We start from the raw sequence: 56590 nt of genomic DNA on the forward strand, positions 1-56590 counted from the left end.
GCCGCACGAGCCGCCGACCAGCAGCCCCTCCTCGCGGGCCAGGCGGCGGGTCATGTTGAAGGAGTCCTTGTCGGACACCGCGATGATCTCGTCGCAGATCCCGGTGTCGTACGTGGCCGGCCAGATGTCCTCGCCCACGCCCTCCACCAGGTAGGGACGGCCCGAGCCGCCGGAGTACACCGAGCCCTCGGGGTCGGCCCCGATGATCTTCACCCGGCCGTCGGAGACCTCCCTGAGGTAGCGGCCGGTGCCGCTGATCGTGCCGCCGGTGCCGATGCCCGCCACGAAGTGCGTGATGCGGCCGTCGGTCTGCTCCCACAGCTCGGGACCGGTCGAGTGGTAATGGGAGTCGGGGTTGTTGACGTTGGAGTACTGGTCGGGCTTCCAGGCGTTGGGGATCTCGCGGGCCAGCCGGTCGGAGACCGAGTAGTAGGACTCCGGGTGGTCGGGCGAGACGGCGGTGGGGCAGACCACGACCTCGGCCCCGTACGCGCGCAGCACCGCGATCTTGTCCTGGGCCACCTTGTCGGGCACCACGAACAGGCACCGGTAGCCCTTCTGCTGGGCCACGATGGCCAGGCCCACTCCGGTGTTGCCGGACGTCGGCTCGACGATGACGCCGCCCGGCCGCAGCGCGCCGGAGGCCTCGGCGGCCTCGATCATGCGCAGCGCGATGCGGTCCTTGACCGAGCCGCCCGGATTGAAATATTCGACCTTGGCCAGCACCTGGGCGGAGATCCCCGCCGTGACCTTGTGCAGGCGGACGAGCGGAGTGTTCCCCATGAGATCGACCAGGGAATCGTAAACGCGCACCGAGGTGTTCACCTTCTTTGCCGAAGCTTGATCAGCTTGCCCGAGGCCGAGATCCAGTGGGGGTGGCAGGCCCTCGGCTAGTTTTCAAGCAAACGCTACCGCCGAGTTCGACCGGGAGGACACTACGTGGTCTGGGCAGCAGGCATGGCACGCGCGGCCAGGCGGATCGCGATGGCGGCGGCGCTCGGAGGTGGCGGGCTCACGGCTCTGGGAGCCACGGCGTACGGCCTGCTGATCGCCGAGGGACTGCTCGCGCGCAAGGCCATCGGCCGCCCCCACGGTCTGGATGGACCGCCCTCCGACGGCGTCTACGGCGATTTCCGCGGCAAACCCCTCAAGATGGCCATGCTCGGCGATTCCACCTCGGTGGGCCTGGGCATGACCGACCCCAGCCACACCCCGGCCGTCCTGCTGGCCAACGGCGTGGCGGCGGTGGCCGAGCGGCCGGTGCACCTGCTCGTGGCGGGCAAGTCGGGCGCCCCCTCCGCCGAGCTGCCCGAGCAGGTGGACGCCGCCCTCGCCATGCGCCCGGACGTGGCGGTCATCTTCGTGGGGGCCAACGACATCATCACCCAGACGCCGCCCGCCGTGGCGGTGCGCCATCTGGCCAAAGCGGTGCGGCGGCTGCGCGAGGCGGGCGTCGAGGTGGTCGTCGGCACCTGCCCCGACCTCGGCACGGTGCGGCCCATCGCCCAGCCGCTGCGCTGGGTGACCCGGCGGTGGAGCCGTCAGCTCGCGGCGGCCCAGACCGTCGCCGTGGTCGACGCGGGCGGCCGTACGGTGGCGTTCGCCGACGTCCTGGGGCCGGAATTCGATACAAATCCGACAGAAATGTTCGGACCGGATCGTTTCCATCCATCTGACCGAGGTTACGCGCAGGCCGCTTACGCGGTGCTACCGTCGGTGTGCGCTGCGTTGGGGCTGTGGCCTGAGCCGCGGCCCGCGCGGGGCGAAGGACTGCAACCGATCTACCTTGCGGCGGCAACGGCCGCGGAGGAGCCCGGCACCGAGGTCACCGCGACCCGGGTCGACGGGCGGGCCACGGGGCTCCACGGCAAGTGGGCCACGCTGTTCCGCCGGCGGCTCGGCGAGACGCCTACCGACGCGTGAGCGCGCCCGGCGGGCGGCTCGACGATCCCACCGACGCGTGATCGTGCGCGCCGGGGGTTCGGTGACGCCTGATCCGGTCACCCTCCGAGCCTGAGCCGTCACTCCTCGTCCTCTTTTGGAGTGAATTGCCTGTGCTCCGGCCCCTCATGAAACCTTCCCTGGCCCTCGCGGGGACCCTCGCCCTGACCGCCTGCTCCGGCAGCGACGCCGCCACGGCGAACTTCCCCTCCTGGCAGAACACCCAGGTCAACGCGGTCAGCCGGATCGTGTCCGCGGCCGGTGTGGTCACCACCACCTCCATGAAGCCCGACGGCACACTGGAGACCGTGGCGCTCGGCCTCGAAGACGGCCGGCGCCTGTGGGCGTACCCGGCCACCATGGCGGGCCGCCTGCCCGGCATGGGCGTCTCCGCCCCCGCGATCGTGGAGACGGCCAAGGGCCAGGGGGTGGTCGTGGCCCTCGATCCGGCGAAGAAGGGCCGTTGGAACGCCACCCTCATCGCCCGCGACGCCCGTTCAGGGGCGCAGAAGTGGGCCAGGCCCATGCACTCCACGTTCGGGCCGCAGCGCTGCGGCCCCTACCTGTGCGTGTCGGAGCACACCGCGCTGACCCACGCCCGGATGGTCGTGCTCGACCCGGCGACCGGCCGGGTGATGTGGCGACTGCCCGGCATCTCCGAGGTCGAGTGGTCCGACCCGGCCCGGGTCCTGCTGCTGCGGATGGCCGCCAACCCCATGATCGAGTCCTACGACGTCAAGACCGGCAAGCTGCAGTGGCAGCAGCCGATCGAGCAGGCGCTCGGGCCCGGCATCGACCTGTCGGGCGGGTGGGCGTTCGGCTCGACCGGCGACAACCTGGTCGGCTACGTCGCCCCCTACACCAACCCCCAGACGAAGAAGGTCTCCACCTTCGGGCTGTTCTCCATCAGGATCAGCGACGGCACGGTGAACTGGATGCGTCCCTCGGTCGTGCGCGTCTATCCCAGCGGCAGCCCCGGCTACGCGCCCGTCGTCCGCCCGGTCGACCGCCAGGGCGCCTACGGCGGTTTCGCCAGGCTCGACTCCGAGACCGGCCGGGTGGTCGGCCAGATCACCGCCTCCGACGTCCCCGGCTCGGGCTGGTGGCTGGCCTTCCCCGACCGCATGGACAAACTGGGCTTCCTCAAGCACGACGCCAAGGGCAGCGCCTTCGACCTGGCCTCGGGCAAGCCCGCGCAGGTGGGCGAGGAGCGGGGCTGGTCCTTCTGCGTCACCGACCCCAAGCCGCTGCCGCTGCGCGGCCAGGCCCCCGGCTTCTACTCCACGGCCGCCGTCTGCGAGTACGACCTGGGCACCGGCACCCGCGTCTCCCCCATGAACGCCCCGCCGCCCTGGTTCACCGGCAGCCAGGACGGCTGGCGCCTGTGGCGCGACGAGAAGGGCGCCGTGCACGCCGTCAACGACCACACCGCCACCGCCCCCGGCATGTACGGCTGACGCGGGGCCCCGGGGCGCTTGCGAGGAGGACTGGAATATAGTTCTAATATCAGCGCCGGACACAAGGAGGGGCCATGCCCGAGGCAGTCATCGTCGCAACCGCGCGTTCCCCGATCGGACGAGCCTTCAAGGGGTCGCTCAAGGACATCCGTCCCGACGATCTGACCGTACAGATGATCCAGGCGGCGCTGGCCAAGGTGCCCCAGCTCGACCCGAACACGATCGACGACATCATGCTCGGCTGTGGCCTGCCGGGCGGTGAACAGGGCTTCAACATGGCCCGGGTGGTGGCGGTGCTGCTCGGGCTCGACACCGTGCCGGGCACGACCGTCACGCGCTACTGCTCCTCCTCGCTGCAGACCACGCGGATGGCCTTCCACGCGATCAAGGCGGGCGAGGGCGACGTGTTCGTCTCGGCCGGCGTCGAGACCGTCTCGCGCTTCGCCAAGGGCAACTCCGACTCGCTGCCCGACACCCACAACCCGCTGTTCCTCGACGCGACGGCCCGCACCAAGCAGGCGGCCGAGGGCGGCCGCACCTGGCACGACCCCCGCCAGGACGGCGCCGTCCCCGACATCTACATCGCCATGGGTCAGACCGCCGAGAACCTGGCCCAGCTCAAGGGCATCAGCCGCCGCGAGCAGGACGAGTTCGGCGTGCGCTCCCAGAACCTGGCCGAGAAGGCCCTGGCCGACGGGTTCTGGCAGAAGGACATCACCCCCGTCACGCTCCCCGACGGCACCGTGGTCAGCAAGGACGACGGCCCCCGGGCCGGCACCACGTACGAGGGGGTGGCCGGGCTCAAGCCGGTCTTCCGCCCCGACGGCACGGTCACCGCGGGCAACTGCTGCCCGCTCAACGACGGCGCGGCGGCCCTGGTCATCATGAGCGACGTCAAGGCGGCCGAGCTGGGCATCACGCCGCTGGCCCGGATCGTCAGCACCGGCGTCAGCGGGCTGTCGCCCGAGATCATGGGCCTCGGGCCGGTGGAGGCGTCCAAGCAGGCGCTGTCCCGGGCCGGGATGGCGATCGAGGACATCGACCTCGTGGAGATCAACGAGGCGTTCGCGGCGCAGGTGATCCCGTCGTACCAGGACCTCGGGATCGAGCTCGACCGGCTCAATGTCAACGGTGGCGCCATCGCCGTCGGGCATCCGTTCGGCATGACCGGGGCGCGCATCACCTCGACGCTGATCAACAGCCTGCGCCACCACGACAAGAGCCTCGGCCTTGAGACGATGTGCGTGGGCGGCGGCCAGGGCATGGCGATGGTGCTGGAGCGCCTGTCCTAGATCGTGCTCGGCGGCCCCGTGTCCGGCCTTCCCGGCCGCACGGGGCCGTTCGCGTCCCGGAGGTCAGCCCTGGCGGTCGGGGCCGGCCTGGAGCGGGGTGACGCGGACGATGACGCGCCGGTCTCTGACCATGGCCTCGCGGTAGGCGTCCCAGTCGGGGTGTTCGCCGGAGATGTCCCGGTAGTAGGCGACGAGCTGGTCCATCGCCTCCGGCAGGGAGACGATCTCGGCCGTGCCGTCGACCTGGAGCCACTCGCCGAAGAAGCCGTCGGCGAGCACGCAGAGCGAGACGCGGGGATCCCGGCGGATGTTGTGCACCTTCATCGCCGTCTCGCGGGTGCTGATGACGATGTGCCCGCCGGCCACGCCCGCCAGCACCGGCGACATCTGCGGGTGCCCTCCGCGACGGCTGGTGAGCAGGACTGCGTGGTGGTGGGTCTCGATGAAGCCGAGCGCCTTGTCCAGATCCATGTGTTCATGATGCCGCGCCCGTACTCGGAGCACGGGCGCGGGGATGGGGAAGGGCTCTACATCAAGCCCATTCGGGTACGGCGGTGCCGCTCGTGCTCCAGCACGATCGCGGCGGCGTAGCCGTGGGTCAGCCCGTGCTCGTCGGCGAGCCAGTTGGCCCGCTCGTCGCACCTCAGGAAGGATGGGCCGTTGTCGATGGCTTGGAACCACTCGGGGAGTTCGCGTCCCGTTATCGTGGGGACCCTTGCGATGAGCTTCGTCTGCGTCTCCGGTGAGTGGTTCAAGGACATGGGCACCTCCGCGGATTAAGGTCCTTTGCTCGACACTGCAACACCGCGCTGCGAATGGCAACCCCCCGGCCAGGCATCATTCTGTGACGGCAGGTAGATTTCCGGTCGCACAAAGAGAGGGCCCCGCCGGTTACGGCGAGGCCCCCAGGAGATGAACGATCAGTCGTCGCCGGTGAAATAGCTGATGAGGCGGAGCACCTCAAGGTAGATCCAGACCAGGCTCAGCATGAGGCCGAACGCGCACTGCCAGGCGAACTTGTCCGGAACGCCCTGGCGCACGCCCTGCTCGATCGAGTCGAAGTCGAGGAGCAGGAAGAAGCAGCCGATCAGGATCATGACGATGCTGAAGATGTAGCCGAGCGGGCTGTCGGTGCGCAGGCCGAGCCCGACGCCGTTGAAGATGCCGACCAGCAGGTTGACCAGCACCAGCCCGACCACCGCGATGGCGGCCGCCATGCCGTACTTGACCAGCTTGGGGGTGACGCGGACGACCCGCAGCGAGTAGACGGTCAGCACCGCGCCGAAGGCGAAGGCCGTGCCGAGCACCGCCTGGAAGACGATGCCGCTGATGGCGCCCTCGAACAGCTGGCTGATCTTGCCGAGGAAGACGCCCTCGAACACCGCGTAGCCCAGGATGAGCGCCGGGTTGGTGCTCTGGGTGAACGAGGCGATCAGGCCGAGGATGAGGGCCACGACGGCGGCGCCGACGGCCACCATCGGGGGGACGTTGAGCACCCACGTCGCGGCGGCGGCCACGACGAGCGCGCCGAGGGTGAGGAAACCCCGGACGACGACGTCGTCGAGGGTCATCGCCCGGTAGGCGGGCGGGGCCGGGGGTGCGTACGACGGGGCGTCGTACATGTTCCGCAGGGTGTCGGGTGACGGGGCCGGGCCGGCCCAACCCGCGCGCTGCTGGCGCGCCCTGCCGAATACGGGGTTCTTGCTCTCCATCGCTGCCTCCTGTGGCGCCGAGCCTACGGGGCCTGGCGGCACCTAGGTCAACTCACGCTCAGATCGAAGTTCGTCGGGGGGACTTCGGCAGCGAGGACAACGAACGTGACCTCGCACGAGTTCCCGAGGCCGGGACGGCCGTCCGGGGCCGGCGGCCGGGCGGCGAGTAACTGCGTCGCAACCAATGGAAACCGGGTTCTGTTGGGTTTCGTGATGAAAACGGAATCTTCCGGATGGCTCACCAGACCGGGTCTTCCCGGCAAACGACTGGAAGCATTGTGTGACGGGTTGACAGCAGTAGTGAACCACCGGATGCGACAAGACGCTTCACTCGGAGAAAACCCCAGGTCGGGGACACTTAAGAATGGTGCCCCCGGCGGGATTCGAACCCGCACTACAACCCTTTTAAGGGGTTTGCCTCTGCCATTGGGCTACGGGGGCGCCGCAATCATACGAAACGGACCATGCTTCCGAGGAGCACAACTTCGCATCAGGCGTCACAACTGTGAAGTCTGCGGTGAAGTGATAGCGCCCCTGGCACTCTGTCCAAGAAGAGTAGACCGTCCAGATGGTCCAGTTGGTGCTGAATGCAGCGGGCCTCGAAGGCGTCCGCCTCGATGACGACCGGCTCCCCTGTGCCCGGCAAATGCCCATGTACGGTGATGCGTGTCGCCCGGCGCACGTCGGCCATGAGCCCCGCGATGGACGCGCACCCCTCGCGCCCGCCGTCCCAGTGGGAGGCGCTCGTGAGGCGAGGGTTGACCAGGACGAGCTCCCCGGCCCATGACCGGGCCCGGGGGTGGGCCCAGGCGTTGAAGGCGATCAGCCGCCACCTCAGGCCGATCTGCGGGGCGGCCAGCCCCGTCATGGCCGTCTCGCCGCGCAGGGTGGCGAGCAGGTCGGCCGCGGCCCGCACGGTCTCGGGGGCCGCCGGGTCGACCGGCTCGGCCCTGGCCGACAGCGCCGGATGCGGCGCGCCGAGCACCTGGCGCGGGGTGCCTCTGGCGCCCGTCACAGCAGGTCCGGCTCGACGGGACGGAAGGTGATCTCCGAGTCGAGCCCGGCCCCGACCGCCGCCAGCCGGCGCATGAGGGCGGCGACGTCGACGTCCTCGGGCAGCTCGACGTCGGCGATGAGCACGTAGAGGCGGCCGGTGAGCCGGGTGCTCATGCCGGTGATGTTGCCGCCGTCGGCGGCCAGCACGGCGCTGACGGCCGAGATGATGCCCGGCCGGTCGGGGCCGTGCACGGTCAGGACGTAGCCGAGGCCGCCGCCGTCGTCGCAGAAGTGCCGCCGCGCCTCGATCGCCGAGGCGGAGACCACCAGCTCGGGCGCGCCGAGCCGCTTGGTCAGCTCGGCGGAGTCGAGGTCGCCGGAGACCAGCAGCATCATCGCCACGTACCCGCCGAGCAGCGTCATGGTCGAGTCCTGGATGTTCGCGCCGCAGTCGGCCAGCGAACCGGTGACGGCGGCGATCACGCCGGGCCGGTCCACGCCGAGCACGGTCACCGCTGAGAGCCCCACCCGTGGTACCCCTTCCGCATTGCGTCCAGGGGTGCCGAAAACGCCCCGGCGATGCTCGCCGGGGCGCTGCCGTACCTGGGCTAGCGGCGGGTCGTCGCCACCGCGGCCCTGAACCCGTCGCGCGGATGCTCCATCTCACCCAGCGAGATGGTCTCTCGCTTGAAGAACAGGGCCAGGGTCCAGTCGACGACGACACGGACCTTGCGGTTCAGCGTCGGCACCCGCGACAGATGGTAGGTGCGGTGCATGAACCACGCAGGGAAACCGCGCAGCTTGACGCCATAGACATTGGCGACGCCCTGATGCAGGCCCAGTCCGGCGACCGATCCGACATACTTGTGGCGGTAATCGACCAGTTGCTCGCCCCGCAGGTGCCGGATGATGTTGTCGGCCAGCACCTTGGCCTGGCGCACGGCGTGCTGGGCGTTGGGTGCGCAGTACTGGCCCGGGTTCGTCACGTCGGGCACCCCGGCCGCGTCGCCGGCGGCGAAGGCGTCGCGGGTGCCGGCGACGGTCAGGGCGGCGGTGGTCTTGATCCGGCCCCGCTCGTCCAGGGGCAGGTCGCTGTCGTTGACGACCGGGCTCGGCTTGACGCCCGCCGTCCACACCAGGGTCTCGGCGTCGAACTCGGTGCCGTCGCTGAGCACGACGTGGCCGCCCTCGCACGACTCCAGCCTGGTGTCCAGCTTGACCTCGATGCCGCGTTCGCGCAGCTGCTCCAGCGTCCACTTGCCCATCTCGGGGCCGACCTCGGGCAGCACCCGGTTCGTGGCCTCGACGAGGACCCAGCGCAGGTCGGCCGGGGTGATGTTGCGGTAGTAGCGGGTGGAGTCCTTGGCCATGTCCTCCAGCTCGGCCAGCGCCTCCACGCCCGCGAAGCCGGCTCCGACCACCACGAACGTGAGCGCCCTGCGCCGCACCTCGGGATCGACGGTCGACTCGGCCACGTCGAGCAGGTGCAGCACGCGGTTGCGCAGCGCGATGGCCTCGCCGACCGTCTTGAACCCGATGCCGATGTCGGTCAGCCCGGGGATCGGCAGCGTACGGGAGATCGACCCGGCGGCCATCACGATCACGTCGTAGGCCACCTGGCGCGGCTCGCCCTCGGCGGGCTGGAAGGTGACGACGCGCTCGGCGTGGTCGACCTTGGTGACCGTGCCGTTGAGGATGCGCACCTTGGGGAGGATCCGGCGCAGCGGGGCAACCATGTGCCTGGGCGAGAGGTTGCCCGCCGCCGCCTCCGGCAGGAACGGCTGGTAGGTCATGTAGGACTGGGGGTCGATGATCGTGATGCGCGCCTCGCCGCCGCGCAGCTCGCGGTGGAGCTTGCGCTGCAGCCTGAGCGCGGTGTACAGGCCGACGTACCCGCCGCCGACGATCAAGATGTGCTTGTTCATCCTGAGGCCCCATCCCTCGTGGAATGCTTGTGAAAGCATTCACAAGCTTACGTCGAGCCCTTCCGGAGAGTCCAACCCGGGGATGGTGGGACGCGTCACACCGCCAGCGACCTGGCCCGGAGGAAGACGTCGTCCAGCATCTGGGCGGTGACGCGGCCGGTGAAGGTGTTCTGCTGGCTGGGGTGGTAGCAGCCGATCAGGGTGACGGGGACGGCGTCGTGCCGGACCTCGACCTCGACGCCGTGGCCGAACCGGGGGCGGGTGCGCGGCAGCTCGTAGCCGGCGTCCTTGAGCGCGGGCCACATGGCCTGCCAGGCGAACCCGCCGAGCGCCACCACCGCCCGTACGCTCTCCGCCACCATCGCCACCTCGCGCGCCATCCACGGGAAGCAGGCGGCCTTCTCCTCCGGCGTGGGCTTGTTGGCCGGAGGCGCGCAGCGCACCGACGCCAGCACCCTGGTGTCGATGAGCTCCTGGCCGTCGCCGGCGTACGTGCTGGTCTCCTTGGCCGCCAGGCCGCAGCGGTGGAGCGAGGCGAACAGCCAGTCGCCGCTGCGGTCGCCGGTGAAGATGCGGCCCGTCCTGTTGCCCCCGTGGGCCGCCGGGGCCAGGCCGACCAGCAGCACCTTCGGCCGCTCGGCCCCCCACCCGGGGACGGGACGGCCCCAGTACGTCTCGTCCGCGAACGCGCGCCGCCGCACGCGCGCCACTTCCTCGCGCCACTCCACCAGACGCGGGCAGGCGCGGCAGACGGACTGCGCGGCCGTGAGCTCCGCGAGGGTGCCGGTGGTGGAGGCGAGGCGGCGCACGTCCGCGGGGTCATGGGCCACCGGGGTGTCAGGGGTGGCGGGATCGCCGGGCCAGCCGGTGCCGGGTGGTACGAAGCTCATGACACCGATGGTGCCCGATCACCTCGTCTTCTCGGGCACGGGCGTGGTGGCGGTGGCGGTGGCGGTCGGCGCGGGCGTCGCCGAGGGGGCGACGGGCGCCGTGGAGGCCGTCGGGCACGCGGCGGGCGCGGGGGGCGCGGCCGTGGGCATGCCGTTGTCGGCCATCATGTCCTGCTGCTGGACCAGCGGCAGCGGGTAGCGGTTGAGCACCGGCTCGCCGCAGGACCGGTCGACCATGTACCCGTGGTCCTCGGGGCTGACCGTGATCGGTTTGCCGTCCTGGTCGTAGAGGTAGACGTCGGTCAGCGGGCTGCCGTCCTTGGCGTACGGCTTGATGTTGTAGACGTCGAGGCCGCCGCCGACCAGCATCACGTCGGCCGGCGCCGCCATCGCGACCTGCTGGTCGTCCCGGTCGGAGGCCGTCACCATGCCGGCGAGCAGCGCCAGGCCCGCCAGCACGTTGACGCCCGTGGCCAGCAGCGCGGCGAAGCGCCCCCCGCGGGCCCGGCCGAACCACACCGAGACCCACACCGCCACCGCCACGAGCGCCCACTCCGCCAGGTTCCCCGGCACGACGCCGCCGCCCGCCGTGATCGCCAGCAGCAGCATGGCCAGCAGGTAGCCGCGCAGCACCCACCAGCCGGGCCGCAGCTCGGGCAGGAAGGCCACGAAGCTCCGGTACGGCTTGTGCCGCAGCAGCCCGGCATGCGCCCGCGCCGCCCACGCGCGCGGCCGCGGACGGCGACTCCGGCGGCTCTGGGGACGCCCTCCGTAGGCGGCCACCAGCTCCTCCGCGTACGCGGCGGGCGGCCCGAGCCGTTCCTCCAGCGGCAGGTCGGACTCGGCCGCGATCTCGGCCAGATGGTCGTCGAGGTCCTCGATCAGCTCCTCGCGGTCGGGGTGACCGGCCAGGGCGTCGCGGACGGCCTGCGCGTACTGTTCCGGCGTGGTCATGCGTGGCCCTCCTTGAGCAGGGAATCCATGGTGGCCGCGAACGACGCCCACCGCTTGGTCGAGGTGGCGTACAGGGTGCGGCCGACCTCGTTGAGCCCGTAGTACTTGCGGTGGGGGCCCTCGTCGGAGGCCACGACGTAGGAGTTGAGCGCGCCGGCCTTGAACAGGCGGCGCAGCGTGCCGTAGACGGAGGCGTCGCCCACCTCTTCCAGGCCCGCCTCCCTGAGCCGGCGCACGACGTCGTAGCCGTAGCCGTCGCGCTCGGCGAGCACGGCCAGCACGGCCAGGTCGAGCACGCCCTTGAGCAACTGGCTGCTATCCACGCGAAGCAGAGTACTGTGCAAAGCACAGTAGTGGCAACAAGAGAACCGGGCGGCTCCCGGAAGGGTGCCGCCCGGTCACATGATCAGCTTAGGCGTCGGCCTTGGGGCAGGTCGCCGAGTAGTTGGCGACGCCCGACGAGGCGGCGTTCGGGCTGACGACGACGAGCTCGATGGTGCCCTTCGTCTCCTTGCTGTTCTGCGTGCCACCGACGCCCCAGGTCACGGCGAGGTCGCCGTTGACCTGACGCTCAAGGACGTTGACGTCCTTGACGCCGTTGACCACCCAGTAGTACCTGACGGTGGTCGGGCCGGTGCTGTGCAGGGTGGCCGAGAAGTCCACGCCGGGACCACGGTTGTCCTTGCACATGTCGGTGCGGGTGTTGGTGACCGACACGGACGACACGGACGCGGTGGGCTTGGGAGCCTCGCACGCCGCGTACGACTGCGTGATCGAGTCGTTGTTGTTCGGGCCGGTGACCGTCAGGGTGATCTTGCCACCCTTGGCGGCCTCGCCGGTCAGCGCCTGCTCGGAGAGCTCGACGGTCTTGGAACCGCTGCCCGCGAAGAGGCTCTCGCCCTTGGCCACGGACTCGCCGTTGACCGCCCAGGTGTACTGGACGCGCGCGGCGCCGGTCGCGCTGACCGTGGCGTGCGCGCCGACCTTGCAGCCGTTGTGGTTGGTGGCCGTCACCAGGTTGGTGGCCGACACCTTGACAGCGGGAGCGGGGGTCGAGTCCTTGCACCACACCTTGTAGTAGGCGCGGTTGGACAGGGCGTCGTCGGGGCCGACGATCTCCAGCTGCGCCCAGCCACGCTGGCTGTGACGCGGGGAGATGCCGAAGCCGACCTTACGCTTGTTCCAGACCTTGACCTTGCCGTGGTCGGCGACCTCACCGTTCAGGATCCAGCGGTAGCGGACCCAGGTCGGGTGGTTGACGCTGATCAGACCGGTGAAGTCGATCTTGTCACCCGGGGTGCACGCGCCCTCGTAGGACGACGGGCTGGCCCAGGCGCGAGCCGAGACCGACACGTCCTTGTCCGTACGGACGCCCGAACGGTCGTCCCCGTCATTCCTGCCACCCTGGTCGGCACAGCTGACCGAGAAGTAGCCCTTCTTGGACGTGACCTTCTTCGGACCGAGGACCTGGACGGCCTCCCAGCCCTTGACCTCACCCTTGAAGGTCACCGACTCCTTGACGGTGACCGACTTGGTGCCGTGGCCCTTGAGCTTGACAACCTGGACCTTGCCCTTGGACCCGTCACCGTGGAGCCAACGGTAGGCGAGCTCGGTCTTGCCCTTGACCGGGACCGAGATCCTGGACGAGAAGCGCAGGTTGACCGGACAGGAACCCTGGTAGTCCTTCGACGAGACCTTCGGCGTGGTGACCGAGACCTTGCCGGACTTGGTGGACTTGGCCGCGGTGGCCGTGCCGGCCTTGCCGGCCGCGGCCGAGGTCGCCGCCTGAGCGGGGCTGGCTACCAGGCCCGCTGCCATGGCGGCCAGCACGGCGGCGGAGGCGCCGAACGCCGCCGCCTTACGTGCCAACCCAACAGACATCATGTGAGAGTGCTCCATTCCGTGAGGGAAAAGACGCGCTCGGGAACGGTCGCCACGCCGTCACCTTCCGTGCACAGCAATATGGCAAAGCCCCCGTTTTGCGCCTTTACCTAATCACAATAGTGATTGCACGCTCAACACGGGTCATAGATCGGAAATGTCCGGATTTGGCTATCTCAGCCGGCGAGAGACCAGGCGATTCCATCCAAGATGTCGTGTTCGCTGACGACGACCTGCGAAAACGCAAAACGCCGCACGATCCGGTCAAGAATTAGCGCACCGGCGCCAATCACGTCAACCCGCCCAGGATGCATCACCGGAACCCGCGCGCGATCACCATGGGTCATCGCCAGCAGCCGCCGTGTCACCTCGTGAACCTCTTCGGCGGTGATCCTGGAGTGGTGGATGCGCTCGGAGTCGTAGGCCGGCAGGTCGAGGGCGATGCCCGCGATCGTGGTCACCGAGCCCGCCAGGCCGACCAGCGTGTGCGCCCGCTCGACGGGCACCGCCTCCTCCACCCGGTCGAGGGCCGCCTCGATGTCGGCGACGACGGCCTCCAGCGCCGGGGCCGGCGGCGGGTCGCCGGCGTCCCTCAGGTGGCGTTCGGTCAGCCGGACGCAGCCGATGTCCACCGACAGCGCGGCCTCGGCGTGCTCGGAGCCGACCACGAACTCCGTGGAACCGCCGCCGATGTCCACCACCAGGTAGGGCGGCAGCGGGCCCTGCGGCATCTCGGTCTCCGGCGAGATGCGCAGCAGGCCCCTGGTCGCCCCCCTGAACGACAGCTCGGCCTCCTCCGCCCCCGTCACGACCTCGGGCGTCACGCCGAAGATCTCGCGGACGCCGTCGGCGAACTCCTGCCGGTTGCCCGCGTCGCGGGTCGCGCTCGTGGCCACCACCCTGGTCGCGACCGCGCCGTGCCGGTCGATCAGCTCCCGGTAGGAACGCATCGCCTTGAACGTGCGCTCCAGCGCGTCGGGCGCCAGCATGCCGGTGCGGTCGACCCCCTGCCCCAGCCGGACGATCTCCATCCGCCGCTCGACGTCGTGCAGCGTGTCGTCGCGGACGTCGGCGATGAGCAGGCGCACCGAGTTGGTGCCGCAGTCGATGGCGGCTACACGCATGGTCCGTCACTCCACCAGTCGGGGAGCGCGTCGAGCGCCTCCCTGCCGAACGGGTTGCTCCCCGGCACCGCCAGCTCGTGCGCCACCAGGGCGTGCAGGCACTTCACCCGCAGCGGCATGCCGCCGGTGCTCTGCATGTCGCGGGGCAGCGGCTCCATGCCCTCGTCGTGGGCCGCCTTGTCGCGCCTGGCGACGTAGTCGTCGTGCGCGGCCTGGTAGGCGGCCGCCAGGTCGGGGTCGCTCGCCAGCCTGGCCTGCATCTCACGCATCAGGCCGGAGCCTTCGAGCGTGCCGATGGCCGAGGCGGCCTTGGGGCAGGTCAGGTAGTACAGGGTCGGGAACGGCGACCCGTCGGGCAGCCGCGGCGCGGTCTCCACCACGTCGGGATTGCCGCACGGGCAGCGGTGGGCCACCCCGCGCAGCCCTCTGGGCGGCCGGCCGAGCTGCCGCTGGACCGCCTCGACGTCGTCACTTTCCACTGCTGCTCTCCACCGCTCTGCGGCCCGTGCCCTTGTCGGCGGCCTCCACCGACTCCCACAGCGTCTGGTACCACGGCGGCACCTCGACGGGCTGCTTCACGGCCGTCTGCTCCTTGCCCTGCTCGGGCTCCATCACCACATAGCACTTCTCGCCGGGGCCGCAGAAGTGCAGCCGCTCCTTGGCGGTGCGTTTGATCCAGTTGGGATCGTCGCTCTGCCGGTCGCGGGCCAGCAGCGTCTGCCGCTCGGCCTCGACTCTGGCCTTCTCCGCCTGCAGCTCGGCGATGCTGCGGCGCAGGCTGATGTACTCGCGCACAGGGTAGGCCAGGCTCATCGCGATCGCGCACACCACGACCGCGAGGATGGCGGCCCGCCCGGTCAGCTGCGGCCTCTTCGCCAATGCTGCACACCCCCTTCGACGTACGGCCCGCGGCCGTCAGACCTTCCCAGGCCGCGGACCGTCAGTCGAAACTAGCGCCGGAACCGCGGAAAAGCCGCGCGACCCGCGTAGCGGGCGGCGTCGTCGAGAAGCTCCTCGATGCGCAGCAACTGGTTGTACTTGGCCACGCGGTCGGACCGCGCCGGGGCGCCGGTCTTGATCTGGCCGCAGTTGACCGCCACCGCCAGGTCGGCGATCGTCGTGTCCTCGGTCTCGCCGGAACGGTGGCTCATCATGCACCGGTAGCCGTTGCGGTGGGCCAGGTCGACGGCGTCGAGGGTCTCCGACAGCGTGCCGATCTGGTTGACCTTGACCAGCAGGGCGTTGGCGGTGCCCTCGTCGATGCCGCGCGCCAGCCGCTCGGGGTTGGTGACGAACAGGTCGTCGCCGACCAGCTGCACCTTGTCGCCGAGGGCCTCCGTGATGGCCTTCCAGCCCTCCCAGTCCTCCTCGTCGAGGGGGTCCTCGATGGAGACGAGCGGGTAGTTGGCGACCAGGTCCGCGTAGAAGGCGATGAGCTCCTGCGCCGAGACGCCCTTGCCGTCGATCGTGTAGACGCCGTCCTTGTGGAACTCGGAGGCGGCCACGTCGAGGGCCAGCGCCACGTCTTCGCCCGGCACGTAGCCGGCCCGCTCGATCGCGACCAGGATCAGGTCGAGGGCGTCGCGGTTGGAGGGCAGGTTGGGGGCGAAGCCGCCCTCGTCGCCCAGGCCCGTCGCGTAGCCCTTCTCCTTCAGCACGCCCTTGAGCGCGTGGTAGACCTCGGTGCCCATGCGCACGGCCTCGCGGAACGTCTCCGCCCCGATCGGCGCGATCATGAACTCCTGGATGTCGACGTTGGTGTCGGCGTGCGCGCCGCCGTTGAGGATGTTCATCATCGGCACGGGCAGCACGTGGGCGTTGGGGCCGCCGACGTAGCGGAACAGGGGCAGGTCGGCGCTGTCGGCCGCGGCCTTGGCGACGGCGAGCGAGACGCCCAGGATGGCGTTGGCGCCCAGCTTGGCCTTGTTGGGCGTGCGGTCGAGGTCGATCATGATCTGGTCGATGATGCGCTGGTCCTCGGCCTCGACCCCGTTGATCTCCTCGAAGATCTCGTCGGTCACGGCGAGCACGGCCTTCTCCACGCCCTTGCCGCCATAGCGCTTGCCGCCGTCACGCAGCTCGACCGCCTCGAACTGGCCGGTGGACGCCCCGCTCGGCACGGCGGCGCGGCCGCTGCTGCCGTCGTCGAGCACGACCTCGACCTCGACCGTGGGGTTGCCCCGGGAGTCGAGGATCTCGCGAGCGTAAACGACCTCGATGGTAGCCACGGGTTGCGCTCCTAAATCGAAAGGCAATATGCCATCAGAGCCTATCGGTACCCCGGGCCACCGGTACGGCACGGTCCGGCCACCGGACGTCGGCCCCCTCGCGGGTCAGCCGGTCGAAGGAGGCGTCGGGCCCGTCGTGGCCCAGGCCGTCGAGGACAGGCGTCGGGCCCGTCGCGGCCCAGGCCGTCGAGGACAGGCGTCGGGCTCGTCGTGGGTCAGCTGGTCGGGGACAGGCTCCAGGCTTGGAGGCGGCCGCCGCTCGCGGCAACCAGCAGCCCGTCGCCCACCGCCAGGGCGGTGACCTTCCTGCCCGGCGCGAGGCCGCCCAGCCGCTCGCCGCGGTCGGCGTTCCAGACGGTGACCCCGTCGCCGCCGCCGGCGATCATCCGGCGGCCGCCCGCGGCCGTGACGCCGGCGCCCGCCGCGCCCGTGCTGAAGCCGCGCACGAAGGCGCCGCTGGCCAGGTCGTACACGGCGGTCGAGCGGCCCGTGGTGACGGCGGCGTGGCCGTCGCCGAACGCGGCGACCGAGCGCACCTCGCCCTTGTCCTCGCCGAGCAGCCCGCCGGCCGCGCCCACCAGGCCCCGGCCGGTGCCGACGAGGGCCTTGCCGCTGGCCTCGTCCCAGGCCAGGGCGGTGACCGGGCCGGCGGCGGCCCTGGTGCTGGCGACGACGCGGTTGGAGGCCAGGTCGAGCGTCACGACCCGGCCGTCGCGGCAGCCGATCACGACCGCGGGCTGCGTGCGCCACTGGCCGGGCGCCAGGCGGGCCTCCGACGGGCACACCGCGTGCCACGTGCCGGGGCGGGCGTCGCCGATGCGCCAGCGCCGCACGGCCCCGTCCGTGCCCGTCCAGACCGCCGTCTGCCGGCCGCCCACCGGGACCAGCAGCAGCGAGCGCACCGGCGTGGGGCCGGCGTTCGCGAGCCGGTCGAGCGGCTCGCCGGCCCGCGGGTCCCACACCTCGATCGAGTTGCCCGCCCGCTCGGCGTAGACGACGACGGGCGCGCCCTTGTGATGACCGATGGCCATCGCCGCCACCTGGGCCCCCGGCTCGGGCCCGAACTCGGGGCCGAGCTCGACGCCGAACGCCCCCGCCTGCCCGCCGTCCCCGCCGCCGGAGGGCAGACCGGCGTTCCGCCACAACGCCCCGGCCACCACCCCCACGACGACGAGCACGCCGACCCCGGCGGCGGCCCACCTCCGCCGCGTCACCGGACGCCCGCCGGACGGCGCCTCCCGCACCTCACCCGCCCCGGGCCGCGCCCGCCCACGGACGTGCCCGCCGACGTGCCCGCGGACATGCCCGCCGACGTGCCCACGGACGTGCTCACGGACATGCTCGCGGACGTGCTCGCGGACGTGCCCGCGCGGCGCCGTACGGCCCAGCAGCCGCGCCAGCACGTCGTCGGCCGACGGCCGCGCCTGCGGCTCCTTGGCCAGGCACGCCGCCAGCACCGCGCGCAGCGGCTCGGGCACCTCGCGCAGGTCCGGCTCGGCGTGCAGGATCCGGTTCATCACGGCCGGGATCGAGTCCCGGCCGAACAGCGGCTCCCCCGTGGCGGCGAACCCGATGGTGGCCGCCCAGCTGAAGACGTCGGAGGCGGCCGTCGCGCTCTCCCCCGCGATCTGCTCCGGCGACATGTACCCCGGCGTGCCGACGACGCTGCTCGCCGTGGTGGAGACGTCCAGGTCCTTGGCGATGCCGAAGTCGATCACGCGGGGACCGTCCTGGCCCATCAGCACGTTGCTCGGCTTGAAGTCGCGGTGCACGATGCCCGCGCCGTGGATGGCGGTCAGGGCCGTGATCGTGCCGGCCGCCAGCCGGTCCAGCTCGCCGCCGGTCAGCGGGCCGCCGTCGAGGACCAGGTCGTGCAGGGACGGCCCGTCGATGAACTCGCTGACGATGTACGGCCGCCCCTCGGCCAGCCCGCTGCCGTAGATCCGCGCCGTGCGCGCGCCCGCCACCTTGGCGGCGGTCGTGCTCTCCCGCAGGAACCGGCGGGTGGCCCGCTCGTCGCCCAGCAGGCGCGGATGCAGCACCTTGACGGCCGCGTGGCCGCCGCCCGCGTCGCGGCCGAGGAAGACCGATCCCTGGCCGCCGTCGCCCAGCCGGCCGAGCAGGCGGTAGCCCGCCACCTCCCGCGGCTCCCCCGAGCGCAGCGGTCTCAGCTCCACCACCAGTCCCCCTCGGCTCGCCGGTTCAAGCCCCCGAGGATCCTGGCATTGGGTGACTTCTTCCGACAAGCAGGGCGGTCAGGCGTTGGACTCCCACGCGCGTACGCGGTCGCGGTAGGCACGGGCCGCGGCGCGCAGCTCGGCCTCGGGGTCCAGCCCGGCCTCCTGCGCCCGGCGTACGAGGTCGAACAGCTCGCGCGCCACCCCCTGGCCGATCGCGGCCGCCAGCGCCTCGGGCGCACCGGCCCGCTCGGCCCTGCGCAGCAGCTGGGCGGCCAGCGCGAGCGCGGGCTGGCCCATGGGGACGCCGTCGAGCACCGACGACTCGCCGCCCTTGGCCGCCCGCTCGGCCGCCTTGATCGCCTCCCAGTTGTCGTTGACCTCGTCCGCGCTCTCGGCCCGCACCGATCCGAACACGTGCGGGTGCCGCCGGACGAGCTTCTCGACGATCCCCGCGGCGACGTCGTCCATGTCGAACGTCTCGGCCACGCGGGCGTGGAAGACCACCTGGAGCAGCAGGTCGCCGAGCTCCTCGCGGAGCGCCGGGTAGTCGCCCTGCTCGATCGTCTCCAGGACCTCGTACGACTCCTCCAGCAGGTACGGCACCAGCGACTCGTGCGTCTGCTTGCGGTCCCACGGGCATTCGGTGCGCAGCCGGTCCATCACCGCGACCAGGTCGAGCACCCGCGAGCCGGGCAGGTCGTACGAACCGGGCACGACCTCGATGAGCGGCGGCTCGTCGAGCGCGATGGCCGCGCGCCCGATCGCGCGCATGAAGTCCTCGTCGTCACCGGCGAGCCAGACCACCCGCTCGCGCACCGCCCGCCTGGACAGCGCGACCGCGTCGGGCACGACGACCTCCGCCTCGATCCCGGCGGCGGCCAGATAGGGGAGCTGCGGATGACCGGCGGAGCCGGTCAGCACGGGCCCCGAGCGCAGCGCCTGCCAGGCCTGGTCGCTCAGCAGGCCCGGCGCGACCCTGGGCGAGGTGGTGACGACGATCAGCGGCATCGGGCTAGCCCTGCTGTTGCTGCTGCGCCTGCTGGGAGGACTTGCCGAACCGGCCCGGATCGACGAAGCCCTGCTGGCTGAACTCGCCGTAACGCGGGCTGTAGACCGGCTTGATGCTCGTCAGCTCCTTGACGAACTTCTCCTGCGCGGCCTGGTCCTGGGCGCCGCCGAGCTGGTTGCGCACCTTGACCGCGCCCAGCTCCGCGCGCAGGTAGCCACGCGCGTCGGCCGGGCTGACACCCCTGGCGATCAGGTTGATCTCGGGCGACTGGTACTGGCCCGGGTCCTTGAGCGCGTTGTCGACCTCGCTCTCGCTGACCTGCACGTTGTGCTTGGCCGCGAGCTGCCTGAACGCGCTCTCGTTCGCCATCCGGTAGAGCACGAACTGGGTGACGGGCACCCCGAGCTGCTCGGCCGAGACGTTGGCGCGCTTGAGGGCGGCCTCGTACTCCTGAACGTTCTTGGTCAGGTCGCGGGCCGAGATGCGCTCGCTCCCGACCACGGCCGCGGCTCCGGCCTCCATGGGCGAAGAGCAGGCGGTCAGCGCGGCGAGTCCTACCGCACCGGCGGCCACAGCCACTCGAATCGACTTCACATGCGTCCCTTTCCGAACAAAAACCGCGCTTAGCTTACCCGCGCGGGCTCAAGAAACATCGCCTCGACCAGGTCGCCGCACCATTTGAGCAGATCCAGGTCGCGCAACGGCTGCCCGCCCAGCGGCTTGGTCTTGGGCACCGGCACGAGCAGCGTCTCGGCCGCCTGCTTGTAGACCGCCTTCTTGTACAGCCGGTCGAGCCTGACCTGCTGCGACTCCCGCAGCCGCGCCGGGCCGAACTTGATGTTCTGCCCCTGCAGCGTGACGTCGGTGAGCCCGGCCGAGCGCGCCTTGATCCGGAAGCGGGCCACCTCCAGCAGGTTCTCCACCTCCACCGGCGGCTTGCCGTAGCGGTCGGTGAGCTCGTCGCGGACCTCGTCGATGTGGATCGGCGCGGTGATGGCCGCGATGCGCTTGTACGCCTCCAGCCGCAGCCGCTCGGAGGTGACGTAGTCGTGCGGGATGTGGGCGTTGATGGGCAGCTCGACCTTGACGTCCTGCTGCTCCTCCTGGACCTCGGCCCCGGACAGCTTCGCCTTCTGCTCCTGGACGGCCTCGGCCATCAGGCGCACGTAGAGGTCGAAGCCGACGCCCGCGATGAAGCCCGACTGCTCGGCGCCGAGCACGTTGCCCGCGCCGCGGATCTCCAGGTCCTTCATCGCGACGTACATGCCCGCGCCCATCTCGGTGTGCTGGGAGATGGTGGCCAGGCGCTCGTGCGCGGTCTCCGTCAGCGGCTTCTCCGGCGGGTAGAGGAAGTACGCGTAACCGCGTTCCCTGCCTCGCCCGACCCGGCCCCTGAGCTGGTGCAGCTGGGACAGGCCGTAGTTGTCGGCCCGGTCGACGATGAGCGTGTTGGCGTTGGGCACGTCGAGGCCGGACTCGACGATCGTGGTGGAGACGAGCAGGTCGTACTCGCGTTCCCAGAAGCCGACCATGATCTTTTCGAGCTGGTGCTCGTTCATCTGGCCGTGGGCGACCGCGATGCGCGCCTCGGGGACCAGCTCGCGCAGCCGCGCCGCCACCCGGTTGATCGAGGCCACCCGGTTGTGCACGAAGAAGATCTGGCCGTCGCGCATCAGCTCGCGCCGGATCGCCGCCCCGATCTGCTTCTCCTCGTACGGCCCCACAAAGGTGAGGATCGGGTGCCGCTCCTCCGGCGGCGTGAGGATCGTGGACATCTCGCGGATGCCGGTCAGGCCCATCTCCAGCGTGCGCGGGATCGGCGTGGCCGACATGGCCAGCACGTCGACCTGCGTGCGCAGGTGCTTCATGGCCTCCTTGTGCTCGACGCCGAACCGCTGCTCCTCGTCGATGATGATCAGCCCGAGGTCCTTGAAGCGCACCTCGGGGCTGAACAGCCGGTGGGTGCCGATGACGACGTCGACCGCGCCCGACCGCAGCCCCTCCAGCGTGCCCTTGACCTCGCCGTCGGTCTGGAAGCGCGAGATCGGCCTGATCGCGACGGGGAAGCTGGAGAACCGCTCGGTGAAGGTGGACATGTGCTGCTGCACCAGCAGCGTGGTCGGCACCAGCACGGCCACCTGCTTGCCGTCCTGGACGGCCTTGAACGCCGCCCGCACCGCGATCTCGGTCTTGCCGTAGCCGACGTCGCCGCAGATCAGCCGGTCCATCGGGACGCCGCGCTCCATGTCGCGCTTGACCTCGTCGATGGCCTCCAGCTGGTCGCCGGTCTCGGCGTAGGGGAAGGCGTCCTCCATCTCCCGCTGCCACGGCGTGTCGGCGCCGAAGGCGTGGCCCGGCGAGGCCATGCGGGCCGAGTAGAGCCTGATCAGCTCGCCGGCGATCTCCTTGACCGCCTTCTTGGCCTTGGACTTGGCCTTGGCCCAGTCGGCGCCGCCCATGCGGTTGAGCGTGGGCGCCTCGCCGCCGACGTAGCGGGTGACCTCGTCGAGCTGGTCGGTGGGCACGTAGAGGCGGTCGCCCTTGGCGTACTCGATGACCAGGTACTCGCGGGTCGCGCCCTGGACCGTGCGCTGGACCATCTCGACGTAGCGGCCGACGCCGTGCTGCTCGTGCACGACGTGGTCGCCGACCTTGAGCTGGAGCGGGTCGACCATGTTGCGGCGGCGCGAGGGCAGCCGGCGCATGTCCTTGGTGGACGCCTTCTGGCCCACCAGGTCGAGGTGGGTGAGCACGGCCAGGCGCGGCGTGATGAACCCGTGCTCGATCAGGCCGGTCGAGACGTGCACGACCTTGGGCTCGGGCGCCTTGTCCAGGAAACGCTGCAACCGCGCGGGCACGTCGACGCCCTTGAGCAGCTCGACCATGCGCTCGGCGGGCCCGTGGCCCTCGCTGAGCAGCACGACCGCCTTGTCCTCAGCGAGCCAGCCCTTGATGTCGGCCAGCGCCTTGGCGGTGTCGCCCCGGTAGGCCTCGGAGTCATGGGCGTCGAGCTCGACGCCGTTGCCGAACGGCGCCATCGTCCACCACGGCTGGCCCAGCGCGTCGGCGTGGCCGCGGATCTCCTCCAGCGTGCGGAAGGCCGCCGCCCCCAGGTCGATCGGCGCCTCGCCGCCGGCCGCCGCGTTGATCCAGGACGCCTCCAGGAACTCCTGCGAGGTGCGTACGAGCTCTTCTGCCCGGCCCCTGATGCGCTCGGGGTCGCACACGAACACCGCCGACCTGACCGGCAGGTGGTCGAGCAGCAGGTCCATCTCCCCCGCCAGCACCGGCGCGAACGCCTCCATGCCCTCGACCGGGATGCCGTCGGCGAGCTGGTCGAGCACCTCGGCGAGGGCCGGATGCTCCTGCGCCAGCTCCCGCGCCCGCGCCCTGACCTCGCCGGTCAGCAGCAGCTCGCGGCACGGCGGCGCGAACAGGCCGTCCTCGGCCGCCTCCAGCGAGCGCTGGTCGGCCACCTTGAACCAGCGGATCTCCTCGACCGTGTCGCCCCAGAACTCCAGCCGCAGCGGATGCTCCTCGGTGGGCGGGAACACGTCGAGCAGCCCGCCGCGCACGGCCACCTCGCCGCGCTTCTCCACCATGTCGACCCGGTGGTAGCCGTTGGTGACCAGGCGCTCGACCACCTCGTCGAGGTCGGCGTCGTCGCCCGCCCGCAGCCTGATCGGCTCCAGGTCGCCGAGCCCCTTGACGATCGGCTGGAGCAGCGCCCTGACCGGGGCGACCACCACGCCGAGCGGCCCGGCGGCGGTGTCGCCCTTGACCGGGTGCGCCAGCCTGCGCAGCACGGCCAGACGCTGGCCCACGGTGTCGCTGCGCGGCGAGAGCCGCTCGTGCGGCAGCGTCTCCCAGGCCGGGAACACCGCGACCGAGCTCGGTTCGAGCAGGCTCGTCAGCGCCGCCGCCAGGTCCTCGGCCTCCCGGCCGGTGGCGGTGACGGCCAGCACGGTGCGCTGATCGTGCGCGGCCAGCGCGGCCACGCCGAACGGCCGCAACGCCGAGGGCGCGATCAGTGAGACGTCGCCACCCTCTTCGAGCGCGGCGGTCAGCTTCGGGTCGGCCCCGGCCCCCAGGGCCACAAGGTCAAGCAGTCCGGAAAGACTCATCAGATACGCCCACAGCCCCACGACGGCAACACAACTACCCCCGGCCGGGTCAGGTCGCGGGGGTCTCCACCCAGCCTACTCGGGGTGCGGCACCCGGTAACCGGGGACCGACGGCCAGCGTACGGTGAGCACCACCGACTCCTCCTCGGCGACCCACGAGTGGTCCACGCCCTTGCCCCAGACCACGTAGTCGCCCGGCTCGGTCAGCAGCACGCCGCGCCCCGGCAGCTCCACCCGGAACCGGCCGCTGATCAGGACGAGCAGGGCGGTGCGCTCCTCGCCCCTGACCCACTGGGCACGCTCGTCGCCCGCCGGGTGCACGCCCCACTTGATCTCGACTTCCTCACTGTGTCTTGGGTCGCCGAAGGGTTTGAAGTGACCGAGCAGCCAGCCCCGGTCGCCGGCCGCGTCGATATTGGCGTTCCCCACGTAAACCTGCCCGTCCACGGGGCAGGACGCTAGCAGGGAAGTGCCTAACCGAGACGGCTCGATTGATTACTGTAGGTGACATGTCTGAGGTGCGATCAGTCGCCCAGCGAGGCGACCTCTTCGGTCAACGGATCCGCGAGCACTGGGCCGGGCGGTACAGCCGGCGGCTCGACATACTCGTCGCGGGGTGCGCCCACGACGAGCCGCTCGACGTGGAGCCGCTGGAGGCCAGGGCCACGGGCGCCGACGAGGACCACCCGGTCATCAGAGACGTCGTGGAGGAGCGCGCCGACCTGGTGGCCTGGTCGCTCGGCGACCTGCGCTGCGTGCCGCTCCAGCACCGCGCCTACGACGTGATCCATCTGTCGTTCCTGCTCGAACGCGTCCAGCACGCGGAGCTGGTGTTCGACCGCCTGCTCCAGTCGCTGCGACCGGGCGGCCTGGTGCTGCTGCGGATGCGCGACAGGAAGTCGGCCTACGGGCTGCTCGACCGTCTCACGCCGTCGTGGCTGCGCCGGGCGTTGTGGCGCACGCTGGTCACGCCCGGCACGCCGGGCCCGCTGCCCGTCGTCTACGAGCCGCTGGCCTCCAGCGACGGCATGCACGCGTTCTGTCTCAGCCGCGGCCTGATGATCACCGACGACGAGCGCCGGGTCAGCGGCCCGGCCCGCGCCGGCCGGCTCGGCTCCGCCGCCGTCGCGCTGGTCGACCGGCTGAGCGGCGGGCGTTACCCCGCCTCCCACGACGAGATCACGATGGTGATCAGGAAGCCCCAGCATCACTTCGCCCGGCTGCTCTAGCGACAGGACGGTCCGAGCGACTAGACTCCTTTCCTACCAATTCAATCGGAATAGTTGGGATGTCGGAACCGTGGAGTGGACCCCGGACGCGCACGAGCTGGCCGACCTTGAGCTGCTGCTGTCCGGGGCGTTCGAGCCGCTGACCGGCTTCCTGGGCCACGACGACGTGCACGCCGTGCACGAGCGCGGCACGCTCGCCGACGGCACCCCCTGGCCCGCGCCGGTCACCCTCCACCTGCCCGCCGAGGTCTCGCCGGGAGACGAGGTGCGGCTGCTCGACCCCGAGGGCCTGCCGCTGGCCGTGCTCACCGTGACCGCGCGCGAGGCCGACGGCCTGACCTCGGGTCCGCTCAAGGCCCTCGGCGCGCCCGAGCACGGCCCCTTCGCCCGGCTGCGCCGCACGCCCGCCGAGGTCAGGGCCGAGCTCGGCGACCGGCCCGCACTGGCCGTCACGATGCGCGGGCCGCTCGACGACCTCACCGAGATCGTCGCCACCGCGAAAGAGCTCGACGCGGTGATCGTGCTGCTCCCCCTCTCGTACGGCGAGGCGGGCCCCGGCGTCGTCCGCGCCGCGCTGCGCGCCAAGACGCAGCTGCCGGAGGGCACCCTCGTGGTCCCGGTCCCCCTGGCGCCGCGCGCGGAGCCGGAGATCGACCTCGAACTGCGCGAGCACGTCGCCACCGCCTACGGCGCCACCGAGCACTACGCGGGCCCCGAGCCCGTCACGCTCCCCGGCCCGCCCCACCGCCGCGGCCTGGTCGTCTTCTTCACCGGCCTGTCCGGCTCGGGCAAGTCCACCATCGCCCGCGGCCTGCGCGACGCCCTGCTGGAGCTCGGCACCCGCACCGTCACCTACCTCGACGGCGACGTCGTGCGCCACCTGCTGTCCAAGGGCCTGACCTTCTCCAAGGCCGACCGCGACCTGAACATCCGGCGCATCGGCTTCGTCGCGGCCGAGGCCGCCCGCCACGGCGGCCTGGCGATCTGCGCCCCCATCGCCCCCTACGCCGCCACCCGCGAGGAGGTGCGCGAGACGGTCGAGTCCGTCGGGGCCGACTTCCTGCTCGTGCACGTCGCCACGCCGCTGGCGGAGTGCGAGCGGCGCGACCGCAAGGGCCTGTACGCCAAGGCCCGCGCCGGCCTGATCCCCGAGTTCACCGGCGTCTCCGACCCCTACGAGGAGCCGGACGACGCCGACCTGGTGATCGACACCACGCACATCTCGATCGAGGCGGCCGTCTCCCAGGTCCTGGGGGCGCTGCAGTCCGGAGGGTGGGTACGTTGATCGACTTCGCACTGGTCGCCGGGTCCTTCGTCGTCGCGATCGTGGTCGGCCTGACCGGCATGGGCGGCGGGGCCCTGATGACCCCGATGATGATGTTGTTCTTCAACGTGCCGCCGCTGGCCGCGGTCTCCAGCGACCTGGTCGCCTCGGCCGTCATGAAGCCGGTCGGCAGCGTCGTCCACCTGCGGCGGGGCACGGTCAACCTGCGGCTGGTCGGCTGGTTGTGCGCCGGGTCGGTGCCGGCGGCGTTCTGCGGGGTGTTCCTGGCCCGCGCGTTCGCCGTGACGGACGCGGTCAAGTACGCGCTGGGCGTGGCGCTGCTGCTGGCCGTCGTGGGCATGGCGGTCAAGGGCTGGCTCGGCGCGCGGGGCGGCTCGTCGAACGCCCATGAGATCGTCGTGCGCCCAATTCCGACCCTACTGGTCGGTACGGTAGGCGGGCTCGTGGTCGGCGTCTCCTCCGTGGGATCGGGTTCCCTGATCATCGTGGCCCTGCTCGTGCTCTATCCGGCGCTCAAGGCCAACCAGCTCGTCGGCACCGACCTGGTGCAGGCCGTGCCCCTTGTCGCGTCGGCCGCGCTCGGCCACCTGATGTTCGGCGACTTCAAGCTGGAGCTCACGCTCTCGCTGCTGATCGGCTCGATCCCCGGCGTCTACCTCGGCGCGCGGATCTCCTCCCGCGCCCCGGGCGGGCTGATCAGAGCCCTGCTGGCGATCGTCCTGCTCGCCTCGGCCCTCAAACTCCTGGACGTGAACAACACCCTCACCGTCGCCCTCCTCGCCCTCGCCTCGGCCGTCACCGTCGCCGGCTGGAGGGTGCGAGGGAGTGCCGTCGCCTGGAGGAGCGGCGGGAGCGCAGCGACCAGAGCGGGGGAAGGCGACGGCATCAGGCGACCGAGCCGCCTCACGCAGTGAGGCAAGCAGACACGCGAGGGAGTGCCGTCGCCTGGAGGAGCGGCGGGAGCGCAGCGACCAGAGCGGGGAAGGCGACGGCATCAGGCGACCGAGCCGCCTCACGCAGTGAGGCCGTGAACACTTCTAGGGCCGGGGCACGCGGGTCGAGCGGAAGTAGCGGTCGCGGGCGAGCTGGGTGAAGGCGCGGGCCGCGCCCGGATCGGAGTCGAAGCTCGTGTTGCCGCGCGGCGCCTGCGGCGAGTCGAAGTACAGCAACGCCTTGATCTGCGGATACCGCTTGATCTGTCTCAGCACCGACTCGAAGAAGCGCCGTTTGAAGGCCCGGTCGGCGGGCCGCTCGAAGACCCCCCACTCGGCCACCATGACCGGCTTGCCGGGGAAGCGGGCCTGCATCCACCGGTAGAACCCCGGCCAGCGCCCGTACTCCTTGCGGGTCTTGTTCACCAGCCCGTCGAAGTCGCGCACCCGATCGTCGGCGTACGGGTCCATGGCCACCCAGTCGACCACGTCGTCACCGGGGTAGAGATCCTCGAACCAGGGCTTGGCCGCCCAGTTGGGCGCGCCCATGTACGTCATGACGGTCACGGCGTTCTTCACCCCGCGCTCGCGCAGCCTGAGCACGACGTGCCGGAACATCGCCGCGTAGTCGCTGGCCTGCATGCCCGACCCCGAGCGGGCGTCGACGTCGTTCTCCGGCTCGTGGTGGAGGGTGAGGAAGAACCGTTCGGGGAAGGTGCGCCTGAGGTGGTCGGCCAGGCGGTCGATCCGCCGGTCGAGGGCGCCGTCGGCGATGTCGGCCCAGGTGCGGTCGAGCGACGGCTTCCAGTTGATCATGAGCAGCCGGGGCCGGCCCGGGTCGCGGGCCAGGCCGATCTCCTGCGGGGTGGGGAACAGCTCGCTGCCGCGATGGTAGACGTGCAGCACGTCGGCGCCGGCGCCCATGCGCGACTCGGCCCCGCGCAGCGCCTCGGCCACCGGAGCGCCGGTGAAGACCTCGGGCGCCACGCCCCACCAGGCGCCGCAGGAGGGGATGAGCCTGGCGGTGACCGCGCAGGAGGGCGCGCCGGCCAGCTCGGCCGTGCTGGTGTCGACCCGGGCGGGCGTGCCCTCGGCCGTCGAGCAGGCGGCCAGGAGGGCGAGCACCGCGCAGGTGATTGCGGTTTTCGTCGCGAAAGACGCGAAGTGACACTTCATCGCGAAAGACGCGAAATGAGAAAAGCCCCGAAGCTGCAACGCCTTCCAACCCCCTTGTCGACGGACCCCCGCCTATCAAACCTGAACCTTGCCATGCCATTCCTCGAACTTCAGCCAGTGTGCTCGTCTGCCCAGCTCACCACCCGCGACCTGGCACCCGCATTTTGTGGAAATATCCATTCAAAAAGGGGCATCTTCGCGGCCGTACCGGAAAAAATCTTCAGTATTCGACTTGGGTAATATCCGTCCGGCCTATAGTGGGCGCACACTGCGCCGAGTGACGCAGCGTTGCCCATCCGCGACAGCGCGCATCCCCTCCAGGAGACCGTCCCCATGAGCCCGTCGCCGGACTTCCAGGCGCGCCGTCCGGGCGCCGACCTGGACGAGCACCTCTCCCTGCTGCGCAGGCGGTGGCTGTTGCTCGTCGGTTGCGTCGTGGTCGGCGGCACCGCCGGGCTCGCCCTGCTGCGGGCCACCCCGCCGGCCTACACCGCGATCACCCAGGTCCTGGTCACGCCCGTCGACGGTCAAGACCAGGGCAACCAGGTGAGCAACCGGCAGCGCGAGCCGCTCAACCTCGACACCGAGGCCCAGATCGCCCAGTCGGCGGTCGTCTCGGCGCGGGTCGCCCAGGCCCTGCGGATCACCGCGCCGCAGCCGGTCGAGGTCTCCGTCCCGCCCAACTCGGCCGTGTTGTGGGTCTCGGTGACCGACGCCGATCCCGTGGCCGCCGCCGCGCAGTCGCGGGCCTACGCCGACGCCTACCTGGCCAACAGGCGCGAGAGCGCGCAGGCCGCGATGGCCGAGCGGCAGCAGGCGGTGCTGGCCAAGCTCAAGCAGGTCAACACCGGCCTCGACGCGGCCATCAAAGAGGTCGGCCGCCTGCCCAAGGGCGGCGCCGAGCACGCCATCGCCACCCAGCGCCAGAGCGTGCTCAACCGGCAGGCCGCCAGCCTGACGCTCAAGTACGACGCGCTGCGCACGATCGCGGTGACCCCCGGCTCGGTCATCAGCGAGGCGCTGCCGCCGACCCGGCCGAGCTCCCCCAGCCTGCCGCTCTACCTCGGCACCGGCCTGATGGCCGGCCTGCTGCTCGGCGCGGCGGCGGCCTACGCCCGCGACCGGCTCGACACCCGGCTGCGCACGGCCGCCGACGTCGAGCGGCTGACCGGGCTGCCCGTGCTGACCGACCTGTCCGCCTCCCGCGAGCACGGCGTGCTGCACGAACTGGCCTGCGCCGTGGTCGCGGCCTGCCCCGGCCAGCGGCTGCTGGTCCGGTCGCTGCCCGCCGACCTCTACGCCTCCTCGCTGGCCGAGCCGCTGGCCATCAGCGCGCCGCTGTCGGTGCTCGACGGCTCCGACGTCCGCGACCTGGCGCGGGCCGACGCGGCGCTGCTGCTGGTCGGGCTGGGCCGGGTCACCTCGCCGGAGGTGACGGCGGCCGCCCGCCATCTGGAGCGGCACGACGTGCCGGTCGTCGGCGTGGTGACGGCGACCGACGCGGTGCCGGAGTTCGTCCCGCTGCTGGAGCCGCGCACCCACACCTCGCTCGGCAAGCTCGTCGCCACCGGCGAGCTGGAGGTGAGCCTGGCTGCCGAGACCACGCCCATGCAGTCGTTCCACCACCGGCAGCGCAAGCAGCCGTGACAGGACCAGCCTGGCCGATCGCGGCGCTCCTGCTCGGCTACCCGATCTGGTGGGCGCTGGGGTTCGGCGGCCTGTCGGTGATCGTCCTGGCCGTGCCGATGGCGGTGATCCTGTGGCGGCGCCGGCCGGTCCGGGTCCCCCACGGGTTCGGCCTGTGGCTGCTGCTGCTGGCCGGCTACCTGCTGAGCGCGATGATGCTGGACGAGCTGCCGCCCGGCACGTACGGCGGGTTCAGCGCCGGCCGCCTGATCGGCTGGGCCATGCGCCTGGCCCTGTACGTGTCCGTCCTGGTCATGGTGCTCTACCTGGGCAATCTGACCGAGCGCGAGCTGCCGCAGCTGCGCCTGGTGCGCTGGCTCGGCGTGCTGTTCCTGACGACGGTCGCCGGCGGCCTGCTCGGCGTCCTGGTCCCGCACTTCGCCTTCACCTCGCCGGTCGAGCTGCTGCTGCCGGGCTGGATCAGCGAGAACTCCTTCGTCCAGAACCTCATCCATCCCACGGCCGCCCAGACCCAGAAGGTGCTCGGCTACTCCTCCCCCAGGCCGGAGGCGCCCTTCGAGTGGGCCAACGCGTGGGGCAGCAACGCGTCGGTGCTGCTGATCTGGTTCGTCGTCGGCTGGTGGACCTACGGCGGGCGCCGGCGCCGGGTGCTGGCGGTGCTGGTGATCGCCCTGGCCGCGGTCCCGGTCGTGTACTCGCTCAACCGCGGCCTGTGGATCGGGCTCGGGCTGGCCGTGGCGTACCTGATCGTGCGGGTGGCGGGCCGGACCAGGGTCGTGCTGTGCGGGGCGGTGGCCGCCGGGCTGGTGGTGTTCGCGCTCAGCCCGCTGGCCTCGGTGTTCGCCCAGCGGCTGGACAAACCGCACTCCAACGACGTCAGGGCCTTCACGATGACCGCCACGGTCGCCGCGGCCCGCCACTCGCCGGTCATCGGCTACGGCAACACCCGCAACTCGCTCGGCAACCACCGCTCGATCACCACGGGCAAGACCCAGTGGTGCGCGGCCTGCGGTCACCCCCCGCTCGGCAGCGACGGGCAGCTCTGGCTGCTGCTGATCACCCAGGGCTTCACCGGGGCCGCCCTCTACGTGGCGTTCTTCCTCGGCGCCATCCGCCGCCACTGGGCCGACCGATCCCCGATCGGGCTGGCCGGGGTGCTGGTGATGGGTCTCGTGCTGCTCTACATGTTCGTCTACGACGGCCTGGTGACGCCGCTGAGCCTCTATCTCATCTCGTTCGCCCTGCTGTGGAGAAACGCATGAAGGACGCCTCCGCGCGGCTCGGATACCTCCGCGAGACCGTGCGCCTGCTGTTCCCCGGCACCGGGTCGCCGCGGCCGTACTCGGTGCTGCCGCACCGGGTGCTGCCCCGCCGGCTGGCCCCGCGGCGCTGGTGGCACGTGGGGGGCGCGGTCACCGTGCCGCTGGAGGGGTCCGTCGCGGCCTATCTGGGCGAGGTCTTCGACGCGCCCGTGGAAGTCGTGCTCCACGTGCGTCCGGCGTTGCGGCCCAACCGCAAGCCCGTCCTGGAGGCCCGTACCGGAGGGCGGCTGCTGGCGTACGTGAAGGTCGGCGACAGCCCGCTCGCCCGCGAGCTGGTCGGCCGCGAGGCGGCCGCGCTGCGCGGGCTGGCCGCTGCGCCGCTGAAGACCGTGGTCGTGCCCGACGTGCTGCACCACGGCGAGTGGCGCGGCCTGCCGGTGCTGGCGCTCTCGCCGCTGCCCGTACGGCGCCGCCGGGTGCCCCCGGCCCTGCTGCACGCCGCGATCATGGAGATCGCCGCCACCGGCGGTCCGGTCCCGGCCTGGCACGGCGACCTGTCCCCGTGGAACATCTGCCCCTCCGCCGACGGCCGGCTGCTCGTCTGGGACTGGGAGCGGTACGGGACCGGCGTCCCCTACGGCCTCGACGCCGCGCACCATCTCTTCCAGCGGGCGCTGCGCAGGATGGACCCGCCCACGGCGGCCCGCGCCTGCGTGGCCAGGGCGCCCCGCGAGCTGGCCCCGCTCGGCCTGTCGTCGGCCGAGGCCAGGCGGACGGCGCTGCGCTACCTCATCGTGCTGGCCGACCGGCACGCCGCCGACGGCCACTGCCCGCTCGGCCCGCCCGAGACCTGGCTCAACCCGGCCGTCGACCACGAGGAGCTGCTGCCATGAGGACGATGAAGCGGCCGGTGCTGTCCTTCTCGCGCCTGGCGGGCCGGTTCACGTCGGGCGCGCGGGTGCTGCCGTCGTTCCTGATCGTGGGGGCGCAGCGGTGCGGCACGACCTCGCTCTACCGGGCGCTGGCCCAGCACCCGCTGCTGCTCAAGCCCGTCCTGCACAAGGGGGTCCACTACTTCGACGTCGGCTACCACCGGCCGATGGCCTGGTACCAGGCGCACTTCCCGCTGCGCGCGGGCGCGGCGCTGCTGGCCCACCGGTACGGCGGCCGCACCCAGGCGTTCGAGTCGTCCCCCTACTACCTGTTCCATCCGCTGGCCGGTGAGCGGATCGCCGCCGACCTGCCCGGGGTCAAGCTGATCGTCCTGGTCCGCGACCCGGTCGAGCGGGCCTGCTCGGCGCACGCCCACGAGCTGGCCAGGGGCTTCGAGTCCGAGTCGCACCTCGAATCCGCCCTTGAGCTGGAGGCCGAGCGGCTGACGGGGGCCGAGGAGAGCCTGCGCGTGTCGCCGTTCGCCGAGCACCACGCCCACCGCCACCACGCCTACCTGGCCCGCGGCCGGTACGCCGACCAGCTCGACCGCCTCGAACCGCTCTTCGGCCGCGACCGGATCCTGGTGCTCGACAGCCACCGGTTCTTCGCCGAGCCGGAGACCGCCTACGACCGCGTGCTGGAGTTCCTGACGGTGCCGCACCTGGGCTATCCGACGTTCGAGCGGCACAACGGCCGGCCGCTGCCGCGGCCCGTGCCCCGGGTGCTGGAACAGGCGCTCAGGGACCATTTCGAGCCCTACGACGCGCGGCTGACGCGCTGGCTGGGCGGTGAGCCGTCGTGGCGCCGGTGATGGTCCGGCGCGGGATCGCCGGGCTGACCGGGGCCGGGGTGAGCGCGCTGGCGCAGTTCCTGGTGGCCGTGGTGGTGACCAGGGCGTTCAGCCCGGCGCAGGCGGGGGCGTTCTTCAGCGTGACGGCCCTGGCCCTGATGGCGGCCGGCATCGCCAAACTGGACGCCGGCAACGGCCTGGTGTACTTCATCGCGCGGGCCAGGACGTACGGCTATCGCGGTATCTCCGGCTATTTCCGGGCGGCCATGGTGCCGTGCGCGCTGGCCGCCTGCGCGGCCGGGGTGCTGCTGGAGCCGCGCATCGGGCTGCTGGCCTGGGCCCTGCCGGTCATCGTGCTCGGCGACATCGCGCTGGCCGCCACCCGCGGGTTCGGCTCGATGCGGCCCACCGTGCTGCTGGACGGCGTGCTGCTGCCCGCCGCGCAGCTCGTGCTCGTCACCTGGGCGGCGCTCGCGCACGCGCCGCAGTGGCTGCCGGCGGCCTGGGCGCTGCCCTTCCTGCCGCTGCTCGTCCTGGCCCTCGCCGACCTGCGCGGACGGGCGCCGCGCACGCCGTACCTGCCGGGGACCGGGCGTGACCTGTGGCGGTACACCGCGCCCCGGTCCGCCGCGGGCGCCATCCAGGCGGTGTTCCAGCGGCTGGACATCGTGGTCGTCGCCCTGCTCGGCGGGCCGGCCCAGGCCGCGGTCTACACGGCCGCCACCCGGTTCCGGGTCGTCGGGCAGCTTGCCAACCAGGGGCTGGCGCAGGCCGTGCAGGAGCGGCTGGTCCGGGCGCTCGCCGACGGGGAGCTTGGGCGGGCGCGCGAGCTGTACCAGGCCACCACGATCTGGCTGGTGCTGCTGACCTGGCCGGTGTGGCTGGGCTACGCCGTCCTCGCGCCATGGCTGCTGCGCGTCTTCGGCCCCGCGTACGGCGCCGCCGCCCCCATCGCCCTCGTCCTGGCCGGGACCATGCTGGTGGCCTCCGCCTGCGGCATGGTCGACGTCGTCCTGACCGCCGCCGGCCACACCCTGGCCAGCCTGCTCAACCTGCTGGCCGCGGTCGCCTGCACGGTCGCGCTCGACCTGGCCCTGATCCCCTCCCAAGGGGCGTTCGGCGCGGTCGTCGGCTGGTCGGGCGGGGTGATCGTGAAGAACCTGCTGCCGCTGTGGCAGCTCCACCACCGCTACGGCCTGCGCCCGTTCGGCCGCCACACCCTGCCCGCCCTGCGCCCGCGCACCTGGGCGGCGGCCGCGTGACCGCGCCCGTCCTGGTCACCGGCCTGCCGAGGAGCGGCACGAGCTGGGCCGGCAAGATGCTCACCGCCGGCGGCGGCCTGGTCTACGTCAACGAGCCGCTCAACCCGCAGCACCCGCCCGGCCGCTGCCCCGGCGTGCTGCGGGCCGAGGTCGCCCACCGGTTCCAGTACATCTGCGACGACAACGCCGCCGACTTCCTGCCCGCCTTCCGCGACACGGTCGCGCTGCGCTACCACTGGCTCGCCGAGCTGCGCGCCAACCGCTCCCCCTACGACCTGGCCCGGCTGGCGCGATACGGCACCGCGTTCGCGTTCGGCCGCCTGGCCGGGCGGCGGGCGCTGCTCGACGACCCGTTCGCGGTGTTGTCGGCGGGCTGGTTCGCCCGGCGGCTGGGGTGCGCGGTCATCGTCCTCGTCCGCGATCCGGTGTCGTTCGTGGCGAGCTGGCGTCGTCTCGGGTGGCGGTTCGACGTCGGCGACCTGCTCGGCCAGCCGCTGCTCGTCCGTGACCATCCCGGGCTGCTGGGCCTGCATCGGCTGCTCGGCTCCGCCGACGACCTGGCCACGACCGCCGCTCTGTGGCGGGCCGCGCGGTCGGTGCTGGCCGCCACGCCCGGCGTCCTGGTCGCCTCGTACGAATCGCTGGCCGAGGATCCGGTCGCCGGTTTCCGGGGTCTCTACGCCCACGCGGGGCTGCCGTGGTCACCGTCCGCCGAACGCCGGATCGTCCGGGCCTGCACCACGCCGTCCCGCCGGTCGGCGGCGTTCGCGTGGTCGGGGTTGTCCCGTACGGCCTTCCGTCCGATGGACTCCCGTCACGCCCTCGCCACGGCGGCCCGGGGGCTCACCCCGGCGGAGGCGGCCCGGGTCCGGGCCCTCACCGCCTGAGCCTGGTCAGCAGGCAGCCGGCGAGCAGGCGTACCGCGAAGGGGAGGTCGTCCACGAGGTAGCGCCGCGCCAGCCGGCCGGGCTCGCTCATCAGCCGGAACGCCCACTCCAGCCCGGCCCGCCGCATCCAGCGCGGCGCCCGCTGGACCGTGCCGGCGGCGAAGGCGATGGCCGCCCCGCAGCCCACGAACCACGCCTGCGGCAGCTCCTCGCGCAGCTCGGCGATGAGCAGATCCTGCCGGGGGAAGCCCAGCCCGACGAACACCAGGCGGGGCCGCGCCGCCACCACCCGGCGCCGCACCCGCTGCCTCCCCTCCGCCGTGTCGTCGAAGTGGTACGGCGGCGCGTGCACCCCCGCCACCTTCAGCCCGGGACGGCAGCTTCTGAGCTCGTCGGCGGCCAGCTCGGCCACCCCCGGCGGCCCGCCGAGCAGGTAGACCGGCCAGTTGCGGGCCGCGGCCACCTCGCTGAGCGACCAGATCAGGTCGGCGCCGGTGACCCGTTCGGGCAGCGGGGTGCCGAGCAGCCTGGCCGCCCACACCAGCGGCATGCCGTCGGCCACCACGATCTCGGCCGAGCCCACGAGCTCCTGGAGGGCGGGGTCGCGGGCGACGGCCCGGCAGATGTCGACGTTGGGCGTCACGATGCGGCCGCCCCGTCCGGCCGCGGCCTCGGCCGCCACCCAGCGCACCACGTCGGCCTCGGTGACGACGTCCAGCCCGACGCCACCGACCCGCACGCGCTCCCCGGCACGTCCTCGACGCCCGGCCTCGGCGGGCCCGAGACCCGCCGGGCGCTCGGACGGGAGGGTGCGGGCAACCCCAGGCTCGGCGCCACGGCCCCGGCCGACCACGGGCGACCCGGCCGCGCGGACCCGCGCGGACTCGGCGGCATGCCCGGCCCCCGGCGCGGAGGTCCGGGCGGACGCGGCCTCGGCGGCATGGCCGCGGGCGGGCGGGAAGTCGGAAGCGGGGTTCGGGGTGGACGGGCGCTGCCCGGGGACGGCGGGGACGCGGGTCCTGGGCGGGGTCATATGCCGTGCCCCCGTCCGTGCAGCAGCCCGAGCACGGTCGCGGCCGGGACGATCCCCGCCGCGACGGCCAGCGCGATCGGCGCCCGCGGCTCACCCGGCCGCGCCCCGAACGCGCGCACCGCCCACCGCACCGCCGCGCGCCGCCGCCCGAGCGCCGCGTACGCGAAGGCGAGCTGGCCGTAGACCCGCGCCGCGCCGCGCCGGTCGGCCGCCAGCTCGGGATGGCGGTCGAGCATCCAGTCGAGCCCGGCGATCCGGTCCGCCCAGCGGGCCGCGTAGTAGGACGAACCACCCCACCGCACCCGGACGAGCGGCCGGTCGACGTGCGTGATCGGCCGCCGCCGGGCCGCGCGCAGGGCGAGGTCCCAGTCCTCGTTCTGGCCCCCGGGGGCGCTCTCGTCGGCCCACAGGGCCCCGCGCCGGAACAGGAACGTCGAGGAGTGCACCATCACCATGCGCGACCGCAGGAGGTCGGCCGCGGTCACCGTGTCGGCGCCCGCGAGCCTGGCCACCCGGCGCCCCCCGTGTTCGACCTCGATGGCGCAGCTCGCGAACTCGCCCCCGGTCACGACCAGCGCCCGCGCCTGGGCGGCGAGCTTGCCCGGCAGCCACAGGTCGTCGTCGTCGCAGAAGGCGACGAGATCGGTGTCGAGGGCCGCGATGCCGGTGTTGCGCGCCCCCGGCAGCCCAGGGGCACGCCGGTTGGCCAGGACGGGCACGCCCAGCTCCGCCCCCGGGCGCCCGCGTCCGCCGTCGTCGACCACGACCACGGCCAGCCGCCCCGGATAGTCCTGGGCCAGCACCGCCGCCACGGCCTCGCGCAGCAGCTCGGGCCGGTCGCCGCGGGTCGGGATCACCACCCCCACGGACGGCGGCGCGCTCACGCGGCGACCTCCCGGTAGCCGTACCGGACGCGGAGGGGCCAGGTGAGCGCGGTGACCAGCCGCCGGTCGCGGACGGGCAGCCCCGCACGCCACGAGTCGTCGCACCGCAGCCGGATCCCCCCGACCTGGAACCGCATCGGATTGCCGGACGCGGTGTGCGCGGGCCCGAGCCGCGCCGTCGTGCCCTCCAGGAACGGCAGGCCGGGCACGTCGAGCCCGAGGAAGCCGGCCAGCGCGGTCAGCGTGGGCTCCGGGTCGGCGACCAGGTCCTCGTAGCGCACCCGGGTCACGCGGGCCCCCTGGCGGGCGAGGAGCTCAAGACCGGCGTTCTGGGCCGTCCAGTGGAGGGACGTGCGCAGCGGCCCCCAGCGGGTCATGGGACGCCCGTCCTCGGGCCGCTCGACGGTCCTGCGCCAGGAGTGGGCCACCGCCCGCGGATCCCGGACGACGTGCACGACGCGGACGTCCATGCCGGCCGCGACCAGGCAGTGGGCGAGGGAGGCGTGCTTGCTGGAGTCGATCACGACGGGCGCGCCGGTCGCCTCGTAGACCCTCCGGTACGCCCGCGCGTACTCGGCCAGGTCGGGGTGCGCGATGCGCCCCATCCGGTGGGTGCGATCGACCCGCTGCCGCAACGCGAGCACCCGCTCGGCCACCGACGGCCGCCATCCGCCGAACGCCGCCCGGCCCACCTGCCGCCAGAAGTCGCAGGCGGCGAAGGCGGCGCCGCAGCCGCACGGCTCTCCGGCCAGCACGCCCCTCGACCACAGGTGGACCACCTCGCCGAGCGCCACGACGCCGGGCAGCTCGGCGAGCAGCCGCTCCAGCAGAGTGGTGCCACTACGGCCGAGGCCACCGAGGAAGATCACTCGGGTGGCGGATGCGCGGTCGGTCACAGGGGGAGGGCCTTCACACGTCGCCAATACGGAACGCGACGACCCTAGCGCGGAGGGTAATCAGATGGTCAGGAAACCCCGCAAAGATCTACCGAAACGGCGAACGGCCCGGCGTGGTCTCGCCGGGCCGTTCTGGGACGCTCAGCTGGCGTCGATGATCATGCCTGCGCCGACCGTGCCGTTGGTGGCCTCGTCCACGAGGATGAAGCCGCCGGTCAGCCGGTTGCGGGCGTAGTCGTCGACGAACAGCGGCTGGGTGACCCGCAGCGAGACCCGGCCGATCTCGTTCAGGCCGAGGGCGGTGGCCGCCTCGTCCCGGTGCAACGTGTTGACGTCGAGCCGGTAGTGCAGGTCGCGCACCAGCGCCCGCGCCGTGCGGGTGGTGTGCTTGATCGTCAGCTTGGTGCGCGGGGTCAGCTTGAGGCCGTCGGCCATCCAGCAGACCATGGCCTCCAGCTCCTGGGCCGCGTGCGGCTGGTTGTTGGGCCTGGCGATCATGTCGCCGCGCGAGATGTCGAGGTCGTCCTCGAAGCGCAGCGTGACCGACATGGGCGGGAACGCCTCCTCCACCGGCCCGTCGAACGTGTCGATCGAGGCGATCCGCGTGCTCAGCCCGGACGGCAGGTGGGTCACCTCGTCGCCCGGCTTGAGGACCCCGCCCGCGACCTGGCCCGCGTAGCCGCGGTAGTCGTGGAAGGCGTGGTCGGTGGCCTTCTGCGGACGGATCACGTACTGGACGGGGAAGCGCACGTCGACCAGGTTGCGGTCGGAGGCGATGTGCACGTTCTCCAGGTGGTGGAGCAGCGACGTGCCGAGGTACCAGGGCATGTTCTCCGAACGCGAGACGACGTTGTCGCCGTTGAGCGCGGAGATCGGGATGAACGTCAGGTCGCTCACGTTGAGCTTGGAGGCGAAGGAGGTGAACTCCTCCCGGATCTCCTCGAACCGCTCCTGCGAGTAGTCGACCAGGTCCATCTTGTTCACGGCCAGCACCAGGTGCGGCACGCGCAGCAGCGAGGTCAGGAACGCGTGCCGGCGCGACTGCTCCAGCACGCCCTTGCGGGCGTCGATGAGGATGATCGCCAGGTCGGCCGTGGAGGCGCCGGTGACCATGTTCCTGGTGTACTGGATGTGGCCGGGCGTGTCGGCGATGATGAACTTGCGCTTGGGCGTGGCGAAGTAGCGGTAGGCCACGTCGATCGTGATGCCCTGCTCGCGCTCGGCCCGCAGGCCGTCGGTCAGCAGCGACAGGTCGGTGTACTCGGTGCCGCGGTCGCGGGAGGTGCGCTCGACCGCTTCGAGCTGGTCCTCGAAGATGGCCTTGGAGTCGAAGAGCAACCGTCCGATGAGGGTGGACTTGCCGTCGTCGACGCTTCCCGCGGTGGCAAAGCGGAGAATGTCCATCAGAAGTAGCCCTCTCGCTTGCGGTCCTCCATGGCGGCCTCGGACGAGCGGTCGTCGGCCCTGGTGGCCCCCCGCTCGGTGATCCGGGTGGCCGCGATCTCCTCGATGATCTCCTCGACCGTGGCGGCCGTGGACTGCACGGCGCCGGTGCAGGTCATGTCGCCGACCGTGCGGTAGCGCACGACGGCCTCGAACAGCGGCTCGTCGTCGCCGCGGGACACGACGTCGGAGTCGGGCAGCAACATGCCGTCGCGCTCGAACACCTTGCGGGTGTGCGAGAAGTAGATCGAGGGGATCTCGATGCCCTCACGCCGGATGTAGTCCCAGATGTCGAGCTCGGTCCAGTTGGACAGCGGGAAGACCCGGATGTGCTCGCCCTTGCGGATGCGGGAGTTGTACAGGTTCCACAGCTCGGGGCGCTGGTTCTTCGGGTCCCACTGGCCGAAGTCGTCGCGGAAGGAGAACACGCGCTCCTTGGCGCGGGCCTTCTCCTCGTCACGCCTGGCGCCGCCGAAGACGGCGTCGAACTCGTGCTCCTCGATCGCGTCGAGCAGCGTGGTGGTCTGCAGGCGGTTGCGCGAGGCGCGCCGGCCGGTCTCCTCGACCACCCGGCCGCTGTCGATCGACTCCTGCACGCTGGCCACGATCAGGCGTGCGCCCAGCTCGTCGGAACGGCGGTCGCGGAACTCGATGACCTCGTCGAAGTTGTGCCCGGTGTCGACGTGCATCAGCGGGAACGGGATGGCCGCGGGCCAGAACGCCTTCTCCGCGATGCGGAGCATGACGATCGAGTCCTTGCCGCCGGAGAAGAGCAGACACGGCCGCTCGAACTCCGCCGCCACCTCGCGCATGATGTGAATGGCCTCGGCTTCGAGTACGTCGAGCTGCGACGTCGTGTAGTCGCGCTGGAGCATGGGCGCTTCCTCCGGCGGTTAGCGATGCAGGTCCCGAATTCCGGCGAGCAGGGATGTCGCCAGCTCCGGTAGGGAAACCAGGATATCCGGTAGTGACGGGTCGGCTTGGTTGTAGGTCAGCTCCGAGCCGTCGACGCGGCTGGCGAACGCCCCGGCCGCCTGCGCGACGGCGACGGGGGCCGCGGAGTCCCACTCGTACTGGCCGCCGGCGTGCACGTACGCCTCGACCTCGCCGGTGAGCACCGCGGAGATCTTCGCCCCCGCCGAGCCGATCGGCACCAGGTCGGCGCCCAGCAGATAGGCCAGCTTCTGGACGAACTCCGGCGGACGGGTGCGGCTCACCGCGATGCGGAAGCGGCCCTTCTCGAAGGCCGGCAGGGCGGGCGGCTCGGCGGTGGTCAGCGTACGGCCCTGGGCGGGCAGCGCCACGGCGCCCGCGGTCAGCTTGCCGCGCTCCCACAGCGCGACGTGCACCGCCCAGTCGGCCCGGCCCTCCTCGGCGAACTCGCGCGTGCCGTCGAGGGGATCGACGATCCACACGCGCTCGGCGCCCAGCCGGCGCGGGTCGAGCCGCTCCTCGCGGGTGGCCTCCTCGGACAGGACACTGTCACTGGGACGCAACCGTGCCAGCGCCTCCATGAGGAACACGTGCGCGGCCCGGTCGCCCTCCGCGCGCAGCGCCGCGGAGTCGCCGAACCCGGTGCGCTCGCGAACCTGCAGCAGCCTCTCGCCCGCCTCCGTCGCCAGGTCGCCGGCCACGGCGTGGTCGTCGCGAATCGTCATCAATATGCTCCTTGCCCGCGGGCGACGGCCGACCAAGTCTTCCACAGGATCTGCAGGTCCAGCGTGAGGGACCAGTTCTCCACGTAACGCAGGTCGAGACGGACGGATTCCTCCCACGATAGGTCAGATCGCCCGCTCACTTGCCACAGCCCGGTCAGCCCCGGACGCACCAGAAGCCGTCTGCGCACGTCGTCACCGTAGCGCGCCACCTCCTCCGGAAGGGGCGGGCGGGGGCCGACGAGCGACATGTGTCCGAGCAGCACGTTGATGAGCTGGGGCAGCTCGTCGAGGGAGTGGCGGCGCATCAGCGTGCCGAGCGGCGTGACGCGCGGATCGTTGCGGATCTTGAACAGCACGCCGTCGTGGTCGCTGACGAGAGTGATCTTCTGCTGCTCCGAGCCGCGCCGCATGGTACGGAACTTCAGGATCGTGAACGGCCTGCCATCCTTGCCGATGCGGGTCTGGCGGAACAGCGCGGGCCCCGGGCTCGTGCCGCGCACGGCCATGGCCAGGGCCGCCAGCAGCGGCGACAGCAGCACCAACAGCGCGGCGGCGACGACGCGGTCGAAGACGTTCTTGACCAGTTGCCGGGCGCCGGTCAGCTCGGGGTGCTCGACGTGCAGCAGCGGCAGCCCGGCGGCCGGCCGGATCATCGTGCGCGGGCCGGCGACGTCCATCAGGGCGGGGGCTACCACCAGCTCGGTGTGGGTGCGCTCCAGCCGCCAGGCCAGCCGGCGCAGCGCGTCGCCGTCCATCTCGGGGCAGGCCAGCACCGCCACGGTGTCGGCGCGCACCTGGTCGACGACCAGCGGCACGTCGCCGAAGTCGCCCGCGACGGGCACCTCGGTCAGCACCCCGGGCGGCTCGCCGTAGGGCAGACAGGCGGCCACGACGTCCATGCCGTGATGGCGCTCCCTGCGGAAGAGGTGGACCAGCTCGGCAATCGAGGCCGGATGGCCGACCGCGACCACCCGGCGCATGCAGGCCCCGGCCGCCCTGCGCCGGTTGAGCGAGCGCCGCAGCAGATAGCGGGCGACCAGCGTGAGCAGCGTGACCAGGGGCAGCGCGAGCACGACGTAGCCGCGCGCGACGTCGGTCTTGGTGACGTACGAGCCGATCGCGGTGGCCGCGGTCAGCGCCACGCCGGCGTGCACGACGCGGCGGAACTCCTCGGAGCCGACGCCGATCATGCGGGGCTCGTAGGCCCGGTTGAGCGCGACCGCGCAGATCCACACCCACGGCAGCGCCACGCTGACCAGCAGGTACGGCAGCACGTAAGGGGTGAACCCGCCGAACCTGCCGCAGAAGGCGGCGGCGGATCCGATGCCCGCCCCGCACAGATCGCCCACCACGGCACGGAACCGGTAGGAACGCATCCACGCCGGAGTCACCGGGCTGACCCGCCACGAGAGGGCCTCGCCGGACTTCACGGGCTCTCCTGCCTCACTCCGTGAGGCGGCCTCGGTCGCCAAATGCCGTCTTCCCCCGCTCCGCTCCCGCCGTCGCTCCGGGCGGTGGCACGCCTCTGTGTGCCCGTTCCCGAACAGACAGTCACCGATGCTAGCCGCGCGTGCGGCGCGACAGGCGGCGAACGGTTCTATGCGGCGATCAGCGCGGAGGGCCGGAAATGTGCAGATCAGTCCGGTGGAAGTCGTTCTGGGTGGCTTCCAGGCCACGGGCCATGAGCGACTCGACGACGTCGGCGCCCCGGTCGACGAGGAAGGGCAGATCCTTGCGCTCGACGGTGGCGAAGTCGCGGAGCACGAAGGTGGCCGGGTCCATGCGGCCGGGCGGCCGGCCGATGCCGAAGCGCACCCTCAGGTAGTCGCGGGTGGCGAGGACCTTGGTGATGGACTTGAGCCCGTTGTGGCCGTTGTCGCCGCCGCCGAGCTTGGCCCGCAGCGCGCCGTAGGGGACGTCGAGCTCGTCGTGGACGACGATCAGCCGGTCGGGGCCGATCTTGTAGAAGTCGGCGAGCGCCTTGACCGGCCCGCCCGACAGGTTCATGTACGTCAGCGGCTTGGCCAGCACGGCCGCCCGCGTCTCCAGCACCTCGGACCTGCTCTTGTGCGCCTTGAAGCGCCCGCCGGCCCGCGCGGCCAGCTCGTCGAGCACCATGAAGCCCGCGTTGTGCCTGTTACCCGCGTATTCGGGCCCCGGATTGCCCAGTCCGACGATCAGCCAGCGGTCCATGTGCGCTCCCCTTACAGCGGAACGGGGGCGGCCTCGCGCCACCCCCGTTTTCGCGGTACGTGCTTACTCGGCGGCGGCCTCGGCGCTCTCGCCCTCGCCCTCGCCCTCGGCCTCGGCGGTCTCGCCCTCGGCGGCCTCGGCGGCCTCCGCGGCGGGCTCCTCGGTCGGCTTGGCGATGACGTGGAGGACCACGGCCTCGGGGTCGGCGGCCAGCGTGGCGCCCGACGGCAGGTCGAGCTGCGCGGCGGTGATCACGGTGCCGACCTCCATGCCCTCGACGTCGACCTCGACGCCGGTCGGGATGTGGGTGGCCTCGGCCTCGACGGCCACCGAGACGAGCTGCTGGTCGAGCAGGCCCTCGGAGTTGACGTCGCCGGTGGTGGTGACCGGGATCTCGACGGTGACCTTCTCGCCGCGCTTGACCAGGAGCAGGTCGACGTGCTCGACGAAGCCCTTGATCGGGTCGCGCTGCACGCCCTTGGGCAGGGCCAGCTCGTCGACGCCGTCACCCTGGAGGCGGATCAGCACGTTGGGCGTGCGGAGGGCCAGCAGCACCTCGTGACCGGGCAGGGTCAGGTGCTTGGGGTCGATACCGTGCCCGTAGAGGACGGCGGGCACCTTGTCGGCGCGACGGATCTTGCGGGCGGCGCCCTTGCCGAACACCGTGCGCGGCTCGGCGGCGATACGTACTTCAGACATGACATCTCCTAGGGATGCAGAGATCGGATTGTGGCGCGCTCCCCCTCACCCGCCCTAGCGGAAGGCGTTACGAGCGCAACCCGTACAGCTTACTCGCTCAGGTGTCGCCCTCGAACAGGCTCGTGACGGAGCCGTCGGTGAAGACCTCGGTGACGGCGCGGGCGATGAGCGGCGCGATCGAGAGCACCGTCAGCTTGTCGAACCGCTTGGCCTCCGACAACGGCAGCGTGTTGGTCACGATGACCTCGGAGATGCGCGAGTTCTTCAGCCGGTCGACGGCGGGGTCGGAGAAGACCGCGTGGGTGGCGGCGACGATGACGTTGGTCGCGCCCTGCTCGTAGAGGGCGTCGGCGGCCTTGCAGATCGTGCCGGCGGTGTCGATCATGTCGTCGATCAGCACGCAGGTGCGCCCGCTGACCTTGCCGACGACCTCGCTGACCTTCACGGAGTTGGCCACGTCGAGGTCGCGGCGCTTGTGGATGAAGGCCAGGGGCGTGCCGAGGGTGTCGGCCCAGCGCTCGGACAGGCGGACGCGGCCGGTGTCGGGCGAGACGACGGTCGTGTTCTCCAGGTCGAGCTTGTTCTTCAGGTAGCTCTCCAGGACCGGCATCGCGAACAGGTGGTCGACGGGACCGTCGAAGAAGCCCTGGATCTGCGAAGTGTGCAGGTCGATCGACATGAGCCGGTCGGCGCCGGCGGTCTTGAACAGGTCGGCCATCAGCCGGGCCGTGATGGGCTCGCGGCCGCGGCCCTTCTTGTCCTGGCGGGCGTAGCCGAAGAACGGCATGACCACGGTGATGCGCTTGGCCGAGGCCCGCTTGAGCGCGTCGACCATGATGAGCTGTTCCATGATCCACTTGTTGATGGGACCGGTGTGGCTCTGGATCACGAACGCGTCGCAGCCGCGGACGGACTCCAGGTAGCGGGCGTAGATCTCGCCGTTGGCGAAGTCGATCAGTTTGGTGGGGGTGAGTGAGACGCCGACGTGCTCGGCGACCTCTTCGGCCAGCTCTGGATAGGCCCGGCCGGAGAAGAGCATGAGGTTCTTCTCGCCCGGCTGTTTGATGCTGGTCACTGTTCGTTCTCCTGCTGTGCTCGCTCGGCCAGCGCCCGTTCGGCGGCGGCGGCCGACTTGGTGCCCGCGCGCTTGCGCAGGACCCATTTCTCGATGTTGCGCTGTCGCGCCCTGGCCACGCCCATCGCCCCTGGGGGTACGTCGCTGACGATCACGGATCCGGCCGCGGTGTTGGCGCCTTCGCCGATCGTCACGGGGGCGATGAGCATGGTGTCGCAGCCGACGAACGCGCCGTCGCCCACGGTGGTGTGGTGTTTGTCGACCCCGTCGTAGTTGACGAAGACGGTGGAGGCGCCGATGTTGACGTCTTCCCCGATGGTGGCGTCGCCGGCGTAGGTGAGGTGGGGCACCTTGGAGCGCTCGCCGACCTTGGTGTTCTTCATCTCGACGAACGTGCCCGCCTTCGACCTGCGGCTGAGCACGGTGCCGGGGCGCAGGTAGGCGTAGGGGCCGACGCTGGCCTCGGGGCCGATCTCGGCGTCGTCGCAGACCGCGTTGCGCACGACGGCGCGCTCGCCGACGCGGGTGTCGGTCAGCGTGGTGGCCGGGCCGACCTCGGCTCCGGCGCCGATGACCGTGCGGCCGTGGAGCTGGGTGCCGGGGTGGACGACGGCGTCGGGCCCGATCTCGACGCCCACGTCGACCCACGTGGTGGCCGGGTCGACGACGGTGACGCCGGCGCGCATGTGCTGCTCCAGCAGCCGCTGGTTGAGCACCTTGCGGGCGAAGGCGAGCTGGACGCGGTCGTTGACGCCCTCGACCTCGACGTAGTCGGCGGCCACGCAGGCGCCGACCCGGTGGCCGTCGCCGCGCAGGATGCCGAGGACGTCGGTGAGGTACTCCTCGCCCTGGGCGTTGTCGGTGGACACGCGCTTGACGGCGTCGGCGAGCAGCAGGCCGTCGAAGGCGTAGATGCCGGAGTTCATCTCCTTGATCGCGCGCTGCTCGTCGTCGGCGTCCTTCTCCTCGACGATCTCCAGCACGGCGCCGGAGGGGTCGCGGACGATCCGGCCGTAGCCGGTCGGGTCGGGCACCTCGGCCGTCAGCACGGTGACCGCGTTGCCGTCGGCGGCGTGCTTGGCCAGCAGCGTGGCGAGCGTGCGGGCCTGCATGAGCGGCACGTCGCCGTAGGTGACCAGGATCGTGCCGGCGATCGTGCCGACCTCTTCGAGCACGGTGCGGACGGCGTGGCCGGTGCCGCGCTGCTCACGCTGGACGACGGCGCGCGCGTCGGGGCTGGTGGCGGCCAGATGGCCGCCGACCTGTTCGAGCGCGTGGCCGATGACCACGATGAGCCGCTCGGGATCGAGGTCGCGGGCGGCGGCGAGCATGTGGTCGACCAGCGCGCGGCCGCACAGCTCGTGGAGGACTTTCGGGGTCTGGCTCTTCATCCGGGTGCCCTCGCCCGCGGCGAGGACGATGACGGCTGCCGGGCGCGGCACACTCACGGACTGAGGCTCCCTGTGACTGGACGGATCAGGGTCGTCGGCGCGGCTACCGCGCCGCAACCCTCCCGACACCGTGAGGATACCTGCCCGGTTCGGAACTCTCTCGCGCGGGGAGTCGCGGGATGGCTGTCAAGGCTCCCGGAAGAGGACTCGAACCCCTACAAAGTGGACCAAAACCACTTGTCCTGCCGATTAGACGATCCGGGACGGACCGGACGCCGTGGCGTCCGACACAGCCCCTACGATACCGAGCCCGCACGGGCGTATGCGCCCCCAATTCTCTCGCACATCTCCAGTGCCGCGAATACCGGGGACACGCGGGGGTAGTCGGCGCGCTGGTCACATAACAGACCGCCCCAAAAGCCGCAAGCCACGAAACCCACTCACCTGGGCGCGCCGGCCGTCAGCTAAGTGACATCCACACTTAGGGCTTCCTTACTTACGATGGCGTAGGTTACGGTGGCGTAGCCTGGACATTCATCCTCATACATGTCGTTGGAGGTAGCCCATGACCGTTCTCGCCGAGCGTTCCTCCCCCGCCCCGAAGCCCGACTTCGAACCCGAACCGAAGTCCAGGGCAGAGATCATCACGTTCGCACTCGTGGTCGGACTGCCCCTGGTCGCGCTCGCGGCGGCGGTCCCGCTGGCCTGGGGATGGGGACTCGGCTGGACGGACATCGTCATCGCCTTCGTCTTCTACGTCGTCTCCGGGCTCGGCGTCACCGTCGGGCTCCACCGCTACTTCACGCACGGCTCGTTCAAGGCCAAGCGGCCGCTGAAGATCGCGTTGGGCATCGCGGGCAGCCTGTCGCTGGAGATGTCCGTGCTGGACTGGGTGGCCACGCACCGCAAGCACCACAAGTTCTCCGACAAGGAGGGCGACCCGCACTCGCCGTGGCGCTTCGGCCCCGGCTTCAGGTCGATGTCCAAGGGCCTGCTGTACGCCCACATGGGCTGGCTGTTCGAGAGCGAGCGCACCAACCGCGAGAAGTACGCCCCCGACCTGTGCAAGGACGAGGACATCCAGAAGCTGCACAAGTGGTTCCCCACGCTGGCCCTGGTCTCCGTCCTGCTGCCCGGCGTGCTCGGCCTGCTGCTGACCTGGTCCTGGCAGGGCGGCCTGACCGCGCTGTTCTGGGGCTCGCTGATCCGCATCGGCCTGCTGCACCACGTGACCTGGTCGATCAACTCGATCTGCCACGTCTTCGGCGAGGAGTCCTTCCAGACGCGTGACAAGTCGCGCAACGTCTGGTGGCTGGCCATCCCGTCGTTCGGCGAGTCCTGGCACAACCTGCACCACTCCGACCCCACCTGCGCCCGGCACGGCGCGCTCAAGGGCCAGATCGACCTCAGCGCCGGCCTGATCCGCCTGTTCGAACGGGCGGGCTGGGTGTACGACGTGCGCTGGCCGACGCCAGAACGCCTGGCGGCGAAGCGCATTGCCTGACGAGAATCAGCCGATGAACGGCCATTCGTCCGTGGCCGTCATTATGGAACCCGTGACCGAACCCCGATCTCGCAGGCGCATGTCCGGTAGAGAGCGCAGAGAGCAGCTGATCCGGATCAGCCGCACGCTGTTCGCCGAGAAGGGGTTCGACGGGACCTCTATAGAGGAGATAGCCGCCACCGCGCAGGTGTCGAAGCCTGTGGTGTACGAGCATTTCGGCGGCAAGGAAGGCGTCTACGCGGTCGTCGTCGACCGCGAGATGCAGAAGCTGCTGGGCATGATCACCTCGGCCCTCGCCGCCTCCCACTCCCTCATCAAGCTGGAGCGGGCCGCCCTGGCCCTGCTCCAGTACATCGAGGAGAGCAGCGAGGGCTTCCGCATCCTGGTGCGCGACTCGCACGCGGCCTCGGGCACGGGCACGTTCGCCAGCCTGATCAGCGAGATCGCCAGCCAGGTCGAGGACGTCCTGGCCGACGAGTTCGCCGGCCGCGGCTACGACCCCAAGCTCGCCCCGATGTACGCCCAGATGCTGGTCGGCATGGTCGCGCTGACCGGCCAGTGGTGGCTGGACGTGCGCAAGCCGGGCCGCGAGGAGGTCGCCGCGCACCTGGTGAACCTGGCCTGGAACGGACTGACCGGGCTCAACCCGAGCCCGGTCATCTCGGTGGCCACCCGCAACCAGGCCGCCGCCGCCGCCAAACCGCGCGTCAGCGACAAGGATCTGCGCGAATTCGAGAAGGCCCGCGAGAAGGAGCTCAAGGAAGCCGAGAAGCTTCGCCAGCGAGAGTTGCGTGACGCGGAGAAAGCCCGGGTACGAGAGTTGAAGGAGCGCGAGCGGCTGCTGAAGGAGGCGGAGAAGGCCCGCGAGCGCGAGGAGAAGATCCGTCAGCGGGAGGCCAGGCTCGCCGAGCGCGCCGCACGCCTGGAGCAGGCCGAACAGCCAGAGTGAGTTCGTTGCGGCTACGTTAACGTTCCGTTCAACCAATCGGGGCAATATAGGCCATATGTCCGCGGAACCGCTGCAATCGGGAAACGACCTGCCCCTGCCACAGGAGCGGTTCCTCAACCGCGAGGAAAGCTGGCTCCAGTTCAACGAGCGCGTCCTCGAACTGGCCGAGGACCCGTCGGTCCCGCTGCTCGAACGGGTGCGCTTCCTGGCCATCTTCGCCAGCAACCTGGACGAGTTCTTCCGCGTACGGGTGGCCGGCCTCAAGCGGCGCATGGCCACCGGGCTGCTGCTGCGCACCAAGAGCGGGCTGAAGCCGCGCGAGGAGCTGGCCCGGATCGCCACGATCGCCGACTCCCTGGCCAAGCGGCACGCCGCCGCCTTCCACGACCGCGTCTGCCCCCAGCTCGCGACCGAGGGCATCGAGATCGTCCGGTGGGACGACCTGGGCCGCGAGGAGCGCACGGAGCTGCGCAAGCTGTTCAGGGAGCGGATCAGGCCGGTGCTGACGCCGCTGGCGGTCGATCCGGCGCACCCGTTCCCCTACATCTCCGGGCTCAGCCTCAACCTGGCCGTGCTGGTGCGCAACCCGATCACCGACCACACCGTCTTCGCGCGGGTGAAGGTGCCCTCGCAGCTCCCCCGGTTCGTGCCGGCGTCGAAGGACCGGTTCGTGCCGCTGGAGGACGTCATCGCGGCGCACCTCGGCCAGCTCTTCAAGGGCATGGAGATCCTCCAGCACCACGTCTTCCGCGTCACCAGGAACGAAGACCTCGACGTCGACGAGGACGTCACCGAGAACCTCATGCAGGCGCTGGAGAAGGAGCTGCTCAAGCGGCGGTTCGGGCCGCCCGTGCGGCTGGAGGTCGAGGAGACGATCACGCCGGAGGTGCTGGCCCCGCTCATCGAGGAGCTGGAGCTGGCCCCGCACGAGATCTACCGGCTGCCCGGCCCGCTCGACCTGACCGGCCTGCACGCCATCGCCGACCTCGACCGCGGCGAGCTGAGCTTCCGCCCGTTCGTGCCGGCCGAGGTGATCAACGCCGAGGACGACCTCTTCTCCACCCTGCGCGAGCGCGACGTGCTGCTGCACCACCCGTACGACTCGTTCGCGACCAGCGTGCAGCGTTTCATCGAAGTGGCCGCGGCCGACCCGCGGGTGCTGGCGATCAAGCAGACCCTCTACCGGACCAGCGGCGAGTCCCCCATCGTCGACGCGCTGATCGACGCGGCCGAGGCGGGCAAGCAGGTCGTCGTGGTCGTGGAGATCAAGGCCCGTTTCGACGAGCACGCCAACATCTCCTGGGCCAGGAAGCTGGAGCGGGCCGGCTGCCACGTGGTCTACGGCGTGGTCGGCCTGAAGACCCACTGCAAGCTGGCCCTCGTCGTACGGCAGGAGCCCTCGGGCGAGCTGCGCCGCTACTGCCACATCGGCACCGGCAACTACAACCCCAAGACGGCCCGCCAGTACGAGGACTTCGGCCTGCTCACCGCCGACCCGCTGGTGGGCGAGGACGTCACCGACCTGTTCATCCACCTGACCGGCTACTCCAACCACTCGGCCTACCGCCGGCTGCTGGTCGCGCCGCACTCGATGCGCAGCGGCCTGCTGGCCAGGATCGACCGCGAGATCGCCCACCAGCAGGCGGGCCGCCCGGCGCGGATCAGGATCAAGACGAACTCGCTGGTGGACGAGCCGATCATCGACGCGCTCTACCGGGCGTCCAGGGCGGGGGTGCCGGTGGACCTGTGGGTGCGCGGTATCTGCATCCTTCGCCCAGGAATCCCCAATTTGTCCGAAAATATCCGCGTAAGGTCGGTCTTGGGGCGCTTTTTGGAGCATTCCCGCGTGTACGAGTTCGGCCTCGGCAGGCGTCCCGAGGTATGGATCGGCAGCGCCGACCTGATGCGCAGGAATCTCGACCGCCGGGTCGAGGCCCTGGTCAAGGTGACCTCCCAGCAGCACAAGGCGTACCTGATCGAGCTGATGGACCTGGCCATGGCCGACACCACGAACGCGTGGTGGCTCAACTCCGACGGCACCTGGATCCGCCACCAGGGCGAGGACCTGCAGAGCCATCTCATCGGCACCAGGCGATGGAGGACCGTTGACGACTGACCTGCTCCGGGCCGCCGGAGCCGTGGTCTGGAGGGGCGCGGAGAGCAGCCCCGAGGTGGCGGTGATCCACCGACCGCGCTACGACGACTGGACCTTCCCCAAGGGCAAGCTGGAGAGCGGCGAGCACGTCATCGCCGCCGCCCTGCGCGAGGTCACCGAGGAGACCGGCCTGACGGCCGTCCTGGGCCGGGCCCTGCCGCCGATCCACTACCTCAGCGGCGGCCGGCTCAAGCGCGTCGACTACTGGACGGCGCGGGTCGCCTCCGACGCCGGCTTCGAGCCGGGCGACGAGGTGGACGGGCTGCGCTGGCTGCCCGTCGACCGGGCTCGCGAGCTGCTGACCTACGAGTGGGACGCCGGGCTGCTGCGCGCCCTGGCCGCCGCGCCGCTCGCGACCGTGCCGCTGGTGCTCGTCCGGCACGCCACGGCCGGGTCCAGGAGCCGGTGGGACGGCGACGACGCGCTGCGCCCGCTGGACGACCACGGCGGCTCCCAGGCCGCCGCCCTGGCCACCGTGCTGCCCGCCTACCGGCCCGAGCTGCTGGTCAGCTCGCCCAGCCGGCGGTGCGTCCAGACGCTGGAGCCGTACGGGGCCGAGATCAGGGCCGAGATCAGGACCGAGCCGCTGCTCAGCGAGGAGGGCCAGGACCCGCACAAGACGCCGGACCTGGTCGGCGACCTCGCCGTGCCCGCCGCCGTGTGCAGCCACGGCAAGGTCCTGCCACACCTGATCCACGCGCTGAGCGGCAAGGACGTGCACCTGCGCAAGGGCGCGTTCGCGGTGCTGCACCGGGTCGGCGGGCACGTCGTCGGCGTGGAGCGCTACGCGACCTGACGGCTCACCAGGTGACCGGCAGACGGGCGAACCCCTGGGTGATCCTGCCCTCGTTGCGCGGCAGCTCGGCGACGGGGACGGCCAGGCGCAGCCCGGGGAGCCGCTGGAACAGCCGGCTGAACACCGCCTCCAGCTCCACCCTGGCCAGGCTCGCGCCGATGCAGAACCGCGGGCCGTACCCGAAGGCGAGATGCGGGTCGGCCGGAGGACGGCCGATGACGAAGGTGTCGGGATCGGGATAGACCTGTTCGTCCCGGTTCGCCACGCCGGTATTGAGGACGACGGCCTCGCCGCGGCGGATCGTGCGGCCGTCGATCTCGATGTCCTCGTGGGCGTACCTGGGCAGGCCGTGCAGGCTCGGCACGGCCATGCGCAGGATCTCCTCGACCGCGGCGGGCGCGAGCCCGGGGTCCGACCGCAGCAGGTCGAGCTGGCCGGGGTTGGCCAGCAGCAGGAGCACGCCGTGGTCGATGCGGTTGACCGTGGTCTCGTGCCCGGCGAAGAGCAGACCGGCGGCCAGCTCGGCGATCTTGCCGTCGTCGTCCAGCTCGCCCGCCAGGTCCGACAGGACGTCCTCGGCCGGTTCGTGCCGTTTGCGGGCGATCAGCCCGGCCATGTAGGCGCTCAGCTCCGCCCGTGCCGCGACGCCGGCCGCCTCGTCCTGGAGGTCCGCCATGCGGGCGGACACGCCGCTGAAGTACTCCCTGTCCTCGTACGGGACGCCGAGCAGCCGGCAGATGACCAGCACGGGCAGCGGGAAGGAGAGCTCGGCGTGCAGATCGGCCGGCGGCGTCAGCCCGGCCAGGCGGTCCAGCCGCTCCTCGACCAGGACGCCGACCTCGCCGGCCAGCCGTCTCATCCGCCGGGCCGAGAAGGAGGGCGCGAGCAGCTTGCGCAGGCGCTCGTGGTCGGCCTTCTCGGTGGCGGCCTCGCCCTGCGGCCCGCCGAGCAGGGCCGAGTTCGACACGCGCGGCGCGCGCTCGGGCTCGGGGTGGGAACGTCCCAGCCGGCTGTCGGTGAACAGCCTGCGTGCCTGCTCGTAGTCGGTGACCAGCCAGACCTCGTCGCCCACCGAGGTGCGCACCCGCGCGATGCCCTCCCTCGCCCGCAGCTCCCGGTAGGCCGACGGGACTTCGAGGGGGTCGCTGCGCGCGAAGGGTATTGCCGGAAGGTTCGTCATAGAACCTTCTTAACCGCCTTCACGGTTTCCGCCCAGACTCTGGGGAAATCGGCCTCGGCACGTTCGGCGGTGTTGCGTTCGATCCCGATCAGCAGCCCGTACGTGAAGGTGTCCTCGCCCGCCTGCCGGGCGCCCTCGGCCTCCTTGGCCAGCGTCTCCTGGGCGACCACGCCGTCCCGGTGCGCCCCCAGCACCTCCTGGACGTTCTCGGCCAGCTCGGCCAGCCTGGCCATGCTCTTGCCGAGGGTGGGTTCGAGGGCTTCGGCGGTGTATCGAGCGCGTTTGGCCGCCTTCCGGACGTCGTGCAGGGCGATCTCGCGGCGTCCGGCGTCCTCGGTGGCCTGGGCGGTCTCGTACGCCCTGGTCACGCGGTCCCAGCCGGCGGCGGCGAGGGCGGTGAGCTTGTCCTTCGCCGGCTTGGCGGCGGCCTTGCCCAGTTCGGGGGTGGCGATCAGGGCGTCGAGGGCGTCCAGGAGGGCGTAGTAGCGGTCGCCGCTGAGCGCGTCCTTGATGCGCTCGTACGCCTCCTGCTCGCGGACGCGCAGGTCCGCGCCGAGCCGGGTCTGGATGGGGCCGGTGACCAGCTCGGGGGCGAGGCCGGACAGCTCCCCGGCGAACCTGGCCCTGATCACCTCCAGGTCGCGGGCCTCGCCGAGCACCGTGCCGAGCCAGCGCAGCTCCTCCTGGACCTGCTCCGTGCCGGTCACCACCGACTTGAACGCCTTGAGCGCGCTGCGCAGCCTGCGCGAGGCCACCCGCATCTGGTGGACGGCGTCCTCCTCTGCCCTGCGCACCCGCGGATCCTGGCTGAGGAGGGCGGCGACCTGGCCCGACAGGTAGTCGATGACGGTCTCGCCCGCCGTGCCGGGTTCGGTGGCGGCCCTGGCGGGCGGGGCGGGTTCGAGGAGCCGGGCGAGCTTGCTGGCGCTGCCCGCCGGGCTCGCGCCCGCCTTGCGCAGCCGTTTGCCGACCTTGGCCAGCAGGTCGCGCCGGTCCTCGGCCAGGAGCTCGGCCTCGACCTCGCGCCACCGCAGCACCTTGCCGTCCCGGTGGACGGTGCCCTTCACCCGGTCGTCGGCGATCTCGACCAGCCGGGCGCCGCCGTCGTGCAGCAGGGTGACGCTGCGTCGGGTGTCGAGCTCGGCCACCACCTGGAGCTCCGCGCCCCTGGCGTAGGCCCGGACGAGTTCGGCCAGCTCCGGCGGCACGACCTTGGTGCTACGGGTGAGCGGGCACGTGATCTCCTGGCGCACGCCTCTGGCCTTGGGCAGCTTCAGGTGCCAGCCCGCGTCGTCGCCGCCGCGCCTGCGTCTGAGCGTGACGCCGCGCGCGGCCAGCCGCAGATCGGCCGTGTCGTAGTAGAGCGCCACGAGCTGATGACTGCGCGGGCCCGTGACCTGGGCCAGGCCGCTCAGGTCCGGGATCGTGTAGTCGGTCGGAACGTCGAACTTGTCCTCGATCTCGATGCCCACTGCACCTCACAAGTGTCCGATATCGGACCATGATGCCACCTGCAGGTGAACATCACACGGCCTGCAGGAGCTCGATGCGGTTGCCCATGGGGTCCGTGACGTAGATGCGGCGGTAGCCCGGGAAGAGGTCGTCGGGCACCGCGCCGGGGATCCTGGCGGCGTAGGCGTCGAGGTCCTCGACCAGGAACGCCGGGTGGGCCTTGCGCGCGGGCCTGAAGTCGTCCTCGATGCCGAGGTGGATCTCCACGCCGTCGCCGCGGAACCAGGCGCCGCCGCGTTTGGCCAGCTCCGGCGGCTTGGGGACCTCGCGCAGGCCGAGCACGTCGCCGTAGAAGGCGCGCAGCTCGGGCTCGCTGCCCTTGGGCGCGGCGAGTTGGACGTGGTGCAGGGCTTTGATCGTCATCTCTGGGTCTCCACGGGTCGTTTCCGGGCTCCGGTCATTTCCGGGCTCCGGTCATTTCTGGGCTCCGGTCACTTCTGGGCTCCGGTCACTTCTGGGCGACTACGAAGATTCGGCGGAAGGGGAAGGGGGTGCCGTAGCTTCTGGCCGGGTAGGCCTCGGCGAGCGGCCCGGCGAGGTCGGCCTTGAACCGCCGCTGCTCCGCCGGGTCGAGCCGGTCGAAGATCGGGCGCAGGGCCGTGCCGGAGACCCAGTCGAGGACCGGGTTCTCGCCCTGGAGCAGGTGCACGTACGTGGTCTCCCAGGCGTCCACCTGGCAGCCGCCGTCGTTGAGGAAGTCGAGATACTGGACCGGGTCGTCCACCGGGTTGGCCCTGTTGAGGTCGCTGAGCCGGTCGGACCAGGCGCGGGAGGCGCACAGCTCGCGGATGGCGACGTGGCTCGGGGCGTCGAAGTTGCCCGGCACCTGGAAGGCCAGCCAGCCGCCGGGGGCCAGCTCCTCCAGCCAGTGTTCGAGCACGCCGTGGTGGGAGGGCACCCACTGCAGGACGGCGTTGGAGACGATCACGTCCATGGGGCGGTCGGGGTGCCAGGTGTCGACGTCGGCCACGGCGAAATGCACCGAGCCGGTGAGCTTACGGGCCTTGCTGATCATCGCGGGCGAGGCGTCGAAGCCCTCGACGGTGGCGTCCGGCCAGCGTTCGGCCAGCATGACGGTGAGTTCGCCGCTGCCGCAGCCCGCGTCCACGACATAATCGGGAGCCACCGCACCGACTCTGGATATCAGCTCGATGAACGGCCGCGACCGCTCGTCGGCGTAGACGGCGTAGGTCACCGGGTCCCAGATATCTCTTGACATAGAGATAATTGATATCGAGAGAGATATCTCGATGTCAAGACAGTAGACTCTGTGTCATGACGCCACAGGATGACGAGGTCGACCGGCTGGTCGCGGCATGGCGGATCGAGCGGCCCGATCTCGACGTCGAGCCCCTCCAGGTCCTCTCCAGGGTGTCACGGCTGGCCAAACATCTCGACCGCGCCAGGCGGGCGGCGTTCGCCGAACATGATCTGGAACCTTGGGAGTTCGACGTGCTCACCGCGTTGCGGCGGGCCGGGAAGCCGTACGAGCTGAGCCCCGGGGCCCTGCTGCGGGCCACATTGGTGACGTCCGGGACGATGACCAACCGCATCGACCGGCTCGCGCAGGCGGGTCTGGTGCGGCGGCGGCCCGACCCCGAGGACCGGCGCGGCGTGCTGGTGTCGCTGACGGACACGGGGGTGGCGCGAGTGGACGCGGCGTTCGCCGACCTGCTGCGGCGTGAGCGCGACCTGCTCTCCGGCCTCCAACCCGCCGACCAGCGTTCCCTCGCCGCCCTCCTCCGCCTGCTCCTCGCCCCCTTCGACTCCCCCCAATAACCCCTCCAGAAGGTTTTACGCACGCTCTTCCGGCGGGCGCGGCGGCGGACGGCCCCCCTTTCGGGAGCCTCAGGGGCACGGCCGCCCGGCGACCGGGGCCTCAGGGCCATGGCCGCCCGGCGACGGAGGCCGCCACGTCGGCCACTGCCTTGCGGCCCGCACCGGCGACGGCGTCGGGCCGGTCCGCCGACGCCGCCTCTCAGGCGGCCGTCGAACCGGCGCGAACCCTCGTGTGCGAGAGCGTGGCGGGGGTCAGTCGCCGAGGCGGTCGGCCACTTCGAGCCATTCCGCCTCGACGGTGTCCTTCTGGGCCAGGACGTCGCGGAG

The 56590-nt window shown here is 71.5% G+C and carries 53 protein-coding genes, 2 tRNA genes and 1 pseudogene (2 of these 56 only partly in view); 17 read left to right on the forward strand and 39 right to left on the reverse strand.

The window, feature by feature from the left end:
• On the reverse strand, positions 1 to 813 hold the 5' portion of the coding sequence (locus tag AB0C33_RS33050) for a cystathionine beta-synthase (RefSeq protein ID WP_352323551.1). It extends 558 nt beyond the left edge of the window; 813 of the gene's 1371 nt are visible here — the first part of the coding sequence; its start codon is at positions 811 to 813; its stop codon lies beyond the left edge, outside the window.
• Between the two features lie 126 nt (positions 814 to 939).
• Between AB0C33_RS33050 and AB0C33_RS33055 the strand changes: the two genes are divergently transcribed.
• The 3 genes from AB0C33_RS33055 to AB0C33_RS33065 all read left to right on the forward strand — a co-directional run bounded on the left by AB0C33_RS33055 (position 940) and on the right by AB0C33_RS33065 (position 4690).
• Positions 940 to 1923: an SGNH/GDSL hydrolase family protein gene (locus tag AB0C33_RS33055; RefSeq protein WP_352323552.1), complete on the forward strand. Its 984-nt coding sequence runs from the start codon at positions 940 to 942 to the stop codon at positions 1921 to 1923.
• Between the two features lie 146 nt (positions 1924 to 2069).
• A complete protein-coding gene (locus AB0C33_RS33060; protein ID WP_358294498.1) occupies positions 2070 to 3398 on the forward strand; it encodes a PQQ-binding-like beta-propeller repeat protein in 1329 nt (442 codons plus the stop codon).
• A 74-nt stretch (positions 3399 to 3472) separates the two neighbouring features.
• The gene (locus AB0C33_RS33065) at positions 3473 to 4690 is read left to right on the forward strand and encodes an acetyl-CoA C-acetyltransferase (RefSeq protein ID WP_358294499.1); all 1218 of its coding nucleotides are present in this window, start codon (positions 3473 to 3475) and stop codon (positions 4688 to 4690) included.
• A gap of 63 nt (positions 4691 to 4753) precedes the next feature.
• On the opposite strand, the gene AB0C33_RS33070 is transcribed toward AB0C33_RS33065, so the two are convergent.
• From AB0C33_RS33070 to AB0C33_RS33165, 20 genes and pseudogenes are all read right to left on the reverse strand, one after another.
• The gene (locus AB0C33_RS33070; protein ID WP_358294500.1) at positions 4754 to 5161 is read right to left on the reverse strand and encodes a PPOX class F420-dependent oxidoreductase; all 408 of its coding nucleotides are present in this window, start codon (positions 5159 to 5161) and stop codon (positions 4754 to 4756) included.
• Between the two features lie 56 nt (positions 5162 to 5217).
• Positions 5218 to 5451, reverse strand: coding sequence for a DUF4287 domain-containing protein (locus AB0C33_RS33075; RefSeq protein ID WP_352323556.1), 234 nt, complete (start codon positions 5449 to 5451; stop codon positions 5218 to 5220).
• Positions 5452 to 5610: 159 nt separating this feature from the next.
• A complete protein-coding gene (locus AB0C33_RS33080; RefSeq protein ID WP_358294501.1) occupies positions 5611 to 6402 on the reverse strand; it encodes a Bax inhibitor-1/YccA family protein in 792 nt (263 codons plus the stop codon).
• Positions 6403 to 6767: 365 nt separating this feature from the next.
• Positions 6768 to 6843: transfer RNA gene (locus AB0C33_RS33085), tRNA-Leu, on the reverse strand.
• 49 nt (positions 6844 to 6892) lie between these two features.
• Positions 6893 to 7417, reverse strand: coding sequence for a peptide deformylase (locus AB0C33_RS33090; RefSeq protein WP_358294502.1), 525 nt, complete (start codon positions 7415 to 7417; stop codon positions 6893 to 6895).
• Entirely contained in the window at positions 7414 to 7926 is a 513-nt protein-coding gene (locus AB0C33_RS33095; RefSeq protein WP_358294503.1) for an ACT domain-containing protein, read from the reverse strand. Before AB0C33_RS33095 ends, AB0C33_RS33090 begins: the two co-directional genes overlap by 4 nt.
• 80 nt (positions 7927 to 8006) lie before the next feature.
• Entirely contained in the window at positions 8007 to 9323 is a 1317-nt protein-coding gene (locus AB0C33_RS33100; protein ID WP_358294504.1) for an NAD(P)/FAD-dependent oxidoreductase, read from the reverse strand.
• Positions 9324 to 9418: 95 nt separating this feature from the next.
• A complete protein-coding gene (locus tag AB0C33_RS33105; RefSeq protein WP_358294506.1) occupies positions 9419 to 10213 on the reverse strand; it encodes a uracil-DNA glycosylase in 795 nt (264 codons plus the stop codon).
• Between the two features lie 18 nt (positions 10214 to 10231).
• Positions 10232 to 11167: a hypothetical protein gene (locus AB0C33_RS33110; protein ID WP_358294508.1), complete on the reverse strand. Its 936-nt coding sequence runs from the start codon at positions 11165 to 11167 to the stop codon at positions 10232 to 10234.
• A complete protein-coding gene (locus AB0C33_RS33115) occupies positions 11164 to 11490 on the reverse strand; it encodes a PadR family transcriptional regulator (protein ID WP_358294510.1) in 327 nt (108 codons plus the stop codon). The genes AB0C33_RS33110 and AB0C33_RS33115 overlap by 4 nt, the downstream gene beginning before the upstream one ends.
• A gap of 88 nt (positions 11491 to 11578) precedes the next feature.
• Positions 11579 to 13036 carry a hypothetical protein gene (locus AB0C33_RS33120; protein WP_358294512.1) on the reverse strand — a complete coding sequence of 486 codons (1458 nt, stop codon included), beginning with the start codon at positions 13034 to 13036 and terminating at the stop codon, positions 11579 to 11581.
• 188 nt (positions 13037 to 13224) lie between these two features.
• Positions 13225 to 14172: a Ppx/GppA phosphatase family protein gene (locus tag AB0C33_RS33125; protein WP_358294514.1), complete on the reverse strand. Its 948-nt coding sequence runs from the start codon at positions 14170 to 14172 to the stop codon at positions 13225 to 13227.
• The gene (locus AB0C33_RS33130; RefSeq protein WP_352323567.1) at positions 14163 to 14651 is read right to left on the reverse strand and encodes a DUF501 domain-containing protein; all 489 of its coding nucleotides are present in this window, start codon (positions 14649 to 14651) and stop codon (positions 14163 to 14165) included. The genes AB0C33_RS33125 and AB0C33_RS33130 overlap by 10 nt, the downstream gene beginning before the upstream one ends.
• Positions 14641 to 15051 carry a septum formation initiator family protein gene (locus AB0C33_RS33135; protein ID WP_352323568.1) on the reverse strand — a complete coding sequence of 137 codons (411 nt, stop codon included), beginning with the start codon at positions 15049 to 15051 and terminating at the stop codon, positions 14641 to 14643. Before AB0C33_RS33135 ends, AB0C33_RS33130 begins: the two co-directional genes overlap by 11 nt.
• Before the next feature lie 71 nt (positions 15052 to 15122).
• On the reverse strand, positions 15123 to 16400 hold the full coding sequence (gene eno, locus AB0C33_RS33140) for a phosphopyruvate hydratase (protein ID WP_358294516.1): 1278 nt from the start codon (positions 16398 to 16400) through the stop codon (positions 15123 to 15125).
• A gap of 215 nt (positions 16401 to 16615) precedes the next feature.
• Positions 16616 to 18580, reverse strand: a complete 1965-nt coding sequence (locus AB0C33_RS33145; protein ID WP_358294518.1) for a protein kinase — start codon at positions 18578 to 18580, stop codon at positions 16616 to 16618.
• A gap of 75 nt (positions 18581 to 18655) precedes the next feature.
• Positions 18656 to 19588: a MazG family protein gene (locus tag AB0C33_RS33150; protein ID WP_352353011.1), complete on the reverse strand. Its 933-nt coding sequence runs from the start codon at positions 19586 to 19588 to the stop codon at positions 18656 to 18658.
• 4 nt (positions 19589 to 19592) lie between these two features.
• Positions 19593 to 20189, reverse strand: a pseudogene (locus AB0C33_RS33155) (SurA N-terminal domain-containing protein); the annotation flags it as partial.
• Between the two features lie 23 nt (positions 20190 to 20212).
• Complete coding sequence (gene mfd, locus AB0C33_RS33160) at positions 20213 to 23713, reverse strand: transcription-repair coupling factor (protein WP_358294520.1); 3501 nt, start codon at positions 23711 to 23713, stop codon at positions 20213 to 20215.
• 75 nt (positions 23714 to 23788) lie between these two features.
• The gene (locus tag AB0C33_RS33165; protein ID WP_358294522.1) at positions 23789 to 24160 is read right to left on the reverse strand and encodes a signal peptidase I; all 372 of its coding nucleotides are present in this window, start codon (positions 24158 to 24160) and stop codon (positions 23789 to 23791) included.
• Between the two features lie 62 nt (positions 24161 to 24222).
• Here AB0C33_RS33165 and AB0C33_RS33170 point away from each other — a divergent pair, with 62 nt between their 5' ends.
• From AB0C33_RS33170 to AB0C33_RS33180, 3 genes are all read left to right on the forward strand, one after another.
• On the forward strand, positions 24223 to 24942 hold the full coding sequence (locus AB0C33_RS33170; protein WP_358294524.1) for a methyltransferase domain-containing protein: 720 nt from the start codon (positions 24223 to 24225) through the stop codon (positions 24940 to 24942).
• A 70-nt stretch (positions 24943 to 25012) separates the two neighbouring features.
• Positions 25013 to 26227, forward strand: coding sequence for an adenylyl-sulfate kinase (gene cysC / locus AB0C33_RS33175; protein ID WP_358294526.1), 1215 nt, complete (start codon positions 25013 to 25015; stop codon positions 26225 to 26227).
• Positions 26224 to 27141, forward strand: coding sequence for a sulfite exporter TauE/SafE family protein (locus AB0C33_RS33180; protein WP_358294528.1), 918 nt, complete (start codon positions 26224 to 26226; stop codon positions 27139 to 27141). Before cysC ends, AB0C33_RS33180 begins: the two co-directional genes overlap by 4 nt.
• 123 nt (positions 27142 to 27264) lie before the next feature.
• Here the strand turns inward: AB0C33_RS33180 and AB0C33_RS33185 are convergent, their stop codons facing one another.
• Positions 27265 to 28284 carry a hypothetical protein gene (locus AB0C33_RS33185; protein ID WP_358294530.1) on the reverse strand — a complete coding sequence of 340 codons (1020 nt, stop codon included), beginning with the start codon at positions 28282 to 28284 and terminating at the stop codon, positions 27265 to 27267.
• Between the two features lie 384 nt (positions 28285 to 28668).
• On the opposite strand from AB0C33_RS33185, the gene AB0C33_RS33190 reads away from it, so the two are divergent.
• Genes AB0C33_RS33190 through AB0C33_RS33215 form a run of 6 tightly spaced genes read left to right on the forward strand, consistent with a single transcriptional unit; the run spans position 28669 to position 35116 of the window.
• A complete protein-coding gene (locus AB0C33_RS33190; protein WP_358294532.1) occupies positions 28669 to 29982 on the forward strand; it encodes a Wzz/FepE/Etk N-terminal domain-containing protein in 1314 nt (437 codons plus the stop codon).
• Positions 29979 to 31244, forward strand: a complete 1266-nt coding sequence (locus AB0C33_RS33195; protein ID WP_358294534.1) for a hypothetical protein — start codon at positions 29979 to 29981, stop codon at positions 31242 to 31244. Before AB0C33_RS33190 ends, AB0C33_RS33195 begins: the two co-directional genes overlap by 4 nt.
• Complete coding sequence (locus AB0C33_RS33200; protein WP_358294535.1) at positions 31241 to 32137, forward strand: hypothetical protein; 897 nt, start codon at positions 31241 to 31243, stop codon at positions 32135 to 32137. The genes AB0C33_RS33195 and AB0C33_RS33200 overlap by 4 nt, the downstream gene beginning before the upstream one ends.
• Positions 32134 to 32988, forward strand: coding sequence for a sulfotransferase domain-containing protein (locus AB0C33_RS33205; protein WP_358294537.1), 855 nt, complete (start codon positions 32134 to 32136; stop codon positions 32986 to 32988). The genes AB0C33_RS33200 and AB0C33_RS33205 overlap by 4 nt, the downstream gene beginning before the upstream one ends.
• On the forward strand, positions 32976 to 34229 hold the full coding sequence (locus tag AB0C33_RS33210; protein ID WP_358294539.1) for a lipopolysaccharide biosynthesis protein: 1254 nt from the start codon (positions 32976 to 32978) through the stop codon (positions 34227 to 34229). The genes AB0C33_RS33205 and AB0C33_RS33210 overlap by 13 nt, the downstream gene beginning before the upstream one ends.
• On the forward strand, positions 34226 to 35116 hold the full coding sequence (locus AB0C33_RS33215; RefSeq protein ID WP_358294541.1) for a sulfotransferase: 891 nt from the start codon (positions 34226 to 34228) through the stop codon (positions 35114 to 35116). Before AB0C33_RS33210 ends, AB0C33_RS33215 begins: the two co-directional genes overlap by 4 nt.
• On the opposite strand, the gene AB0C33_RS33220 is transcribed toward AB0C33_RS33215, so the two are convergent.
• From AB0C33_RS33220 to AB0C33_RS33275, 12 genes are all read right to left on the reverse strand, one after another.
• Complete coding sequence (locus AB0C33_RS33220; RefSeq protein WP_358294543.1) at positions 35106 to 36149, reverse strand: WecB/TagA/CpsF family glycosyltransferase; 1044 nt, start codon at positions 36147 to 36149, stop codon at positions 35106 to 35108. The two genes, AB0C33_RS33215 and AB0C33_RS33220, sit on opposite strands and share 11 nt — an antisense overlap.
• Positions 36146 to 37033 (reverse strand): glycosyltransferase family 2 protein, encoded by an 888-nt coding sequence (locus tag AB0C33_RS33225; protein WP_358294545.1) that lies wholly within the window; start codon positions 37031 to 37033, stop codon positions 36146 to 36148. Before AB0C33_RS33225 ends, AB0C33_RS33220 begins: the two co-directional genes overlap by 4 nt.
• Positions 37030 to 37929 (reverse strand): sulfotransferase, encoded by a 900-nt coding sequence (locus tag AB0C33_RS33230; RefSeq protein ID WP_358294547.1) that lies wholly within the window; start codon positions 37927 to 37929, stop codon positions 37030 to 37032. The genes AB0C33_RS33225 and AB0C33_RS33230 overlap by 4 nt, the downstream gene beginning before the upstream one ends.
• Positions 37930 to 38070: 141 nt before the next feature.
• Complete coding sequence (gene cysN, locus AB0C33_RS33235) at positions 38071 to 39333, reverse strand: sulfate adenylyltransferase subunit CysN (protein ID WP_358294549.1); 1263 nt, start codon at positions 39331 to 39333, stop codon at positions 38071 to 38073.
• Entirely contained in the window at positions 39333 to 40247 is a 915-nt protein-coding gene (gene cysD / locus AB0C33_RS33240; protein WP_358294551.1) for a sulfate adenylyltransferase subunit CysD, read from the reverse strand. Before cysD ends, cysN begins: the two co-directional genes overlap by 1 nt.
• 18 nt (positions 40248 to 40265) lie before the next feature.
• Positions 40266 to 41030 (reverse strand): 3'(2'),5'-bisphosphate nucleotidase CysQ, encoded by a 765-nt coding sequence (locus AB0C33_RS33245; protein WP_352321982.1) that lies wholly within the window; start codon positions 41028 to 41030, stop codon positions 40266 to 40268.
• A complete protein-coding gene (locus AB0C33_RS33250) occupies positions 41030 to 42406 on the reverse strand; it encodes a sugar transferase (protein ID WP_358294625.1) in 1377 nt (458 codons plus the stop codon). The genes AB0C33_RS33245 and AB0C33_RS33250 overlap by 1 nt, the downstream gene beginning before the upstream one ends.
• A gap of 232 nt (positions 42407 to 42638) precedes the next feature.
• Entirely contained in the window at positions 42639 to 43223 is a 585-nt protein-coding gene (pth, locus tag AB0C33_RS33255; RefSeq protein ID WP_358294553.1) for an aminoacyl-tRNA hydrolase, read from the reverse strand.
• A gap of 63 nt (positions 43224 to 43286) precedes the next feature.
• Positions 43287 to 43922: a 50S ribosomal protein L25/general stress protein Ctc gene (locus AB0C33_RS33260; RefSeq protein WP_358294555.1), complete on the reverse strand. Its 636-nt coding sequence runs from the start codon at positions 43920 to 43922 to the stop codon at positions 43287 to 43289.
• A 97-nt stretch (positions 43923 to 44019) separates the two neighbouring features.
• Positions 44020 to 44997, reverse strand: coding sequence for a ribose-phosphate diphosphokinase (locus tag AB0C33_RS33265; protein ID WP_352321976.1), 978 nt, complete (start codon positions 44995 to 44997; stop codon positions 44020 to 44022).
• Positions 44994 to 46445 (reverse strand): bifunctional UDP-N-acetylglucosamine diphosphorylase/glucosamine-1-phosphate N-acetyltransferase GlmU, encoded by a 1452-nt coding sequence (gene glmU, locus AB0C33_RS33270; RefSeq protein WP_358294557.1) that lies wholly within the window; start codon positions 46443 to 46445, stop codon positions 44994 to 44996. Before glmU ends, AB0C33_RS33265 begins: the two co-directional genes overlap by 4 nt.
• Positions 46446 to 46580: 135 nt before the next feature.
• A tRNA-Gln gene (locus tag AB0C33_RS33275) sits at positions 46581 to 46652 on the reverse strand.
• Positions 46653 to 46953: 301 nt separating this feature from the next.
• On the opposite strand from AB0C33_RS33275, the gene AB0C33_RS33280 reads away from it, so the two are divergent.
• From AB0C33_RS33280 to AB0C33_RS33295, 4 genes are all read left to right on the forward strand, one after another.
• Complete coding sequence (locus AB0C33_RS33280; RefSeq protein ID WP_358294559.1) at positions 46954 to 47892, forward strand: acyl-CoA desaturase; 939 nt, start codon at positions 46954 to 46956, stop codon at positions 47890 to 47892.
• 79 nt (positions 47893 to 47971) lie between these two features.
• Complete coding sequence (locus tag AB0C33_RS33285; RefSeq protein WP_358294627.1) at positions 47972 to 48841, forward strand: TetR family transcriptional regulator; 870 nt, start codon at positions 47972 to 47974, stop codon at positions 48839 to 48841.
• A gap of 55 nt (positions 48842 to 48896) precedes the next feature.
• A complete protein-coding gene (locus AB0C33_RS33290) occupies positions 48897 to 50957 on the forward strand; it encodes an RNA degradosome polyphosphate kinase (RefSeq protein WP_358294561.1) in 2061 nt (686 codons plus the stop codon).
• Positions 50947 to 51792 carry an NUDIX hydrolase gene (locus tag AB0C33_RS33295; RefSeq protein WP_358294563.1) on the forward strand — a complete coding sequence of 282 codons (846 nt, stop codon included), beginning with the start codon at positions 50947 to 50949 and terminating at the stop codon, positions 51790 to 51792. Before AB0C33_RS33290 ends, AB0C33_RS33295 begins: the two co-directional genes overlap by 11 nt.
• 4 nt (positions 51793 to 51796) lie before the next feature.
• On the opposite strand, the gene AB0C33_RS33300 is transcribed toward AB0C33_RS33295, so the two are convergent.
• The 4 genes from AB0C33_RS33300 to AB0C33_RS33315 all read right to left on the reverse strand — a co-directional run bounded on the left by AB0C33_RS33300 (position 51797) and on the right by AB0C33_RS33315 (position 55703).
• A complete protein-coding gene (locus tag AB0C33_RS33300) occupies positions 51797 to 52972 on the reverse strand; it encodes a cytochrome P450 (RefSeq protein ID WP_358294565.1) in 1176 nt (391 codons plus the stop codon).
• Positions 52969 to 54444: a CYTH and CHAD domain-containing protein gene (locus tag AB0C33_RS33305; protein ID WP_358294567.1), complete on the reverse strand. Its 1476-nt coding sequence runs from the start codon at positions 54442 to 54444 to the stop codon at positions 52969 to 52971. Before AB0C33_RS33305 ends, AB0C33_RS33300 begins: the two co-directional genes overlap by 4 nt.
• 52 nt (positions 54445 to 54496) lie before the next feature.
• Positions 54497 to 54847, reverse strand: coding sequence for a VOC family protein (locus AB0C33_RS33310; protein ID WP_358294569.1), 351 nt, complete (start codon positions 54845 to 54847; stop codon positions 54497 to 54499).
• A gap of 85 nt (positions 54848 to 54932) precedes the next feature.
• The gene (locus AB0C33_RS33315) at positions 54933 to 55703 is read right to left on the reverse strand and encodes a trans-aconitate 2-methyltransferase (RefSeq protein ID WP_358294571.1); all 771 of its coding nucleotides are present in this window, start codon (positions 55701 to 55703) and stop codon (positions 54933 to 54935) included.
• 56 nt (positions 55704 to 55759) lie between these two features.
• Here AB0C33_RS33315 and AB0C33_RS33320 point away from each other — a divergent pair, with 56 nt between their 5' ends.
• Entirely contained in the window at positions 55760 to 56263 is a 504-nt protein-coding gene (locus AB0C33_RS33320; RefSeq protein WP_352321957.1) for a MarR family transcriptional regulator, read from the forward strand.
• Between the two features lie 252 nt (positions 56264 to 56515).
• On the opposite strand, the gene AB0C33_RS33325 is transcribed toward AB0C33_RS33320, so the two are convergent.
• A protein-coding gene (locus AB0C33_RS33325) for an ABC-F family ATP-binding cassette domain-containing protein (protein WP_358294573.1) crosses the window boundary here: on the reverse strand, positions 56516 to 56590 show its final stretch. The gene runs 1743 nt beyond the window's last position; the window shows 75 of its 1818 coding nt (coding positions 1744-1818); the start codon falls outside the window, past its right edge — the gene reads right to left on this strand; the stop codon is at positions 56516 to 56518.

The organism is Nonomuraea sp. NPDC048881, assembly GCF_040649795.1.
Taxonomy (GTDB): domain Bacteria; phylum Actinomycetota; class Actinomycetes; order Streptosporangiales; family Streptosporangiaceae; genus Nonomuraea.

Coding starts and splice junctions, on each gene's coding strand:
- AB0C33_RS33190 (WP_358294532.1), top strand. CDS start 28,669: ATGAGCCCGTCGCCGGACTTCCAGGCGCGCCGTCCGGGCGCCGACCTG.
- AB0C33_RS33200 (WP_358294535.1), top strand. CDS start 31,241: ATGAAGGACGCCTCCGCGCGGCTCGGATACCTCCGCGAGACCGTGCGC.
- AB0C33_RS33060 (WP_358294498.1), top strand. CDS start 2,070: ATGAAACCTTCCCTGGCCCTCGCGGGGACCCTCGCCCTGACCGCCTGC.
- pth (WP_358294553.1), bottom strand. CDS start 43,223: ATGGACCGCTGGCTGATCGTCGGACTGGGCAATCCGGGGCCCGAATAC.
- mfd (WP_358294520.1), bottom strand. CDS start 23,713: ATGAGTCTTTCCGGACTGCTTGACCTTGTGGCCCTGGGGGCCGGGGCC.
- AB0C33_RS33150 (WP_352353011.1), bottom strand. CDS start 19,588: ATGCCGCTGATCGTCGTCACCACCTCGCCCAGGGTCGCGCCGGGCCTG.
- AB0C33_RS33100 (WP_358294504.1), bottom strand. CDS start 9,323: ATGAACAAGCACATCTTGATCGTCGGCGGCGGGTACGTCGGCCTGTAC.
- AB0C33_RS33300 (WP_358294565.1), bottom strand. CDS start 52,972: ATGACGAACCTTCCGGCAATACCCTTCGCGCGCAGCGACCCCCTCGAA.
- AB0C33_RS33245 (WP_352321982.1), bottom strand. CDS start 41,030: ATGACGATTCGCGACGACCACGCCGTGGCCGGCGACCTGGCGACGGAG.
- AB0C33_RS33105 (WP_358294506.1), bottom strand. CDS start 10,213: ATGAGCTTCGTACCACCCGGCACCGGCTGGCCCGGCGATCCCGCCACC.
- AB0C33_RS33070 (WP_358294500.1), bottom strand. CDS start 5,161: ATGGATCTGGACAAGGCGCTCGGCTTCATCGAGACCCACCACCACGCA.
- AB0C33_RS33310 (WP_358294569.1), bottom strand. CDS start 54,847: ATGACGATCAAAGCCCTGCACCACGTCCAACTCGCCGCGCCCAAGGGC.
- AB0C33_RS33170 (WP_358294524.1), top strand. CDS start 24,223: ATGTCTGAGGTGCGATCAGTCGCCCAGCGAGGCGACCTCTTCGGTCAA.
- AB0C33_RS33065 (WP_358294499.1), top strand. CDS start 3,473: ATGCCCGAGGCAGTCATCGTCGCAACCGCGCGTTCCCCGATCGGACGA.
- AB0C33_RS33320 (WP_352321957.1), top strand. CDS start 55,760: ATGACGCCACAGGATGACGAGGTCGACCGGCTGGTCGCGGCATGGCGG.
- AB0C33_RS33220 (WP_358294543.1), bottom strand. CDS start 36,149: ATGACCCCGCCCAGGACCCGCGTCCCCGCCGTCCCCGGGCAGCGCCCG.
- AB0C33_RS33290 (WP_358294561.1), top strand. CDS start 48,897: ATGTCCGCGGAACCGCTGCAATCGGGAAACGACCTGCCCCTGCCACAG.
- AB0C33_RS33075 (WP_352323556.1), bottom strand. CDS start 5,451: ATGTCCTTGAACCACTCACCGGAGACGCAGACGAAGCTCATCGCAAGG.
- cysD (WP_358294551.1), bottom strand. CDS start 40,247: ATGCTCCAGCGCGACTACACGACGTCGCAGCTCGACGTACTCGAAGCC.
- AB0C33_RS33260 (WP_358294555.1), bottom strand. CDS start 43,922: ATGTCTGAAGTACGTATCGCCGCCGAGCCGCGCACGGTGTTCGGCAAG.
- AB0C33_RS33280 (WP_358294559.1), top strand. CDS start 46,954: ATGACCGTTCTCGCCGAGCGTTCCTCCCCCGCCCCGAAGCCCGACTTC.
- AB0C33_RS33315 (WP_358294571.1), bottom strand. CDS start 55,703: ATGTCAAGAGATATCTGGGACCCGGTGACCTACGCCGTCTACGCCGAC.
- AB0C33_RS33205 (WP_358294537.1), top strand. CDS start 32,134: ATGAGGACGATGAAGCGGCCGGTGCTGTCCTTCTCGCGCCTGGCGGGC.
- AB0C33_RS33250 (WP_358294625.1), bottom strand. CDS start 42,406: ATGCGTTCCTACCGGTTCCGTGCCGTGGTGGGCGATCTGTGCGGGGCG.
- AB0C33_RS33110 (WP_358294508.1), bottom strand. CDS start 11,167: ATGACCACGCCGGAACAGTACGCGCAGGCCGTCCGCGACGCCCTGGCC.
- AB0C33_RS33080 (WP_358294501.1), bottom strand. CDS start 6,402: ATGGAGAGCAAGAACCCCGTATTCGGCAGGGCGCGCCAGCAGCGCGCG.
- cysN (WP_358294549.1), bottom strand. CDS start 39,333: ATGGACATTCTCCGCTTTGCCACCGCGGGAAGCGTCGACGACGGCAAG.
- AB0C33_RS33285 (WP_358294627.1), top strand. CDS start 47,972: ATGTCCGGTAGAGAGCGCAGAGAGCAGCTGATCCGGATCAGCCGCACG.
- AB0C33_RS33125 (WP_358294514.1), bottom strand. CDS start 14,172: ATGCGTGTAGCCGCCATCGACTGCGGCACCAACTCGGTGCGCCTGCTC.